Origin of the sequence: Mesorhizobium sp. 2RAF21, from assembly GCF_052115345.1 — a bacterium.
In the GTDB taxonomy this organism is placed as follows: Bacteria; Pseudomonadota; Alphaproteobacteria; order Rhizobiales; family Rhizobiaceae; genus Mesorhizobium; species Mesorhizobium terrae.
Map to the genome: position 1 here is coordinate 223,816 of NZ_JBFRGM010000004.1, position 57,671 is coordinate 281,486.

The 57,671-nt window shown below is 62.9% G+C and carries 51 protein-coding genes (1 of these 51 running past the window's edge); 26 read left to right on the forward strand and 25 right to left on the reverse strand.

Features of this window, described 5'->3' with window-relative positions; translation table 11 throughout:
• From AB4136_RS08480 to AB4136_RS08510, 7 genes are all read left to right on the forward strand, one after another.
• A protein-coding gene (locus AB4136_RS08480; protein WP_024926800.1) for a mechanosensitive ion channel family protein crosses the window boundary here: on the forward strand, positions 1–97 show its 3' portion. The gene continues 2,573 nt to the left of window position 1, outside the view; the window shows 97 of its 2,670 coding nt (coding positions 2,574–2,670); the start codon falls outside the window, past its left edge; its stop codon occupies positions 95–97.
• Positions 98–237: 140 nt separating this feature from the next.
• A complete protein-coding gene (locus tag AB4136_RS08485; protein WP_024926801.1) occupies positions 238–501 on the forward strand; it encodes a hypothetical protein in 264 nt (87 codons plus the stop codon).
• Positions 502–709: 208 nt separating this feature from the next.
• Positions 710–2,149, forward strand: a complete 1,440-nt coding sequence (locus AB4136_RS08490; protein ID WP_024926802.1) for a UbiA family prenyltransferase — start codon at positions 710–712, stop codon at positions 2,147–2,149.
• 2 nt (positions 2,150–2,151) lie between these two features.
• Positions 2,152–3,501, forward strand: a complete 1,350-nt coding sequence (locus AB4136_RS08495) for an FAD-binding oxidoreductase (protein WP_036254707.1) — start codon at positions 2,152–2,154, stop codon at positions 3,499–3,501.
• 120 nt (positions 3,502–3,621) lie between these two features.
• Entirely contained in the window at positions 3,622–4,080 is a 459-nt protein-coding gene (locus AB4136_RS08500) for an EamA family transporter (RefSeq protein WP_024926804.1), read from the forward strand.
• Complete coding sequence (locus AB4136_RS08505) at positions 4,077–5,084, forward strand: NAD-dependent epimerase/dehydratase family protein (RefSeq protein WP_024926805.1); 1,008 nt, start codon at positions 4,077–4,079, stop codon at positions 5,082–5,084. Before AB4136_RS08500 ends, AB4136_RS08505 begins: the two co-directional genes overlap by 4 nt.
• 70 nt (positions 5,085–5,154) lie before the next feature.
• Positions 5,155–6,612 carry an aspartate aminotransferase family protein gene (locus AB4136_RS08510; protein ID WP_373426367.1) on the forward strand — a complete coding sequence of 486 codons (1,458 nt, stop codon included), beginning with the start codon at positions 5,155–5,157 and terminating at the stop codon, positions 6,610–6,612.
• Between the two features lie 143 nt (positions 6,613–6,755).
• Here the strand turns inward: AB4136_RS08510 and AB4136_RS08515 are convergent, their stop codons facing one another.
• Positions 6,756–8,495, reverse strand: a complete 1,740-nt coding sequence (locus tag AB4136_RS08515) for a hypothetical protein (protein WP_024926807.1) — start codon at positions 8,493–8,495, stop codon at positions 6,756–6,758.
• Positions 8,496–8,708: 213 nt separating this feature from the next.
• Between AB4136_RS08515 and AB4136_RS08520 the strand changes: the two genes are divergently transcribed.
• Positions 8,709–11,270 (forward strand): GcvT family protein, encoded by a 2,562-nt coding sequence (locus AB4136_RS08520; RefSeq protein WP_024926808.1) that lies wholly within the window; start codon positions 8,709–8,711, stop codon positions 11,268–11,270.
• Between the two features lie 103 nt (positions 11,271–11,373).
• Entirely contained in the window at positions 11,374–12,216 is an 843-nt protein-coding gene (locus tag AB4136_RS08525; protein ID WP_024926809.1) for a DUF1194 domain-containing protein, read from the forward strand.
• A 36-nt stretch (positions 12,217–12,252) separates the two neighbouring features.
• On the opposite strand, the gene AB4136_RS08530 is transcribed toward AB4136_RS08525, so the two are convergent.
• From AB4136_RS08530 to AB4136_RS08540, 3 genes are all read right to left on the reverse strand, one after another.
• Entirely contained in the window at positions 12,253–13,191 is a 939-nt protein-coding gene (locus AB4136_RS08530; protein WP_353844567.1) for a GlxA family transcriptional regulator, read from the reverse strand.
• A gap of 343 nt (positions 13,192–13,534) precedes the next feature.
• Positions 13,535–13,669 carry a hypothetical protein gene (locus AB4136_RS08535; RefSeq protein WP_137900549.1) on the reverse strand — a complete coding sequence of 45 codons (135 nt, stop codon included), beginning with the start codon at positions 13,667–13,669 and terminating at the stop codon, positions 13,535–13,537.
• Between the two features lie 330 nt (positions 13,670–13,999).
• Positions 14,000–14,182, reverse strand: a complete 183-nt coding sequence (locus AB4136_RS08540; RefSeq protein WP_024926811.1) for a hypothetical protein — start codon at positions 14,180–14,182, stop codon at positions 14,000–14,002.
• A gap of 186 nt (positions 14,183–14,368) precedes the next feature.
• On the opposite strand from AB4136_RS08540, the gene AB4136_RS08545 reads away from it, so the two are divergent.
• Positions 14,369–15,268: a LysR substrate-binding domain-containing protein gene (locus AB4136_RS08545; protein WP_024926812.1), complete on the forward strand. Its 900-nt coding sequence runs from the start codon at positions 14,369–14,371 to the stop codon at positions 15,266–15,268.
• A gap of 11 nt (positions 15,269–15,279) precedes the next feature.
• On the opposite strand, the gene AB4136_RS08550 is transcribed toward AB4136_RS08545, so the two are convergent.
• The 11 genes from AB4136_RS08550 to AB4136_RS08600 form a co-directional block, all read right to left on the reverse strand.
• Positions 15,280–16,203, reverse strand: a complete 924-nt coding sequence (locus tag AB4136_RS08550) for an alpha/beta hydrolase fold domain-containing protein (protein WP_024926813.1) — start codon at positions 16,201–16,203, stop codon at positions 15,280–15,282.
• Positions 16,204–16,363: 160 nt separating this feature from the next.
• Positions 16,364–17,035 carry a L,D-transpeptidase gene (locus AB4136_RS08555; protein WP_024926814.1) on the reverse strand — a complete coding sequence of 224 codons (672 nt, stop codon included), beginning with the start codon at positions 17,033–17,035 and terminating at the stop codon, positions 16,364–16,366.
• A gap of 314 nt (positions 17,036–17,349) precedes the next feature.
• Positions 17,350–19,428, reverse strand: a complete 2,079-nt coding sequence (locus AB4136_RS08560) for an ASKHA domain-containing protein (protein WP_024926815.1) — start codon at positions 19,426–19,428, stop codon at positions 17,350–17,352.
• Between the two features lie 15 nt (positions 19,429–19,443).
• The gene (locus AB4136_RS08565; RefSeq protein ID WP_024926816.1) at positions 19,444–20,415 is read right to left on the reverse strand and encodes a methyltetrahydrofolate cobalamin methyltransferase; all 972 of its coding nucleotides are present in this window, start codon (positions 20,413–20,415) and stop codon (positions 19,444–19,446) included.
• A gap of 78 nt (positions 20,416–20,493) precedes the next feature.
• Positions 20,494–21,594 (reverse strand): methylenetetrahydrofolate reductase, encoded by a 1,101-nt coding sequence (locus AB4136_RS08570; protein ID WP_024926817.1) that lies wholly within the window; start codon positions 21,592–21,594, stop codon positions 20,494–20,496.
• Positions 21,591–22,229, reverse strand: coding sequence for a methylenetetrahydrofolate reductase C-terminal domain-containing protein (locus tag AB4136_RS08575; RefSeq protein ID WP_024926818.1), 639 nt, complete (start codon positions 22,227–22,229; stop codon positions 21,591–21,593). The genes AB4136_RS08570 and AB4136_RS08575 overlap by 4 nt, the downstream gene beginning before the upstream one ends.
• The gene (locus AB4136_RS08580) at positions 22,222–22,524 is read right to left on the reverse strand and encodes a virulence factor (protein WP_024926819.1); all 303 of its coding nucleotides are present in this window, start codon (positions 22,522–22,524) and stop codon (positions 22,222–22,224) included. Before AB4136_RS08580 ends, AB4136_RS08575 begins: the two co-directional genes overlap by 8 nt.
• 1,044 nt (positions 22,525–23,568) lie before the next feature.
• Positions 23,569–24,477, reverse strand: coding sequence for a fatty acid desaturase (locus AB4136_RS08585; RefSeq protein ID WP_210270964.1), 909 nt, complete (start codon positions 24,475–24,477; stop codon positions 23,569–23,571).
• A 53-nt stretch (positions 24,478–24,530) separates the two neighbouring features.
• Positions 24,531–25,310: a formyl transferase gene (locus AB4136_RS08590; protein ID WP_024926821.1), complete on the reverse strand. Its 780-nt coding sequence runs from the start codon at positions 25,308–25,310 to the stop codon at positions 24,531–24,533.
• Positions 25,311–25,427: 117 nt separating this feature from the next.
• On the reverse strand, positions 25,428–26,003 hold the full coding sequence (locus tag AB4136_RS08595) for a DUF4893 domain-containing protein (RefSeq protein WP_024926822.1): 576 nt from the start codon (positions 26,001–26,003) through the stop codon (positions 25,428–25,430).
• Positions 26,004–26,131: 128 nt separating this feature from the next.
• Positions 26,132–26,812, reverse strand: a complete 681-nt coding sequence (locus AB4136_RS08600) for a DUF1638 domain-containing protein (protein WP_024926823.1) — start codon at positions 26,810–26,812, stop codon at positions 26,132–26,134.
• 104 nt (positions 26,813–26,916) lie between these two features.
• Here AB4136_RS08600 and AB4136_RS08605 point away from each other — a divergent pair, with 104 nt between their 5' ends.
• The gene (locus AB4136_RS08605) at positions 26,917–27,051 is read left to right on the forward strand and encodes an entericidin A/B family lipoprotein (RefSeq protein WP_065998064.1); all 135 of its coding nucleotides are present in this window, start codon (positions 26,917–26,919) and stop codon (positions 27,049–27,051) included.
• 58 nt (positions 27,052–27,109) lie between these two features.
• Here the strand turns inward: AB4136_RS08605 and AB4136_RS08610 are convergent, their stop codons facing one another.
• Complete coding sequence (locus AB4136_RS08610; RefSeq protein ID WP_024926824.1) at positions 27,110–27,808, reverse strand: corrinoid protein; 699 nt, start codon at positions 27,806–27,808, stop codon at positions 27,110–27,112.
• A gap of 253 nt (positions 27,809–28,061) precedes the next feature.
• Here AB4136_RS08610 and AB4136_RS08615 point away from each other — a divergent pair, with 253 nt between their 5' ends.
• The 9 genes from AB4136_RS08615 to AB4136_RS08655 all read left to right on the forward strand — a co-directional run bounded on the left by AB4136_RS08615 (position 28,062) and on the right by AB4136_RS08655 (position 37,925).
• A complete protein-coding gene (locus tag AB4136_RS08615) occupies positions 28,062–29,636 on the forward strand; it encodes a trimethylamine methyltransferase family protein (protein WP_024926825.1) in 1,575 nt (524 codons plus the stop codon).
• A gap of 130 nt (positions 29,637–29,766) precedes the next feature.
• Entirely contained in the window at positions 29,767–30,486 is a 720-nt protein-coding gene (locus AB4136_RS08620; protein WP_373426366.1) for a hypothetical protein, read from the forward strand.
• A gap of 171 nt (positions 30,487–30,657) precedes the next feature.
• Positions 30,658–31,335 carry a FadR/GntR family transcriptional regulator gene (locus AB4136_RS08625; protein WP_024926827.1) on the forward strand — a complete coding sequence of 226 codons (678 nt, stop codon included), beginning with the start codon at positions 30,658–30,660 and terminating at the stop codon, positions 31,333–31,335.
• Positions 31,332–32,645 (forward strand): CynX/NimT family MFS transporter, encoded by a 1,314-nt coding sequence (locus AB4136_RS08630; protein WP_024926828.1) that lies wholly within the window; start codon positions 31,332–31,334, stop codon positions 32,643–32,645. Before AB4136_RS08625 ends, AB4136_RS08630 begins: the two co-directional genes overlap by 4 nt.
• Positions 32,646–32,710: 65 nt before the next feature.
• Positions 32,711–33,454 (forward strand): dienelactone hydrolase family protein, encoded by a 744-nt coding sequence (locus AB4136_RS08635; RefSeq protein ID WP_024926829.1) that lies wholly within the window; start codon positions 32,711–32,713, stop codon positions 33,452–33,454.
• A gap of 93 nt (positions 33,455–33,547) precedes the next feature.
• Positions 33,548–34,726: an NAD(P)/FAD-dependent oxidoreductase gene (locus AB4136_RS08640; RefSeq protein ID WP_024926830.1), complete on the forward strand. Its 1,179-nt coding sequence runs from the start codon at positions 33,548–33,550 to the stop codon at positions 34,724–34,726.
• A 55-nt stretch (positions 34,727–34,781) separates the two neighbouring features.
• Positions 34,782–35,345: an RNA polymerase sigma factor gene (locus AB4136_RS08645; RefSeq protein ID WP_024926831.1), complete on the forward strand. Its 564-nt coding sequence runs from the start codon at positions 34,782–34,784 to the stop codon at positions 35,343–35,345.
• A 2-nt stretch (positions 35,346–35,347) separates the two neighbouring features.
• A complete protein-coding gene (locus AB4136_RS08650; protein WP_024926832.1) occupies positions 35,348–37,435 on the forward strand; it encodes a vWA domain-containing protein in 2,088 nt (695 codons plus the stop codon).
• 187 nt (positions 37,436–37,622) lie between these two features.
• On the forward strand, positions 37,623–37,925 hold the full coding sequence (locus AB4136_RS08655; RefSeq protein WP_137900550.1) for a hypothetical protein: 303 nt from the start codon (positions 37,623–37,625) through the stop codon (positions 37,923–37,925).
• Between the two features lie 20 nt (positions 37,926–37,945).
• On the opposite strand, the gene bmt is transcribed toward AB4136_RS08655, so the two are convergent.
• The 3 genes from bmt to AB4136_RS08670 all read right to left on the reverse strand — a co-directional run bounded on the left by bmt (position 37,946) and on the right by AB4136_RS08670 (position 40,588).
• Complete coding sequence (gene bmt, locus AB4136_RS08660; protein ID WP_024926834.1) at positions 37,946–38,968, reverse strand: betaine--homocysteine S-methyltransferase; 1,023 nt, start codon at positions 38,966–38,968, stop codon at positions 37,946–37,948.
• A 121-nt stretch (positions 38,969–39,089) separates the two neighbouring features.
• Positions 39,090–39,692 carry a DUF1989 domain-containing protein gene (locus AB4136_RS08665; RefSeq protein ID WP_024926835.1) on the reverse strand — a complete coding sequence of 201 codons (603 nt, stop codon included), beginning with the start codon at positions 39,690–39,692 and terminating at the stop codon, positions 39,090–39,092.
• Positions 39,693–39,730: 38 nt separating this feature from the next.
• Complete coding sequence (locus tag AB4136_RS08670) at positions 39,731–40,588, reverse strand: helix-turn-helix domain-containing protein (protein WP_024926836.1); 858 nt, start codon at positions 40,586–40,588, stop codon at positions 39,731–39,733.
• 232 nt (positions 40,589–40,820) lie between these two features.
• Between AB4136_RS08670 and AB4136_RS08675 the strand changes: the two genes are divergently transcribed.
• Together AB4136_RS08675 and AB4136_RS08680 are read left to right on the forward strand one after the other, a co-directional pair.
• Positions 40,821–41,831 carry a fatty acid desaturase gene (locus AB4136_RS08675; protein ID WP_137900552.1) on the forward strand — a complete coding sequence of 337 codons (1,011 nt, stop codon included), beginning with the start codon at positions 40,821–40,823 and terminating at the stop codon, positions 41,829–41,831.
• A gap of 77 nt (positions 41,832–41,908) precedes the next feature.
• On the forward strand, positions 41,909–42,763 hold the full coding sequence (locus AB4136_RS08680) for a phosphate/phosphite/phosphonate ABC transporter substrate-binding protein (protein ID WP_024926838.1): 855 nt from the start codon (positions 41,909–41,911) through the stop codon (positions 42,761–42,763).
• 23 nt (positions 42,764–42,786) lie between these two features.
• Here AB4136_RS08680 and AB4136_RS08685 read toward each other — a convergent pair whose 3' ends face one another.
• The 4 genes from AB4136_RS08685 to AB4136_RS08700 form a co-directional block, all read right to left on the reverse strand.
• On the reverse strand, positions 42,787–43,812 hold the full coding sequence (locus AB4136_RS08685; protein WP_024926839.1) for a purine-nucleoside phosphorylase: 1,026 nt from the start codon (positions 43,810–43,812) through the stop codon (positions 42,787–42,789).
• Positions 43,813–43,922: 110 nt separating this feature from the next.
• Complete coding sequence (locus tag AB4136_RS08690; protein WP_024926840.1) at positions 43,923–45,290, reverse strand: M24 family metallopeptidase; 1,368 nt, start codon at positions 45,288–45,290, stop codon at positions 43,923–43,925.
• Between the two features lie 107 nt (positions 45,291–45,397).
• Positions 45,398–47,983 (reverse strand): GcvT family protein, encoded by a 2,586-nt coding sequence (locus AB4136_RS08695; RefSeq protein ID WP_024926841.1) that lies wholly within the window; start codon positions 47,981–47,983, stop codon positions 45,398–45,400.
• Positions 47,984–48,062: 79 nt separating this feature from the next.
• Positions 48,063–49,640, reverse strand: a complete 1,578-nt coding sequence (locus tag AB4136_RS08700) for a trimethylamine methyltransferase family protein (protein ID WP_024926842.1) — start codon at positions 49,638–49,640, stop codon at positions 48,063–48,065.
• 247 nt (positions 49,641–49,887) lie between these two features.
• Between AB4136_RS08700 and AB4136_RS08705 the strand changes: the two genes are divergently transcribed.
• From AB4136_RS08705 to AB4136_RS08720, 4 genes are all read left to right on the forward strand, one after another.
• Positions 49,888–51,792 carry a phospholipase D-like domain-containing protein gene (locus AB4136_RS08705; protein WP_024926843.1) on the forward strand — a complete coding sequence of 635 codons (1,905 nt, stop codon included), beginning with the start codon at positions 49,888–49,890 and terminating at the stop codon, positions 51,790–51,792.
• A 136-nt stretch (positions 51,793–51,928) separates the two neighbouring features.
• Entirely contained in the window at positions 51,929–53,116 is a 1,188-nt protein-coding gene (locus AB4136_RS08710; protein WP_024926844.1) for an MFS transporter, read from the forward strand.
• A 186-nt stretch (positions 53,117–53,302) separates the two neighbouring features.
• On the forward strand, positions 53,303–54,682 hold the full coding sequence (locus tag AB4136_RS08715) for an aspartate aminotransferase family protein (RefSeq protein WP_024926845.1): 1,380 nt from the start codon (positions 53,303–53,305) through the stop codon (positions 54,680–54,682).
• A gap of 85 nt (positions 54,683–54,767) precedes the next feature.
• Complete coding sequence (locus tag AB4136_RS08720) at positions 54,768–55,130, forward strand: hypothetical protein (RefSeq protein WP_244431292.1); 363 nt, start codon at positions 54,768–54,770, stop codon at positions 55,128–55,130.
• Between the two features lie 273 nt (positions 55,131–55,403).
• Here the strand turns inward: AB4136_RS08720 and mmsB are convergent, their stop codons facing one another.
• Both mmsB and AB4136_RS08730 read right to left on the reverse strand, forming a co-directional pair.
• Entirely contained in the window at positions 55,404–56,288 is an 885-nt protein-coding gene (gene mmsB / locus AB4136_RS08725) for a 3-hydroxyisobutyrate dehydrogenase (protein ID WP_137900553.1), read from the reverse strand.
• 171 nt (positions 56,289–56,459) lie between these two features.
• Positions 56,460–57,635 (reverse strand): isobutyryl-CoA dehydrogenase, encoded by a 1,176-nt coding sequence (locus AB4136_RS08730; RefSeq protein ID WP_024926848.1) that lies wholly within the window; start codon positions 57,633–57,635, stop codon positions 56,460–56,462.
• Positions 57,636–57,671 lie beyond the last annotated feature (36 nt).

The window sequence follows — 57,671 nt, forward strand, 5'->3', positions numbered from 1 at the left end:
CGAGGCGTTGCACGCTGAAAAGGAAGCGGTGAAAGCGGAAGCGGAACGCAACCGCACGAAAGGCCGGCGCAAGCCGCGCAGGCCCGATCCGAACTAGTTTTCCGCCTCTCCAAAGCCAATTGCGGCATGAATGAGGCATTCAGTTGCGGTTCAGCTTGTTTGTCCTATAAGCTTTTCCGCGAAGGCTTGAAACGTCTCGCGTAACGCAACAGAGGCGGTGGAAACACCGGAATTGCAATGTGGAAGTCCCTCATCGCCGCTGCAGCTCTTTTCGCCGCGAGCGGGGTTGGCCATACCGCGAGCGCGGTCAACAAGGACGCCGAGACCCGCACGCTGGTGGTCACGGAAGGCGGTGGCCGGAGCGAGTTGACGCTCGCCGGCGGCGAGACCGTCCAGTTCTGCCCGAACGGCTGCTTCGTCACCTTGCCGAATGGCGACCTGGAAGCGCTGACCGGCTCGGAGACGATCGTGATTTCCGGCGGCGCCGCGACGGTGAAGTAACCGCGAACGAACTGCCGTCGAGAACCAAGGCCGGACATCTGTCCGGCCTTTTATTTTTTGTGGTAAGCTCCATTTAACGATGACTGGCAAAACAGCGTGGTGGGCGCTTGTTTTCGCGGTTTTTTCAGCGTCCGGTAATGTGTCCCGCCACTATATCCGATCCGGGACCGCGAACAGGCGGTCATGGGGTAGGCGGGGCAACACTTTCATGGATGCGCGGTCTGACAGGAACGCAGTGCCACTTGCTGTCGATCTCGACGGCACGCTGCTGGCGACCGATCTCTTGTGGGAGGGGTTGTTCATCCTTCTCAAGAAGAACCCGCTCTATCTCTTCCTTGTGCCGATCTGGCTCGCCAGCGGGCCTGCCAGGCTGAAGCAGGAAATCGCCAGCCGCGTCGATATCGACCCAGCCAGCCTGCCTTATCGCGAGCCGCTACTGTCCAGGCTGCACGCCGAACGCTCGGACGGGCGCAAGCTGGTGCTGGCAACCGGCACGCCGCGCAAGTTCGCCGAAGCGATCGCTGCGCATCTCGGCATTTTCGACAAGGTCATCGCCACCGACGGTGTCGACAATCTCACCTCCGCCAGGAAACGTGCCGCGCTTGTCGCGATCTATGGCGATGGCGGCTTCGACTATGCCGGCAACAGCCGCCATGACCTCGAGGTCTTCGATGCCGCGCGCCTCGCCATCGTGGTTGCACCAGATCGCGCGGCGACGCGCTGGCAGGCCAGAAATGGCGGCGAACTGGTGCGAGGCCCCGAGCGGTCGTTGAAGACTGTTCTCAAGATGCTGCGTGTGCATCAATGGGCCAAGAACGGGCTGATCGCGGTGCCGATGATGCTGTCGGCGGAGTACTTCAACCCGATCATGCTGTGGCAGACCGCCATCGCATTCATCGCGTTCAGCGCGGTCGCCTCCGCCATCTACATAGTCAACGACTTCTTCGATCTGGCGCTCGACCGTCGCCATTCCACCAAGCGCAAACGGCCGTTTGCCGCCGGAACGCTGTCGATCCCCTTTGGCCTCGCTTCGATCGCCGTTCTGGTGACCATCGGTGTCGTCGCCGCCCTGTTCCTGCCTGTCGCGTTCGCCTTTGTCCTGGTCGGCTACATGATCATTACGCTGGCCTATTCGTTGAGCCTGAAGCGCATGCTTTTGATCGACGTTCTGACGCTGGCCGGACTTTATACAGTGCGCGTGCTGGCCGGTGCCGCGGCAACCGGTGTCGAGGTTTCGTTCTGGCTGCTGGCATTTTCGATCTTCTTCTTTCTGTCGCTGGCACTGGTGAAGCGTTTCGTCGAACTGCGTACGGCGCCGCCGCCGCCGGGCGAGCGCATCGCCGGCCGTGGCTATCGTGCCGAGGATCACGACATCATCGCCCAGGCAGGTCTTGCTTCGGCGTTTTCCTCCGCGCTGGTGCTGGCGCTCTACATGGACAGTGTCGAGATGCGTGAGCTATATCCGCATCCTTGGATGATTTGGCCTCTGCCGCCGATCGTTCTTTATCTGACAATGCGCATCTGGATCCTCGCTCGCCGCGGCGAGATGCATGACGATCCGGTCGTCTTCATCATGGGTGACTGGCGAAGCCAGGTCGTCGTCCTGATCGGAGCTGCGCTGCTGGTTGCCGGAGCTTGGCCGAATTGAGCATGAACCGTTTTCAAAGCTTTGGGCGGGTGATCCCGCCGGCCGTAAAGGCCATCACTGCCTCGGAGGCCATCGCGCTTCTGAAAGGTGGGACGGCGCGGCCGGATTCGCTGCTCGCCTATGGCAATGGTCGCTCCTATGGCGACAGCTGCCAGAATGCCGCCGGTACGGTGGTCGATATGCGGCCGATGGGCAAGATCCGTTCCTTCAACGCCGAGAACGGCCTGCTGGAGGCCGATGCGGGCGTTATGCTGGCCGACATCATCGCCTATGCGGCGCCATTCGGGTTCTTCCCGCCTGTGGTGCCCGGCACGCAGTTCGTCACGCTGGGTGGCGCCATCGCGAACGATGTGCATGGCAAGAATCATCATCGGCGCGGCACCTTCGGCTGCCATGTCGAATCCTTCGCGCTGCTGCGTTCGGATGGTCGCGTCCATACCTGCTCGGAAACCCAGAACACGCGCCTGTTCTGGGCGACGATCGGCGGCATGGGGTTGACCGGGCTGATCCTCTCGGCATCGATCCGCCTGATGCGGGTGCCGTCGCTGGATGTGACCGAGACGGTGACGCCGTTCCGCAACCTTGCGGAATATTTCGATCTTGCCGAGGCTGCCGACGCGGCCAACGAATATGCGGTGGCCTGGATCGACCAGCTTGCCGGCGGCCGCAATCTCGGCCGTGGCCTGCTATTTGCCGGCAACCATGCCGATCACGGCTCGCATGCGGCGCAGAAGCCGGGCGGCCGGCTCTCCGTGCCGTTCCAGCCGCCGCTTACCGTGCTCAACCGGCCTTTCCTGAAGGCTTTCAATGCCGCCTACCGCTGGAAGAAGGGCAGGGCTTCCGGCCCGCATATGGTCGGTTATCAGGGCTTTTTCTTCCCGCTTGATGGCGTGCGCGACTGGAACCGGCTCTACGGCCCGGCGGGTCTGTTCCAGCATCAGAGCGTCATCCCCGACGAAGCCGCGCGAGAGGCCGTACCCGCGCTGCTTGCTGCGGCGCATCGGGCCGGGCAGGGCTCGTTCCTGACCGTGTTGAAGCGTTTCGGCGCGATCCGTTCGCCCGGTATCCTGTCCTTCCCGCGCCCTGGCTACACGCTGACGCTCGATTTTCCTAACCGGGGCGGCAAGACATTGGCGCTGCTTGCCGAACTCGACCGCATCACAGTCGCGGCCGGCGGCGCGGTCAACCCATACAAGGATGCGCGCATGAGCGCCGAAACCTTCGCCGCGTCTTTCCCGGACTGGCGGCGGCTCGAAACCGTGCGCGATCCTGCCTTCCTGTCGAGTTTCTGGGCCCGCACCGCATACCGGCTCGGCCCGCAGCGCGGCGGTCTGGCCGAAGCAGCGGAATGACAGAATTCCGATCTGTCGTCGGTAAACAAAGATAAAATTAGACTTGCCTAAAATTACTGGTGCCGTTTCACGAATTCTTTTCGGCTTTATCTTAGACGGGTGACGGGTATTGGGGGTGAAATGAAATACATTGCTTTCATATTATTCACGGTGATGACCAACGCCGCCGCGCAGCTCATGCTGAAGCAAGGCATGATGTCGCTCGGGCCGATTTCATTCGAGGGCGTCAACCCGATCATCAAGCTTTTGCAGATTGTCTTCAGCCCCTGGGTGTTCCTGGGCCTGTGCACCTTCGTCATCTCGATGGCGTCGCATCTCTATGTGCTGTCCAAAGTCGAGCTCTCTTTCGCCTATCCGTTTCTCAGCCTTGCCTATGTCGTGGTCGCGGTGTTCGCCTATTTCGTGTTCCGGGAAGACCTGAACGCCTGGCGCATCGCCGGCATCGCCTTCATCTGCGTCGGCACCGTGCTGATCGCCCAGAGCGGCGGGGCTGATCAGGGGCATGAGCCGGGCGAGGGCGGCAAGGCCACCCAGACCACCTCCCTTTCCACCGACAAGATCAGCGGGACCGTTCGATGAGACATGTGATTATCGGCGGCGACGGCTTCGTCGGCCGCCACCTTGCTCCCAAGCTTGTCGCCGATGGTGAAGAGGTCGTTGTCGCGGACATCGTCAAGAGCGACCTGCCGCACTATCGCGCCGTGCGCCATGTCCAATGCGACGTGACCGACCCGGCCTCGGTGGCCGCGCTCGGCATCAAGGCCGACGACATGGTCTACAATCTCTCGGCCAAGATGCTGTCGCCGATCCAGGTGCGCGCCAAACGCCACGACTTCTTCTATCCGGTGAACTATCACGGCACCGTCAACATCATCGAGGCGATGGACAAGGCCGGTGCGCCAAAGCTCGTGCATTTCACCACCGACATGATCTATGGCCACACGGTCACCCAGCCGATGACCGAGGAACATCCGGTCGCGCCGCTTGGCGAATACGGCATGTCGAAATGGGAGACCGAGCAGCTTGCCGCCGAATGGCGCAAGCGCGGCATGTCGATTTCGCTGTTCCGGCCCCGCCTTATCATCGGTCCCGGCCGTCTCGGCATCCTGGAAAAACTGTTCAAGCTGATCGACTGGAACCTGCCGGTGCCGATGATCGGCTCGGGCCGCAATCCATACCAGTTCATTTCGGTGTTCGATTGTGCCGAAGCCGCACGGCTGGCCTGGAAGGCTGGCGTGCCCAACGAGGCCTATAATCTCGGTTCGCTCAAGCCGCCGCCGGTGCGCAAGCTGCTGGGCGACCTGATCCGCCATGCCGGGTCGAAGTCGATCCTGCTGCCGACGCCTGGCTGGGCGGTGAAACGCACGCTCGACCTGCTCGACCGTCTCAACATGCCGATCATGGATCCCGAGCAATATCTCATCGCCGATGAGGATTGCGTGCTCGACGTGTCCAAGGGCGAGCGCCAGCTCGGCTGGGTGCCGCAATATCGCGACGAGGACATGCTGATCGCCGCCTACCGCGAATACCGGGCCAAGAAGGGCGCTGCCGCGACGGCGGTGAAACACGCGCCCGCCGAGTGAATTTGGCCCGCAAGACCTGGCCGCAACCGGCCGGGCAGGCACCGACAAGGGGGATTTCGAGATGACTGTCATGACCAAGCCAGAACAGGATAATGCCCGCGCCGTTGCAGCCGCGCCGCTTGGCAACACCAGGCGCAAGCCGGAGCTGATCAGCGTCGAGCAGGCAAAGGCGCTGGACGTCGCCCGCATCACCGACCTGTTCAAGGCACACCTCAACCCCGGCCAGCTGCATTTCATGAAGCTGCTCGGCTTCCACAAGGTGAAGATCGAGCGCGCCGAAGGCATGTTCTATGTCGACCAGAACGGCCGCAAGATCCTCGACTTCTTTGGCGGGTTCGGCTCGCTGGCCTTTGGGCACAACCATCCGCGCATCCTCGAGGCGCGCAAGAAGTTCCAGGAGGAGAAGCGGCAGGAGATCGCCATCGCCTTCATGTCGCAATATGCAGCGGCCCTTGCCCACAACATCGCTGCCTGTTCGCCGGGCGATCTCGACATGGTCTTCCTCGGCTCGTCCGGTTCGGAGGCGATGGAGGCGGCGGTGAAGCTCGCCGAGCGCGCCGCCGGCCCGAAGCGGCCGAAGGTCGTCTATGCGGAGAACTCCTTCCACGGCAAGACCAAGGGCGTTTTGGCCATCACCGACGGGTCGCTCTACCGGGCCGACTTCAAGGTGGTCGACAACACGGTTCGCGTGCCGTTCGGCGATATCGATGCCGTCGAGCGGCTGTTCCGCTCCGATCCGGAGATCGGCGTCATCGTGCTGGAGACCATCCAGGGCGGCGGCGGCATTATCCAGGCGCCGACTGAATACTGGCAGAAGCTCAGAGCTCTCTGCGATCAGTATGGCGTGCTGTGGGTGGCCGACGAAGTGCAGTGCGGTTATGGCCGCTCCGGCCGTTTCTATGCTTTCGAGCACCATGGCGTGGTGCCCGATGTGACGGCGCTGGCGAAGTCGCTCGGCGCGGGCAAGGCGGCGGTCGGCGCCATGATCGCCAAACGCGACGTCTACATGAAGGCCTATGGCACGCCGAAGACGGCGATGATCCACGCCATGGCCACCTTTGGCGGCATGGGCGAGGCCTGCGTGACCGCCATCGAAGGCATCAACGTGCTCTACGATGAAGGGCTGATCGACAACGCGGCCAACACCGGCGCCTACCTTCTTGAGCGGCTCACCGCGCTGCGGGAAAAGTATCCGAAGATCATCAAGGATGTGCGCGGCAAGGGCTTCATGGTCGGCCTGGAGTTCCACGATTTCTCGCAGACCTTGCCGATGGTGTTACGCCCGGTGGTCAGCGTGCTGGACGACAAGCTCAAGGGTTCGCTGTCTGGGTTTGTCGGCGCGCTACTGTTGCGCGATTACGACGTGCTGGTCGCCTTCACCGAATACAATCGCAATGTCATCCGCCTCGAGCCGCCGCTGATCTGCCAGTGCGAGCATGTGGACCGTTTCATCGAGGCCTTCGACAGTCTTCTGTCGCGCGGCATCGTGGCCATCGTGAAGGATTTCGTGAAGAGCCAGATGCGCTGATCGCAGTCCGACGGAGGTTGGGAAATGTGAAAGGCCGGGAGTGATCCCGGCCTTTTTCTTTGTCGCGGCGCCAACGACGCAGGTGCGCTGCTTATCCCGGAAACCGAAAGCCGGTCTGGATGCGACAGACGCTTCGCCGCAGGTCAGCTGGCCGGGGCGTTTCGGGGTCCGAGCGCCGTGTCGAATTTCGGGTGGATGAAAGCGTCGTAACAGGCGTCGAGCTTGATGCGGCGATGATTGGTGAGCGCCGGTATGTAGAGCGTGTAGAGGATGCTGTTGTTCGCCGTCGGTGGGCAGGTCGGCAACAGTACCAGGTCCGTATCCGCGACCGCCTGTTCCTCCTCCAAACCGGGCGGCGGCACGGCGCGGCCCGGATCAGCGCCGATCGCCACGTGCAGCGGCGCGGAGCGTTGCATCAGCCAGGGAAACGGATTGACGAAGTTCAGCGACATGATGGTGTCGAAACGGATGCCGGCCTTGGTTTCGATGTCGCGGATCGAACTGATCGCCGTGTCGACAGCGCTCAGATAGCCGATCTGGAAGTCGAAGTCGGAGTAGAGCAGGGGCGTCGGCAGTTCGTAGATGCCGGCGAGATCTTCGTAAAGTTTACGATGCTCGGGATAGAAATGGAGCATATGGTCCGTCCGCGCCTCTATGTCGGGCCGCATGTTGACGGCACCCAGGCTCTTCAGGTTGCGTTCGGCCAGTGGCACGTTCTTGATCGCGCCGAGATAGGTGCGCGCGGCGCGCTCGATGATGCGCACCACTGGCGGCAAAGCCGCGGCGGCGACCAACGAGGTGATGGTCAGCACCAGAACCGGCCGCTCGACGATTCCTCGGGTCTTCATGAGAATGGCGAGCAGCACGGGCCAAAGGAAGATGAAGGCCTGGCTGCCGGTGTTCTGCGTTTCGTAGAGGATGCCGGCGATCAGCACCACTGCCAGCCACAGGCTGTCGCGGGCCAGAACCGATGTCCCCTCGACGGCTTGGGACGCGGTCTTGCGCCATTCCGACCACAACAGCACGAACACCAGTATTCCGGCGGAGCCGACGATGCCGAAGCTCAAGGAAGAGGCTTGCAGAATGCGGGGCAGCAGCGAGCCGCTGTTCAAGCCGATCAGGATCAGGATGTCGTGGATGTAGCGACCGACGAGGCCCGACGACACCTCCATCCCGGCGATGATCGCCATGAAGGCGACCGCGGCGATCAGCGCATCGCGTAGCGCGATACGCCCAGCGACGAGCGCGTAGGCGCAGATCATGCCCGCCGCGAGAAAACCGGTGATCTTCAGAAAGAACAGCGAGCCCATGCAGACAGCGATCAGGCCGACCAGAAGCCGCCTGTCGCGCACGAAGGTGAAGGCCGCCACCAGTACATAGAGCATCTGGCAAGCTTGGCGGTTATAGATGCCGAAACCGTCGGAACCCGGATAGGTGTACATTTCGCGCGTGTTGAAGGGCAAAATCGCGAAGATCAGGAAGGGGATCAGCAAGGCGAACGCGGTGAAACGCGAGCTCCTGTCGACATGCCACACGATGGCCGCCATCGCCGGCGCGGTGATGGCAAGCAGCGACCAGTGCGCGAGAAACACGGGATGGCCTTCCGGAAACAGCGCTACCCAACCGGCGAACAGGTAGTAGCCGAGCGGGCCGACCGGCACGAAGAAGTCGAGGACCGGTACCTGGCCGTCGAAGATGCGGTTGGCGGCGTCATAGTAGATGAAGACGTCCCAATACATCGGGCCGATCGGCAGGTGGACCGGCAGGGCAAGTAAGACGAGGACGACGAGCAGGGCCAGCACCAGCAAGGTGACGGGCGCGGTCAGTACCGACAGGAAAGGCCGGGGGCTTGTCTTGGAGGACTGTTCGAAGGCCACGCTCATCTCCAGTATCCGCGGCGCTCCGGGAAGGAATTCCGGTTCATTCGGCCTGTCTATAAGAAAAATCGAAAACAAGCGTTAAACCGGCCCGGCCGGCGGAGCCAAAAGGACTGGCGCGGTGGCGTCGCGCGGCTTTTTTGCAATGTCGCAAACAGGCTGCAATCGACCGGCGCCGCCCTATAGTGTGCGCGCAATATCATCTCGGAGTCGCGGGCAATGGCAGAGTTTCCGAAAAAGGCGAAGGTTGTCATCATCGGGCTTGGCGGTATCGTGGGCGCGTCGATTGCCCATCATCTGATCGAGCGTGGCTGGGACGACATCGTCGGTATCGACAAGTCGGGTATCCCGACCGACATCGGCTCGACCGCGCACGCCTCGGACTTCTGCTACACGACGAGCCACGACTACCTTTCGGTCTGGACTACCCAGTACTCGATCGATTTCTACGAGAAGATGGGCCACTACGCCCGCATCGGCGGCCTCGAAGTCGCTCGCACCGGCGACGACACCTGGATGGAAGAGATCAAGCGCAAGCTGTCCTCCGCCAAGGCCTTCGGTACCCGCGCACACTATGTTTCGCCGTCCGAGATCAAGGCGATGTTCCCGCTGATCGAGGAAGATCAGGTGATGGGCGGCATGTTTGATCCCGACGCCGGCCTGGTCATCCCGCGCTCGCAGACGGTTGCCGGCAAGCTGGTCGACGCCGCCGAGAAGTCCGGAAAGCTCCAGGTCTTCGGCAACACGCCGGCCACCTCGCTGATCGTCGAGAAGGGCCGCATCAAAGGCGTCGTCACCCATCGCGGCACGATCATGGCCGACCATGTCGTCGTCTGCGCCGGTATATGGGGCCGCCTGATCGCCGAGATGGTCGGCGAGGACCTGCCTGTTATGCCGGTCGATCATCCGCTCACCTTCTTCGGCCCGTACAACGAGTTCGAGGGCACCGGCAAGGAGATCGGCTTCCCGTTGCTGCGCGACCAGGGCAACTCCGCCTATATGCGCGACACCGGCGACCCCAAGACCACCGAAGGCGGCCAGATCGAGTGGGGCTATTACGAGACCACCAATCCGCGTCTCTGCCATCCGCGCGAGATCCTCGAAAAGCACGAGGCACGTCTGTCGCCGTCGCAGCGCGACCTCGACATGGAACAGATCATGGTGCCGCTGGAGCGCGCCATGGAGCTGACGCCGATCCTCGGCGAGATCGGCTACAATGAAAGCCATTCCTTCAACGGCCTGCTTCAGGTTTCCGCCGCCGGCGGCCCGTCCTGCGGCGAGAGCCAGAAGGTGCGCGGCCTCTGGTACTGCGTCGCTATCTGGGTCAAGGACGGTCCCGGTTACGGCAAGCTGATCGCCGATTGGATGACCGACGGCCGCACCGAGATCGACCACAACTCGATCGACTATTCGCGCTTCTACCCGCACCAGCTGGAAGAAAAATTCATCGAGGGCCGCACTTTCGAGGCCGCCCAGAAGATCTATTTCCCGGCCGTGCATACCCGCGAGCCCTACGCCACCGGCCGCAACGTCAAGCGTTCGCCCTTCTACGAGCGCGAGAAGGAACTCGGTGGATACTTCATGGAGCTTGGCGGTTGGGAGCGTGCCCACGGCTATGCCGCCAACGAGCACCTGCTCGAAAAATACGGCAACCGCGTTCCGGTGCGCGAGAACGAATGGGACAGCCGCCATTTCTGGCGCGTGTCCAACGCCGAGCATCTGGCGATGAGCGAGGATTGCGGCATCGTCAACCTCTCGCACTTCCACATGGTGGATATCGAAGGTCCCGACCATGTCGAGCTCTTGGAATGGCTCTGTGCTGCCAAGATCGGCGGCGATAGCAATATCGGCAAGGGCATCTACACCCATTTCCTCGACGACGAGGGCATGGTGCGCGCCGACTTCACCGTCTTCCGCATGGCGGACCGCTGCCGCCTGGTGAACGGTGCCGATGCCGGCCCGCGCGACTTCCACTACATGAAGCGTGTGGCTGAGGATCGCGGTCTCGACGTTACCATCACCGACACGTCGGAAAAATACATCACCATCGGYATCTGGGGACCGAACGCCCGCGAAAACCTGAAGAAAGTGGTGTCCGATCCCGCCGGTCTCGACCAGGAAAACTTCGCCTTCGCCGCGATCAAGCAGATCGAGATCGCCGGTAAGAACGTTACAGCTTTCCGCATCTCCTATGTCGGCGAGCAGGGCTGGGAACTGCACATGAAATACGAGGACGGCCTGGCCGTCTGGGATGCCCTGCGCTCGACCGGCGTCATGGCCTTCGGTGTCGAGACCTACGCCAATTCGCGCCGCATGGAAAAGAGCCTGCGCCTGCAGAATGCGGACCTTCTCACCCAGTACAACCTCATCGAGGCCGACCTTGCCCGTCCGAAGGTCAAGGAAGCCGACTTCCGCGGCAAGGCCAAGCATCTGGAGTACAAGGCGCGCGCCCACCAGCCCGCCATGCTCTGCACGCTCATCATGACCGACAACACCGACGGCAAGGGCGTCAAGCGCTACCCAGTCGGCTCGATGCCGGTCATGGATCCGGAAACCGGTGAGGTGCTGATCGACGAGCTCGGCCGGCGCTCTTATACCACTTCGGTCGCTTACGGCCCGACCATCGGCAAGAACATCGCGCTCGCCTACGTGCCGCACGCTTATGCGCAGGAGGGGCGCAAGCTTCAGGTTGGCTATTTCGGAGAGACCTATCCGGTCGAGGTGGCAGGGGTCGGCTACAAACCGCTCTACGACCCGGAGAATTTGAAGCCGAGAAGCTGAGACCGTCACTCGGCCGCAGCAAACCTTCGAACGATCATACAAAAGCCCGGCACCAGCCGGGCTTTTGCTTTGTAAGGGGCCGGTTTTCGCTTACTCTTCGACCATGTCGGCAGCCTCTGTCAGCTCCCTTTTCGTGGGTGTCGCTTCGGCGCTGGCGCTTGGGCTGATCGCGGCGGCGAATGCAGCCGAACCGGTTGACGTGGAGCTAGTCCTTGCCGTCGACGTCTCTTTGTCGATGTCGCCGGAAGAGCTGGAGATCCAGCGGCACGGCTATGCCGCGGCGTTGACCGACGAAGCCGTGCTGCGGGCGATTGCCGACGGCCGGTACGGCAAGATCGCCGTCACCTACGTCGAATGGGCCGGCACCATGTCGCAATATGTGATCGTGCCGTGGACAGTAATCGCCAACCGCGCCGATGCAGAGGGCGTGGTTTCGCAATTGTCGGCCCGGCCGCCTAACAGCGCGCGGCGCACGTCGATCTCGGCGGCGCTGCAATTCGGCGCCGACCTGTTCGCCGAAAGCCCGTTTCAGGGCGATAAACGTGTCATCGACATCTCCGGCGACGGACCGAACAACCAGGGCGCGCCGGCGCCTTTCGCCCGCGACGCCGTGGTCAAGCAGGGCATCACCATCAATGGATTGCCGCTGATGACCAGTGGCCTGGCGGAATCGCCCTACGATCTGCGCGATCTCGATCGCTACTACCACGATTGCGTCATCGGCGGCCCCGGGGCCTTCATGATTCCGGTCAATGGCTGGGAACAGTTCCCCGAGGCGGTCCGCCGCAAGCTGGTGCTGGAACTGGCCGGTCCGGCATCGCCGCATTGGGCTGCGGCCGAGGCCGTGCAGCCCCCAGTGGTGCTCGCTCAGGCAACCCCCACGGTCGATTGCCTCGCCGGCGAGAAGAGATGGCGTGACCGCAACTATCTGCTCGACAACCGGTGACTTGACCTTCCCCAGGCAGGGGAGGGCTTTCCGATATCAGGCCGCCAGAAGCTGCTTGCGGTCGATGCGCTCCTGCTGCGGCGAGCGCGCATAGAGCTCGCGATAGCATTTGGAGAAATGCGAAGCCGAGACGAAGCCACAGGCCACCGCGACTTCGACCACCGGCATCGACGATTGGATCAGCAAATGACGGGCGCGGTCGAGCCTGATTTCCAGATAATAACGGGCGGGCGAGCGGCCCATCTCGGTACGGAACAGCCGCTCGATCTGACGGCGCGAAAGGTCGACATGGTCGGCGATTTCGATCAGCGACAAGGGTTCGGCGAGGTTCGCCTCCATCAGCTCGATGATGGTGAGCACCTTGGAATTCTGCACGCCTAGCCGTGCGCGCAGCGGCAGGCGCTGGCGGTCGGTCGGGCTTCTTACGCGGTCGGTCAGCACCTGTTCGCAGACGCGGTTGACGAGGTTTTCGTCGAAATCGTCGCCGATCAGTTTCAGCATCATGTCGAGCGCGGCGGTGCCGCCGGCGCAGGTGTAGACATTCTGGTCGACCTCGAACAGGTCGGCGAAGACGTTGGCCTTCGGGAAGGCTTCCTGGAAGCCAGGCAGGTTTTCCCAGTGGATGGCGCAGCGCTTGTTGGACAAGAGACCGGCGGCGGCCAGAACATAGGCGCCGGTGCACAGTCCGCCCACGGCGACGCCGCGATTATACTCCTCGCGCAGCCAGGCGAAGACCGACTTGTTATGGTATTTCTCGACATCCATGCCCGTGCAGATGATGGCCATGGACGGCCGGTCAGGGCCTGCCATCTTGCGGCGTTCCTCGTCCAGCGAGGTGTTGACCGCGCATAGGACGCCGTTCGAGGCCGGCACGGGGCTCCCATCGGTGCTTGCCAGCCGCCAGCGATAGGCTTCGTAGCCGAGCATTCGGTTGGCGATGCGCAATGGCTCAAGCGCTGTCGCAAACGCGACCATGGTGAAATCAGGGACGAGGAAAAAGACCAACGATCGTTTGATCGGCTGCTTTGCGGCGCTCACGAAAAATCTACCTCCCATGACGCGAACAGAATGTCGCGATCAGCATAGCGTCATCAGGAAAATTATTTTCTGTCAATTGGCTAGAGCGGGTAGGGAAGACAAAATTTGCGACATGGGTCGCAAACGGGCCATCGCAAGCGCTTTGGAAAGATCGGGGGCGCGTCGGCGGCTTTCGTCAACGCCCGCGCGGTGTCGCCAATAGCAAAACGCCGCCCGGTCGAAGCGAGGCGGCGTTTGCAATTTTACGGCTGAAAGTGAGGCTCGTCGGAGCCTCGAACGATCATGCCACGAAGCCGAGACGGGCGGCCGCAACCGCTGCGGTCTGGCCAGGCATGGTCTTGGCCAAACGCTGACGCTCCAGAGCGGTGGTCAGGTTGGTCTGGCGGCGGGTGAACAGGCGGGTAAAGAGCTTCATGACTTTCTCCAATCGGTTGCTCAGACGGGTCGCCTTCGCTTGATGGAGTGGGGCAGCTCGTTTGCTGCAGTGCATATAGGCTTGTCCACGCAAAAACAAAATCGCAAAAGCGAAGCGCTTCATATGGAAAAGCGACATGGGAATTGGCATGTTTCAGCCAGAAACCATATTTTGTTTATTTTTTACAATGAGTTGGTTGAATTTTGCGCCGCTATGCGGCTTGTTCATATGCGTCATGCGTCCATTGCATGGCGAGCTGAATGGGCGTTGCGGCAACAAAAAAGCCCGCCGGAAACATCGCGGCGGGCTCTCATGCGACTGCCTGTCCGGTCATTTTCCGCCGGCCCAGCTGCCGACGCCGGCCGCATGGGCGGTGTTTGAAGCCACATCCGGCCAGCCGATATCCTTCTGCACCTCGGCGGGCAGTGCGCGGATGGCGCGCTCGGTGAGATAACGGCTGCGGGCGGCACCGAGTTCGGTCGCGATCCGACCGATGGTCGACAGAACGGTCATACACTTCTCCTTCCACGGTTGGCTGGAAATTCGGCTGCTGGTTCCCATCGAATTGCTGCTGCTCCAACAGCTTGTCAGCAATGATCGATAGGGCCGTCTTGACAGTGTTGACTATGAACCTGCGGTGATGTTCAATCAAACGAAATGACATGATGCTTTAGTTCAGAAAATTTGAATGGAACGCCGATGAACGCGCCACTCAACCATCCACTTCCGCTGCTTGACCTGGATGTGTTGCGCACATTCGTTGCGATCGCCGAGACCGGCAGCTTCACCACGGCGGCCACGGCCGTGTTCCGCACACCTTCGGCGGTTTCGATGCAGATCAAGAAATTGGAGGACGTGCTTGGCCGCTCCGTCTTCGCGCGTGACGCGCGCTCGGTCGCGCTGACCACCGATGGCGAGATGCTGCTTGGCTATGCGCGACGGCTGCTGGCCATCAACCGCGAGGCGGTCTCCAAGTTCATCGTGCCTGATATCGTCGGCGTGGTGCGATTGGGCTCGCCGGACGATTACGGCGAACGGGTCCTGCCGCATGTGCTGAAGCGCTTCGCGCATTCGCATCCCTCGATCGCCGTCGATGTCACCATCGACCAGTCGATCAATCTGCGCCGGCGCATGGATGACCGTGTGCTCGACATCACCTTGCTGACCAATTCCTACAAGACCAGCGCTATCGGCGCCGAGGTGCTTCTAACCGAGCCGATTGTATGGGCGGGCGCCAAGGGTGGATGCGCGCATCTGCGCGAGCCGCTGCCGGTGTCGATCTGGGAAGAAGGTTGCGTGTGGCGGGCAGGGGCGCTGGATGCGCTCGGCCGCGATGGCCGCAACTATCGCGTTGCCTATATGAGTGCACACACTGCTGGCCAGCGCGCCGCCATTCTCGCGGATCTCGCCGTGGCGCCGCTGCCCAAATCCTTCCTTGGCAACGACATGGTCGAGCTCGGCCCGAAGGACGGTCTGCCGCATATCGGCAGCTACAATCTGGCGATGATCGTGACGCCGGACGCCAGTGCGCCGGTCAAGGCGGTGGCCGACCATATCCGCGCTACCTTCGACGTGTTCCGGGAAACGGGGAAGTTCTAGGCCGTTCCTGGCTATTCGGCCGCGAAGGCCAGGCCGGGCTGCCTCTCGCGCCTGCTCAGGAACGTCACGATGCGGTCGCGCGCGCGCCGCGCTTCCGGCATGTTGATCAGCGGCCAGACGTGGAACATGCCTTCTTCGTGGACCAGCTCGATGTCGACGCCGGCGGCACGCGCCCTTTCGGCGAAGATCAGATTGTCGGGCGTCAACAGGTCGCGCGAGCCGGTGAGGAGCAGGGTTGTCGGCAGGACGGTGAGGTCGCCATAGAGCGGGCTGATGTGCCAGTCGCTGCGATCCATACCGGCGCTGTAGAGCCTGACCGCCTCCAGGCCGCCGGGGATGCCCAGCCAGGGGTCATGCTGCTCGGCCGCGAAAACGTCCGGATTGGTCAGCGACATGTCGAGACCGGGCGAAATCAGCACGTGGCTGCCGGGCGCCGGCAGGCCATCCTGCGCCATCATCATGGTCAGCACCACGGCCATGTTGCCGCCGGCTGAATCGCCCATGAAGACGATCTCGCTGGCCGCCGTCTCTTCGAGCATTCCACGATAGACTGCACCGACCATGCCGAACATGTCGTGGAAGTCGTGTTCCGGCGCGATCGGATAGATCGGCACGGTGACGCCAAAGCCCAGCCGTTCCGCCATCTCGGCAATCAACGCCCAGTGATAGGACGTGATTTCAAAGACATAGGCGCCGCCATGCAGGTAAAGAATCCGCCGGGTGCCGCCGTCTCGCGGCGCGATCTCATAGACGGGAAAGCCGTCGACGCTGCGCGTTTTGACGTCGAAGCGCTGGATGATTGCCGGCGGTGGCTGATGGCTCTGCTTGCGGCGCGCATGCTGGATCCAGCGATGCATAGCCTCAGGGCTGGAAAATGCTTTCTTGCGGGTGTGCTTCAGGACAAACGAGACAACGTTGCTGCGGATGCTGGCCATGCGATGCGACCGACGGATGCTGAGCCGGCAGGCCGGCCTTTGAATGCCCCCATCCCAAATTTTGGTCTGCGCCGGAAAATGTCAAGGATCACGCAGCGTTATCGGCTTGCGCCACCGCACGCGGGTAGCGTCGCCCAGGAAAGGTGCGTGCGGCCGCGTATCAGGCGGCGGGCACCGTATCCTGCTGCAACACGACTACGCGGGTGCCGCTCTGCACGCGGCGGTGCAGGTCGATGATGTCCTGGTTGAGCAGGCGAATGCAGCCGGATGAGATCGAGCGGCCGATCGACCAATCCTCATTGGTGCCGTGGATGCGGTAGAGCGTGTCGGCGCCGTTCTTGAACAGATAGAGCGCGCGGGCGCCAAGCGGGTTGGTCGGGCCAGGCTCCATGCCGGCGGAGAGCGGACCGTAGCGCTCCGGCTCGCGGGCGATCATATCCTGCGTCGGCGTCCAGCGCGGCCATTCGCGCTTGTACTGGATGACGCCGCTGCCCTCGAACGCCAGCCCGGCCTTGCCGACGCCAACGCCGTAACGCAGTGCGCGTCCTTCGCCGAGCACCAGATAGAGGAAGCGTTTCGGCGTGTCGATGACAACGGTGCCTGCCGGCTCGGAGCCTTGGTAGGCGACTTCCTGACGGTAAAATTTCGGGTTGATCTTGGTAAGGTCCGGGGCGGGGATGGGGAATGCATCGTCTGCAACCGGCGCATACATGTCTTTGTAATATTGCGGAACTTCCCGCTTGCCCGGTTTGATCGAGGCCACTTTCTGCGTCATGGTGCAGCCAGCCGCAACGAAGGGGATGGCGAGGACGAACATGCGGCGGGTGAGCATAACGGACATTGCGGAACCTGATCGTATTGATTTCGGTTGAGCCGGTTCGTCGCAGAAAAGTCTGAATGCTTCCAATCACCGGCGATCACGCTTCGGTGAAGATGCGCGTATCAAGAAAGGGATTGTGGCGACCGGAAACGAGCGTCGAGCGGCGCGAATGGAAAGCTGTGACTGGCCGCAAAAGGGGGCGAGAACATGGCACCCGGTCAAGGAGAGCCGGCGTGACCGGGGCCTTGACCGTTCCCTGTGTCCCGGATGCCACAGCGGGGCTCGTCGCGTCATCCGGCCTGAATGGCAATCAGCCCGGCGGACCGCTATTCGCGGCCGCGCCGTGCTGCCCGTTCCTCGCGCGAGCGGCGTCGCGGCGTGGCTTCGCCACCAACGCCGTCTTCGCTGGTTGCCTTGCGTGGTGGCAGCTTCACCTGCTCGGCCAATTTGGGGAAGGGGTCGACCTTGTTGGGCAGCGCCATGGCATCGATGAACAGCTGCTGGAAATGCGGTTCGAGCGCGGTTTCGATCTTTTCGATCTTCGCCACCTGCTTCTCGATCTCGCGGCGATGGTCGCGGTTGAGCAGCGCCATCAGCGCCCCGGTACCCGCGGCATTGCCGACAGCCTTGACCTCGGAAAGGTCGCAGTCGGGGATAAGGCCAAGCACCATGGCGTATTTCGGGTCGATGAAGGAGCCGAAGGCGCCGGCGAAACGGATGGTGTCGACAGTTTCGACGCCCTGCTTTTCCATGAGCAGCTTGACGCCCGCGTAGAGGGCAGCCTTGGCGAGCTGGATGGCGCGCACGTCGTTCTGGGTAACGGTGATGCGCGGTTCGCCCTGGCGGCCCTCACGCAGCAGATAGGAGAAGGTGCGGCCGTTCTGGATGATGCGCGGGCTTTTCGCCATCATCGAGCCATCGACGACGCCGTCTTCCGAGATGATGCCGGAGAGATACATCTCCGCCACCACCTCGATGATGGCCGAACCGCAAATGCCGGTGACGCCGGTCGTCCAGGATGCTTCCTCGAAGCCTTCCTCGTCCGACCACTTGTCGGTGCCGATGACGCGATAGCGCGGTTCCAGCGTTTCGGGATCGATGCGCACGCGTTCGATGGCGCCGGGGGCAGCGCGCTGGCCGGACGAGATTTCAGCACCTTCGAAGGCCGGTCCCGTCGGCGACGAGGCGGCGACGACACGTGCGCTGTTGCCCAGGATGATCTCGGCATTGGTGCCGACATCGACCAGGAGCATCATCTTGTCCTGCCGATAAGGGCCTTCCGACAGCGTCGCGCCGGCGGCATCGGCGCCGACATGGCCGGCGATACAAGGCAGCGTGTAGAAACGCGCACCGCTGTTCACGTCGATGCCGATGTCGTTGGTCCAGCCTTGCACCGCACCCGAAACGGCAAGCGCGAAAGGCGCCTGGCCGAGTTCGGTCGGGTCGATGCCGAGGAACAGATGGTGCATGATCGGGTTGGCGACGAAGACGCTGTCGAAGATATCGTGGCGATCGACGCCGCCTTCCTCGCAGACATTGCCGATCAGCGTGTTGATGGCCTCACGCACGGCCTTGGTCATCGCCTCGCGTCCGTCCGGATTCATCATCACGTAGGAGACGCGGCTCATCAGATCCTCGCCGAAGCGGATCTGTGGGTTCGACGTGCCGGAAGACGCGACGACGCGACCTGACAGCAACGAGACCAGATGCATGGCGATTGTGGTCGAGCCGATGTCGCAGGCTATGCCGTAGGCCTCGTTCTTGAGGCCCGGATAGAGCGCGATGACGGTTGCGCGCGAGAACTCCATGTCCTTGTGGATTGCCGCCGTGACCGCCCAGTTCTCCTTGCGCAGGATTTTCTGGATCTCGGGGATGAGATGCGGCGCGACGCGCAGATCCTTCCAGCCCCAGTCGTTCTCCAGCACCGCCTTAAGGCGTTCCAGATCGCCAGTTGGCTTGTGCATGTCGGGCTGCTCGACCTCGACATAACACATCTGCACCGCCGAGTTGCGCTCGATGACGCGGTCGGTGGCGGCCTTGCGCACGACCTGGGCGTTGATCACCGTGTCCTGCGGCACGTCGATGACGAGGTCGCCCTGGACGGTGGCCGAGCAGGACAGGCGCCGCCCTTCGGGCAGGCCGCGCACGCGTTCGTAGCGCTCTTCCTTCGGGCCCTTCGGCGAGATGTGGTCGAGCGAGGAGACGATCTTGTGCTTGGCGAAGTTGCCTTCCTGCACTTCGATCTGGCAGCGCCCGCAAGTGGCGCGCCCGCCGCATACCGATTCTACATAGACGCCGAGCTGGCGGGCTGCGTCGAGCAGCGGCGTGCCGACAGGGAACCGCCCGCGCTTGCCGGACGGCATGAACAGGACGAGAGGATCGGTGATGTTGGCGGGCGAGTTCATTTCAATTGCGACCGATTACCCCCGTGCCATGCGTGCTTCGCGGCCGCCACGCCGGCGACCGCCAGCAGCGGCGTCACCGGGCGCATTGACCGCGACCGGAGCGGCAACGGGGTGGCCGCCCTCGGCCGGCTTGTAGTCCTTGTAGGTCTTGATCCAGTTCATGCAATCCTTATCGGTGCCGTTGAGCACGTTGGCGGCGCGTACGGCCTCCATTTCCTGCGGACGAACCGGGTTCATGATCGCCGAGGTCATGCCGGCGCCGATAACCATCGGGATGAAGCCGGCATTGATGCCATGGCGGTGCGGCAGGCCGAACGAGATGTTCGACAGGCCACAGGTGGTGTTGACCTTGAGTTCCTCGCGCAGGCGGCGCAGCAGCGCGAACACCTGGCGGCCGGCATCGCCCAGCGCGCCGATCGGCATCACCAGCGGGTCGACGACGACGTCATGCGCCGGGATGCCGAAATCGGCGCAACGCTCGACGATCTTCTTGGCCACGGCGAAACGCACATCCGGGTCCATCGAAATGCCCGTCTCGTCGTTGGAGATGGCAACGACGGGGACGTTGTATTTCTTGACCAGGGGCAGGATCGCTTCCAGTTTCTCTTCCTCGCCTGTGACCGAGTTCACCAGGGGGCGGCCCTTGGCGACCTTCAGTGCGGCCTCGATGGCCGCGGTGACGGAGGAGTCGATCGACAGCGGCAGGTCGACCAGGTTCTGCACGATCTCCAGCGTCTGCACCAGAAGCGCCGGCTCGGTGGCGTTGGGGTCGACGGCGGTGACACCGGCATTGACGTCGAGCATGGTGGCGCCGCAGGCAGCCTGTTCGAGTGCGTCCTTGATGACGGTCTCGAAATTGCCGGCGACCATCTCGGCGGCCAGCTTCTTGCGGCCGGTCGGGTTGATGCGCTCGCCGATGACGCAGAAGGGCTGGTCGAAACCGATGACGATTTCACGGGTCGCCGAGGCGACGATGGTGCGGGTCATTTCAAACTCCCTCTGGATATAAAGACTTCTTTATATCGTTATCTGGTGTGGATCAAGCAAATGGTGACGCCCGCGCTATCAATGCGCGGTCTTGACCATGTCGATCTGGGTTTCGGTGACGTTATCATGCAAGAGATGATCAAGGCGCTCGGCAACACGGGCGTCGTCCGCGCGCGCCTCGCGCTTCCAGGGCTGGCGGCCCTTGAGCACGCCCGATTCATCGACGATTTCGGCGACATATTCTTCCTGGCGGTAGGCCATCACATGGACGCCGGAGACGCCGGGAATTTCCTTCACCTCGTTGATGATGTCGATGCAGAGTTGCTTGCCTTCCTTCTTCTGATCCTGCGCGCCTTCCAGCCGCTTGATGACGGAATCGGGAATGTGGATGCCGGGCACATTGGAGCGGATCCATTTTGCCGTCTTTGCAGAGGCCAGCGGGCCGACGCCGACCATGATGAAGACCTTTTCCGTGAAACCGAGATCGCGGGCCTTCTGCATGAAGGTTTTGAACATCGGCACGTCGAAACAATACTGGCTCTGCACGAACTGCGCGCCGGCGGCGATCTTCTTGCCAAGGTGGATCGGGCGGAAGTCATAAGGCGGGGCGAAAGGATTGATCGCAGCGCCGAGGAAAACCTGCGGCGGCGTTGACAGCTTGCGGCCGGACAGGAACTTGCCGTTGTCGCGCATGATGCGGACGGTTTCGAGCAGCGACATCGAATCGAGGTCGAACACCGGCTTGGCGCCGGGCTGGTCGCCGGCCTGGACGCCGTCGCCGGTGAGGCAAAGGATGTTGGCCACGCCCATGGCTGCGCCACCCAGCACGTCGCCCTGGATGGCGATGCGGTTCTTGTCTCGGCAGGCGATCTGCATGACCGGGGCATAGCCCATGCGGGTCAGCAGCGCACAGATGCCGACCGAGGACATGTGGCAGTTGGCGCCGGAGGCATCGACGGCGTTGATCGCATCGACCCAGCCATCGAAAACCTTGGCGCGGTTGTAGACGTCTTCCGGATCGGCACTGTCGGGCGGGTTGAGTTCGGTGGTCACCGCGAACTCGCCACGGCGCAGGACGCGTTCGAGGCGGCCGCGCGAGGAATGGCCGGGCAGGGGTTCCAGCGGCAGGTGGATGCCAGCGGGGTTCTCGTCGCGCTGTGGCGGACGCGGCGGGGTCATGCTGGTGCTCCGGTGTTGGGGTTATTGGCCGCCTCACGCGCGGCAGCGGCCTGTGCGGTGACACGCAGCCACGCCGACGTTTCCCTGAGTGACTGGTCGACGGGCTTCTGCACGTTGAGGATGGCATCGCCCTTGACCATGTTGCGCGAGCCTTCCCAGGCCTTGACCCATACGCAGGGCATGTCGGGCTCGACTTCGCAATTGCCGTTGGCGCGTACGCCGCCGCAAGGGCCGTTGCGCAACTGCTTGGGGCAGTTCATCGGGCAGGACATGCCGGTCGACGACAGGATGCACTGGCCACACATACGGCAGTCGAACATCAGGCCTTTCACACGCTTCTCGACGAATTTGACCGGCGCCTCGACGCGGCCGTAGCCGATGCCCCTCCACAGCGGATGGAGCAACAGGAAGGCATCGGCGAAGCGGCTGTAGAACCATTCGAGCAGCTTGGAATGGCGGATTGCCCATAACCGAACCGAATAGGAGCGCTGCACGCGTCGCTGCGGCGACACGTCGGCGGGCTTGTAGTCGCTTTTCGGCGCCGCCTTGCGCACCAGCGTCGCCTGGGTGACGCCGCCTGCCGCGGGCGTATCGCCTGCCGGGCTCTTATTCGGTGTCGGCTGGGTCTCAGACATTTTCCTTGCCGCCTGCCTTGGCGAGAGCGACCAGCCGCTCCCGGCTATACTCCGCGTCGATGGCCGCCGCTGCCTTTTCCACCTCTGCCTCGAGGTCCTCGCCGACAGGGATCGGGTCGGCCTTGCGCCATTCCGCGAGATAGGCGTCGGTCTCGGCCGCGCCCGAACGCATCGCGGCCATGTCGATCGCTTCGGTGAAGCGCAACGGCAATTCGCGCTTGGCGTTCTGCCTGCCTTTTTTGACGATGACCTGGGCGGGGATGTCACGCCAGTAGACGACGATCAGATCGGCCATTTGTACTTGTTCCTTCGATGGTTGGAGCATTGCCGAAAGCGGGAATAGCCCGCTTCTCATCAGACGACGCGCGCGCCTTCAAAAGCGACGCGCGACGATGTCGCAAAACGATAGACCGGCCGCGAGTTCAAGGCACCAGCCGACAACTGGAAAAAACGGCTCTTGCGCGACAAGCCACATCTTTCCTTCAAGACGCAGCCAAGGGGGCTAACTTCGTGTTGCAGGCCACCCGAGCATCTCGGCGCGGCCATTGTCGCGGGGCGATCCGAGATACGGAAAGTGTGACAGGCCGAGCCAGAGAGCTGTTCCGCGAAGGATTCCACCCGAACTCGCCTTGGGGTTGAGTTCGATACGGTTCCTTTAGAACATTTGCCTATCTCATTGAAGTTGCCTATATCGTGGACATTGGTCTTGTCGATTGCCGGGGATGATGTTGCGAGCAATTCGCGGAGGAGAGCAGTAGAATTCTTCAGCAGCCTTTGGTCCCGGTGGGACGGCTTGTTTTCCGAGGCTGGCTTTCTTCCTCTTGTTCAGGCGCGGTCTTATAACGGCGACCTTCCTGGTTACGTCACTCGTCGCTTTGGCAATTGTCGCGGCGCGCTGGCCGATCCAACATTGTTGGGAATTCTCGATGCCGACGCTGATCATTGTTGGCCTACCGAACTGGATTCTCGGCTGAGTGCTCGCCGAAGCAACGGTCTGCGTGCGGAATATTCGCGCGGGTTCCGGGTCGTCGTTCTCGCTCTATCTCGTCCACTACCCAGTGATCGGGTATTTCGAGTCCGAGTAAGTGTCGGGCGTGGCCTTCAACGACACTGTTGCCGCGAATCTCCTCGCCTGGACGGCGCAGCTCTGCGCGATCGCTGCCGCGACATGCACTTTTTACACGCTCGTCGAAGCGCCATTCCATCGATTGGCGCGAAGGCCGGGAACCAGACATTCGCGCAACCGCGCGACGGAAGAAGCGCTGACCAGTAGCTGATCGTCCGGTTTTACCAGCATCGATGCCGCCTGGTGAATTCCATGTGATCTCTCGCGGTCTTGCTACTCAGGTTTGCCGAGGTTGGCGACAAGCTTGCGGTGGAAGCGCACATAACCGCGCTCGGTCGAGCGCAGATGTTCGGCGATGATCCTGTGAAAGCGCGGTAGGCGGTGGAACGGCACCGCCGGGTAGGAATGATGTTCGGCATGGTAGGGCATGTTCCACGCCACGAAACGAACGATTGCCGTGGTGAAGGTGGTGCGCGTGTTCTCCAGCATGTTGGAGACATGCGGGCAGCGTGTGTGTTCGGCCAAAAGATAGGTGCGCAGGAACGGCTGGCCGATCAATACCGGCACAATCCATGTCCAGAGCAGTGCCGTCGACTGCAGCAGGACCGAACCGGCGAACATCAGGGCATAGAGAGCGAGGAACCAGCGAGCCTCGGACAATACTTTGGCGCGGCCTTTTTCAGGCACGAAGGAATCGCTGTTTCGACCGAGCGCATTGGCTGTGACCACCTTCGCCATGCCGCTCCAATACGGCCAGCCCGACAGGTAGCGCAGATATTGCGCGATCGTCTCCGGTTTCGGGCTCATCAGCTCCGGGTCGTTGTCGGGGTCGTGCGTGTAGCGGTGATGGGCGAAGTGGAAATAGCGGAACCATGCCGGCGGCAACAGAATGAGGAAGCCGCTAACAACCGCAACGATGCGGTTCAGCTTTTCCGTGCGGAACGCCGTCTCATGGATGGTCTCGTGCAGCAGCGTGAACAGGAAGACGATCAGGATGCCGAGCGGCAGCATCAGAACGGGCCAGAACGGCACCTTGAGCAGGATGAGGATGGCAAGCAGCACGATCAGCCCGCCATGGGCGGCGAGCCGCAGCACGCCTGGCGCATCCTGTTTTTCGGTGAGGTCGCGCCGATCCTCGGTCGAGAGGGACGCGATGATCTGCCGGTGGTCAATCTCAGCCATGATCGAAGTCTAACGCTCGCCTGTCCTTAGGTAAACGAGCGGACCGTTCTGGCCTACCAGATGCCACGCCGTATCCCGGTCCATAGGTAGGACCAGATCGTCGGGTGAAACCAGATTCGCGAAGGCAGGCCAGGATCGAACGGTTCGATGCGACCGGCCAGCACCTTCTCGATCACCTCGATGCAGGCATCGCGTGAAATCGCGGCCTGGCGCAGCGGATAGGACGAGATGGTGTCGCCATGCTCCGGTTTGCCGCGGGTGTGGCGCAGCACCGCTCCGGTGTCGACGCCGGCGTCGACGAGATGCACGGTGGTGCCGAAGTTCTGCGCGTCGTTGTTCGCCAGCGCCCAATAGGCGCCGTTCATGCCGCGGTACTTCGGGTTGATGCCTGCGTGATAGTTGATGACCGGGCAGGGGATGGATGCCAGTGTCTCGCTGGTCAGCACCCGGCAGCCCGCGAGCAACACGACGCTCGGTCTGATATCGGCAATGGCTTCGACCGTCTGTGGCGCATTGGCGGAAGGCACCTGCACGATGTGCTGGTTCGGTGCCGGTTCGGTCTTCAAATTGTATTCAGCTACGATTTCCTCGACATGGCTGGCGCCGAAACGCTTGCCGAGGCGAACCAGCACCATGGTTCCCATCTGGCCGAGCACCGAGATCCAGCCCTGCCGGCGGGCACGGCGCTTAAGCAGCAGCCATTTCGAGATCGGCGTTTCCAGAATAACCGTCACCGGGCCAAAGCGATCGGCAATGGCATTGACGATCGCCCAGATGTGTCCGCCGCCCTCGGTAACAATGACGATGGGCGCGGTGCCCGCAACTTCGCTCATTCCTGAAAGTCCAACCGTTCGACGCGGAGTAGCGCCTTTCGAAGTCGTGCCGCGCCATCATTCTCGACGGCGCGGGTTAATCCTTTATGTCAGCTTATGTGCACAAACCGCAGGCCGTCAGCGTTTGAATTCGATGATGTCGAGCTTGGATTCGTAATAGGGCGCCGGAAACTCGATCCGCCAGGCATTGGCGCCGGTGCGGAAGGCATAGCCGGCCTGATCGGTCTTCGGTCCGGCGCCATAACGCTTGGGCTTTTCACCCGCGACGAAGCCGGAACCGAGATAGATCGAGCGTTTTTCGCCGTCGTCGTAGAAGCGGCCGCTGGTACGCTGCGAGCCTGTAGTTTTCTCTAGCATCCAGCCGGAGCCGTCGTCGCTGATACGGCACTTGAACCAGCCATAGATGACGAGCGGGCCAAGTCCTCCGGCCTTGATGGTGCGGCATTGCCACATGCCGGTGAGATCCTTGTTGGAGAAAGCGACCATCGGCCTGGCCAGGACTTCATCCAGTTCCTTCACCTCGGCGGGCTGGCCCGCCTTCGCTTCCGCCAGGGCAGCTTTTCGGGTTTCGCCATATTGGGCGAGCCGTGTCTTGTCGGCGGCAGTCATGATCTTCTGCACGGTGCCATCGGCATGGGCGGAGCCGGTCGCCAGGGTGGCGGCGACCGCAAACATGATGGCTCGCAAAGTCATGATTTCCCCCGGTATTTCGATCAAGCGCCCCGTTGCGCGACTTATAGCGCAAGCAGCGGCCAGAAAACCAGAGCGTGAGTGTTGCCGGTGTTAGGCCATTTTCTGACCTGGTCGCCTCGGTGGCGCGTTCAGCGGGTCGCCGCGGCAAGAATGGCCGGGGCAAGATCGCCATAGCCGGTGAAGCGGTATTCGTAGTCGAGGCCCAGATAGTCGGCCGCCCATTTCGCCTTTTTCTGGAGATCCTCGTCCTCAGTCTGCGCCAGATAGACGATCTTGGTATAGTTGCCGAACACCATGCTGATCAGTTCGGGATGCTTGTCCAGCTTGAGCGGCTCGATGACGAAGGCCTCGAACTGGCGGGTGATGAGGTCGGTCAGGTAGAACGCCGTGAATTCGGTGTCGACGATCTTGGCAAATGCGTCGTTGCCGCTGAAGAAAGCGTAGCAATGTGGGCCGCCGATGCGCTCGATGCCTTCCTCGGCGCAAATCTTGTCGAGCTCGCCGCGCGTGCCGCATTCAGCATAGCCGATGAAAATACGCCGGTAGCCCTCGTCGCGTGCCTTGCTGATCGCCTCGCGCATGGCCGGGGCGATCTTGTCGGGATAGACGTGCCAGATCGCCGGCAGGCAAATCAGGTCGACGTGATCGAGGTTGTTGGCCCTGCAAACGGCGAGCACTTCGCGGGCAATGGCACCGCAGGCGATGACGCGCACGCGCTGGGCAAGCGGCGCGGTTGCGCGAACTTCGCCATCCTTGGTGATGACGGCGTCGGCGATGGTTGTCGCATCGAGGTTCTGTCTTGCCGCCATGGCGGATCGCTCCAACATCGCCGGACACACTCGGCATCGCCGTGGAACAGGTTTATCCTTGTCGCGTTGATGTCTGTTGCATCGCTACAATGGAGACACCGTCCATGAAACTGTCACGCATCGTACCGCTCGCCGTCATCGCCGTGGCACTCGCGTTGTCCGGCTGCGCCAACACGGTCCGCGGCGTCGGCAAGGACGTCAAAAGCACGGCCCACGCTGTCAAGCAAACCCTGCAGTAGCCGACCCTGACAATCTGGTGACAAAAAGGCCGCGCTGCAAGGCGCGGCCTTTTCGTGATCAGGCGGAAGCGCGCAGATTGTGCTTGCGCTTCATGAAGTCCTTGGCGGTCTCGACCGCCACGGCCGCGTCGCGGCAATAGGCATCTGCCCCGACGGCCTTGCCGAATTCCTCGTTCAGCGGCGCGCCGCCGACCAGGACGACGTAGTCGTCGCGAATGCCCTTTTCCTTCATCGTGTCGATGACCACCTTCATGTAGGGCATGGTGGTGGTGAGCAGAGCCGACATGCCGATGATGTCGGGCTGGTGCTGCTCGATCGCCTCGAGATACTTCTCGACCGGATTGTTGATGCCGAGGTCGATGACGTCGAAGCCGGCACCTTCCATCATCATGCCGACAAGGTTCTTGCCGATGTCGTGGATATCGCCCTTGACGGTACCGATGACCAGCTTGCCCTGCTTCGGCGCGCCGGTGGCGGCGAGCAGCGGGCGCAGGATATGCATGCCGGCCTTCATAGCGTTGGCCGACAAAAGCACTTCCGGCACGAACAGGATGCCATCGCGGAAATCCTCGCCGACGATGCGCATGCCTTCGACCAGCGCTTCGGTAAGCACCGCGTAAGGTGCCCAACCGCGCTCCAGAAGGATGTTGGTGCCTTCCTCGATTTCCTCCTTCAGACCGTCATAGAGGTCGTCGTGCATCTGCTGCACAAGTTCCTCATCGGAGAGCTCGGAAAGGATGATCTCGTCGTCGGACATTGCTGATCCATCTCCCTGCGGCCGCGCGACTGTGTCGCAAGGCATCAAACGTCGCGTCAATACCTACCCTGCGACGACGCGCATCCATAGCTGATTTGCGACTTTCCGCAAAAGGAAAGCGACCGGGAATCTGTTGTTCTTCTTGTCGATTTTGCGACAGGCGTTGGCGCTCTCTGGCCGTTTCCGATAGGGTGCATGGCTACGATCCGGAGAGGGACCGCCGGACGGTCGAAGGATTCAAGGAAGAACCATTATGAGCGAGAACGCGGCGGTCGATCAGGAAGCGGCGGGCGGCAGGCGAGGGCGCGGTGCCAGTGGTGGCGCGGCTGCGCGGCGTGCGGCGCGCAGCGGCGGCGGACCGGGCACGCAGCTCACCTATATCCGGCGCAAGATCAAGGTTTACGAAGTGCTGGACGAGGAAGGCCTGGCGCTCATCGAGAAGAACGCCGACACGGTGCTTGAAGAGACCGGCATCGAATTCCGCGACGATGCCGAGGCGTTGGCGCTGTGGAAAGAGGCCGGGGCCGACGTCAAGGGCGAACGCGTGCGCTTCCCGCGTGGCCTGTGCCGCTCCCTGCTCAAGACCGCGCCGAGCCAGTATATCCAGCACGCGCGCAACAGCGAGCGCTCGGTGCAGATCGGCGGCAACGCCACGGTGTTCGCGCCGGTCTATGGCCCGCCCTTCGTGCGCGACCTCGACGGCAATCGCCGCTATGCGACGATCGAGGATTTCCGCAATTTCGTGAAGCTTGCCTATATGGCGCCGTCCATCCACCACTCGGGTGGCACGGTTTGCGAGCCGGTCGACGTGCCGGTGAACAAGCGCCATCTCGACATGATCTATAGCCACATCAAATATTCGGACAAGCCGTTCATGGGTTCGGTGACGGCGCCGGAACGCGCCGAGGATACGGTGGCGATGGCGAAAATCGTGTTCGGCGACGATTTCGTCGACCAGAACACAGTGCTGACCAGCCTGATCAACGCCAATTCGCCGATGGTGTTCGACGAGACCATGCTCGGCGCGCTGAAGGTTTACGCCCGCAACAACCAGGCCTGCATCGTCACGCCGTTCATCCTGGCCGGTGCGATGAGCCCGGTGACGGTTGCCGGCACGCTGACGCAGGTTCTGGCCGAGGTGCTGGCCGGTGCTTCTTTCACGCAGCTTATCCGGCCGGGTGCGCCGGTGCTGTTCGGCACCTTTGCTTCGTCCATCTCCATGCAGTCGGGTGCGCCGACTTTCGGCACGCCGGAACCGTCACTGGTCTCCTACGGCGCGGCGCAGCTGGCACGCCGGCTCGGGCTGCCGTTCCGTACCGGCGGTTCGCTCTGCGCCTCGAAAGTGCCCGACGCGCAGGCCGCCTACGAGAGTGCCAACACGCTGAACTCCACGCTTCTTGCCGGCACCAATTTCGTCCTCCATTCGGCAGGCTGGCTCGAGGGCGGCCTCGCCTCCTGCTATGAAAAGTTCATGATGGACATCGACCAGCTCGGCATGAGCCAAAAGTTCGCCGAGGGCGTCGATCTCTCCGAAAACGGCCAGGCGATGGATGCCATTCGCCAGGTCGGCCCGGGCAGCCATTTCCTCGGCTGCGATCACACCCAGGCCAATTTCCAGACGGCTTTCTACCGCTCGTCCATCGCCGACAACAATTCCTACGAGCAGTGGCTGGCCGAAGGTCAGAAGACCGCGCCGCAGCGGGCCAACGAGCTCGCCCGCCGCTGGCTGGAAAGCTACGAGGCGCCGCATCTTGATGAGGGCCTCGACGAGGCATTGCAGGCCTTCATCGCCAAGAAGAAGGAGTCGATGCCCGACGCCTTCACGTGAAAGGAGCCCGATTCAGGCGGGGCTAAAGTCGCCAACATCATTCACAAGGAAGTCTGGCGCAGCGCTTTCAAGCAGCCAGGCGAGGGATGATGCTGGGCAGCAAGCCGGATCGGAGCGCGGAGATATTGGTGTGAGCAGCCATCGTGCCCCACCGGCTTCTTCAGCCGATGACCTGAAGTCGCGGAATATCGCAACCCAACTCGCCGCGCACGGTCTCATCCTGCGCGGCGGTTTTGTTTTCGGCGTTGACGACGAGGCGCCAATCGGCCCCACCGGCGCCCCTGCAAAATCCGTCTTTCTGGTCGGTCAGGCGGGAGCAGCACCCTGGCCGCATTTCCTGGAGTGGCGGCAGCGGCAACCGCGGCGGCTCGACAACCCGCTCGACACGTGGTCGCGGGGCGTCATTGACGGTGTCGCGGCAAGTTTCGGCGCGCGAGCCGTCTATCCATCCGAAAAGCCCTACATGCCGTTCCAGCAATGGGCGATGCGGGCGGAGGGGTTGAAGCCGTCGCCGCTCGGCATCCTCATGCATCCTGAATATGGCCTGTGGCATGCCTACCGCGGCGCGCTGCTGTTCGCCGATGAGGTTTTGATTCAAACACCTGAGAAGCCGATTCATCTTTGCAGCCTATGTGTCGGAAAACCTTGCCTGAAATCCTGTCCCGTCGATGCCTATTCGGCGGATGGTTTTGCCTATGACGCCTGTCTTGCGCATGTGCATGGGGCCGTAGGCGAACCTTGCCGGAGCGGCGGGTGTCTGGATCGCAACGCTTGTCCTTTTGGGGTCGCGTATCGTTACCCTCCGGAGGTGCAAGCCTTTCATATGGCGAGCTTTGCCGGATTGGCCTGAACGCCGGCGATTGTCGGAATGGGCGAGGCCGCGCCTGTTCGCATGTAACGGACCGGCTCAACCGCGTGATCTGGCCCAATCGTTCCACCATAGTCGGCAGCCTTGCGCGATTGACCAGACGCAATGATGGGCCTACTCATCAAGTCATCTGATGACTTGATGAGTGTATCCATGCAACCGGCGACCCGAACCAATCTCACGGACTCAGCGACGGAAAACCTGCGCGCCGAAATCGTCGGCGGCCGCTGGCCAGTGGGGGATCGCATCCCCAACGAGGCTGCCTTATCGGAACAGCTTTCGGTCAGCCGCGGAACCGTGCGGGAGGCGGTCCGGGCCCTGGTCTCGCAAGGCCTTCTCGACACCCGGCAGGGATCGGGCACCTATGTGCGCTCGGCCATCGATCCGGCCGGACCGCTGTTGCGGGTCCGGCATGCCTGCCTGCGCGACCAGTGGGAGGCGCGCACGGCGCTCGACATCGAGGCGGCGCGGCTGGCGGCATTGCGCCATGCGCCCGCCGATATCGCGCGGCTTCGGCAACTGCTCGAACAGCGTGGCGACAGCGCGGATGGGGGCCAGGAAAGCTTCGTCTGCCGCGACCTCGCTTTCCACAAGGCGATCGTGGCGATGTCAGGCAACCGGGCGCTGGTGGAACTCTATGATTTCTTCACTGCCGCCATCGCCGAAACCATCCAGGCCACCTTGGGCGACGATCTTCCGGAACCCGATGCATCGGCGCATGCGCTGGTGATCGAGGCCATCGCCTCCGGCGACCCCGATCGCGCGGGTGCGACGGTGCGCGCCTTCATGGCACCGGTGCTTCTCCAGCTCGACCGGATGCTTGCGCAATGAACCAGACTTTTCGCCAATCCGGCAAGAAGGCCGGGGTTTCCGCGACGGACGGTATCGACGATCAATTCGTCGACGCCGAGGTCGACAGCCTGCCGCCGCCGCAACCGCCGGTTCTTGCAAGCCGTGGCGCCCGCATCCTGCTCGGCGCCAGCCTGGTGCTGATCGCCTTCAACCTGCGCCCGCTGTTTTCCAGCCTTTCGGTGCTTCTGCCCGAGGTGATGCAGGCAACCGGCCTGTCCAGCACCGGCGCCTCACTTTTGACGACGTTGCCGGTGGTCTGTCTCGGCGTCTTCGCGCCTTTCGCGCCGAAGCTGGCACAGCGCAACGGCGCCGAACGCGTTTTGCTCGGGGTTCTGGTGCTGGTCACCCTCGGCACGGCGCTGCGTGGCTTCGGATCGGTGCCGCTGCTGTTTGCCGCCACGTTCATCACCGGGGCCGCCATCGCCATAGGCAATGTGCTTTTGCCGGGACTGGTGAAGCGCGACTTTCCCGACAACATGGCATTGATGACCGGCCTCTATACGATGGCGCTGTGCGCGGGGGCTGCCGCGGCGTCGGGCCTGACGCTGCCGGTCGAACATTACGTCACCGGCTCCTGGGCTGGTGCGCTCGCCGCCTGGGCGGTGCCGGCGCTGGCCGTGTTGCTGCTCTGGCTGCCGCAGGCTCTGACTAGCCGCAGTAAGGCCAGCCACAGCGGGTTTCGCGTCACCGGCCTGTGGCGCGATCGGCTGGCCTGGCAGGTCACGCTGTTCATGGGCCTGCAGTCGGCGCTGGCCTACAGCATCTTCGGCTGGCTGGCGCCGATCCTGCGCGAACGCGGCTTCGACGCCACCGCCGCTGGCGCCATCGTCTCGGTCTCGGTGATGGCGCAGGTCGTCACCTGTCTTGCGGTGCCGCCGATCGCCGTGCGCTGCCGCAACCAGAGCGCGGTCAATGTCGTACTGGTCACCATCGCGGTCGCGGCATTGCTCGGCATCCTGTTTGCGCCAACCTCGATGGTGTTGCCGCTTGCTGTCCTGCAGGGCATCGGCCAGGGTGGGCTGATCGCGGCGGCGATGACGGTGATCGTGTTGCGTTCGCCCGATCCGCATGTGGCGGCGCATCTGTCCGGCATGGCACAGGGTGTCGGTTATGTGCTGGCGGCGATCGGGCCATTGCTGGTGGGATTGATCCATGGCTGGGCCGGCAGCTTCGCCGCCGCGGCCATCCTGTTCGTGGCGCTTGGTCTCGGCGTCGCCGTCATGGGGTTCGGCGCGGGCAGGGCGTCGCTGGTCGGCGCCCGCACGATACGCATTGAGGATCGAGGCTAGCGCGGCGCTTGCCCTGCGCTGCGTGGCCTCTATCTATCGCGGCTGAGCAACCCGCTAGGAGACGTATGGTGAGTTCGGTCGACAGACGCGACATCGATATCAAGACGGCGGACGGCATCGCCAAAGCGGCGCTGTTCGGTGCCGGTGGTGGGGCGAAGGCCGGCGTCATCCTCTACATGGACGCCTTCGGCCCGCGACCCGCGCTGTATTCGATGGCCGAGCGCCTAGCCGGTCACGGTTATGCGGTGCAGGTGCCGGACCTGCTCTATCGCAATGCGCCCTATGGACCGTTCGACGCCAAGACGGCCTTTGTCGAGGAGAAGAGCAAGGCCGTGCTGATGGCGATGATCGGCGGCTTGACGCAGGAGATGACGGTTCGCGACAGCGGCGCCTTCATTTCGGCGCTGGAGGCTACGGGCATAAAGGGACCGATCGGCGTCGTAGGTTACTGCATGGGCGGCGGGCGCGCCCTCAATGCCGCAGCCGCCTATCCCGACAAGATCGCCGCCGCCGCCAGTTTCCACGGCGGCCGGCTGGGCACGGATGCGCCGGACAGCCCGGCAACGAATGCTGGCAAGATCAAGGCTCGGGTTTATGTCGGCTCGGCCGGCGTCGACGGCAGTTTCCCGCCGGAGCAGTCGGCTCGGCTGGCGCAGGCGCTGCGCGAGGCACAAGTCGACCACATCATCGAGAACTATGTCGGCATGCAGCATGGCTGGTGCGTATCCGATCACAGCGTCTTCGATGTTACCGGTAGCGAACGACACTGGAAGCGGCTCGTCGCCTTTTTTGGTGAAACACTGGGCTAGTCCAGACTTTGCCAATTCCGCCGCGGTTGGCTATCAGGCCGGCGGTGCGCCCAAATTGTCGGGCGGCCAGTTCTCAGTTGCGGAACCCCCCAAATGCATTCTTTCGATGTCATCGTGATCGGCGCGGGTGCAGCCGGCATGATGTGCGCAGCCGAGGCGGGCAAGCGCGGCCGCTCCGTGCTGATCATCGATCATGCCTCGGTGCCTGGCGAGAAGATCCGCATCTCCGGCGGCGGACGTTGCAACTTCACCAACATCCACGCCAGTCCGAAGAGCTTCCTGTCGCAGAATCCGCATTTCTGCATCTCGCCGCTCAGCCGCTACACCCAGAAGAATTTCATCGGGCTCGTCGAGCGCTACGGCATCGCCTATCACGAAAAGACGCTTGGCCAGCTGTTCTGCGACGGTTCGGCGCGCCAGATCATCGACATGCTTGTCACCGAAATGCGGGACGGCGGCGTCGAGATGCGGTTTGCTACCTCGGTCGAGAGCGTGGTGCCTGCGGATGATGGTTTCGAACTGAAGCTCAACAGCGGCAAGACGCGCTGCAAGTCGCTGGTGATCGCTTGCGGCGGCAAGTCGATCCCCAAAATGGGCGCTACCGGCTTCGGCTATGAGCTCGCCGAGCAGTTCGATCTCCCCATCGTCGAGACGCGCCCGGCGCTGGTGCCGCTCACCTTCGACGCAAACACGCTGGCAAAGCTAGCGCCACTGTCGGGGGTTGCCGTCGACGCCGAGGTTTCCTGTGGCAAGACGCGCTTTGGCGAGGCGATGCTGTTCACCCATCGCGGCATCAGCGGCCCATCCATCCTGCAAATCTCCTCCTACTGGCGCGAGGGCGACGAGATCTCTATCTCGATGCTGCCGGGCGCCGATGTTGCAGCCATCCTGCGCGACGCCAAGCGGATGAATGGCCGCCAGGCGGTGCAGACCGTGCTTGGCGCGCATTTGCCCAAGAAGCTGGCGCAGACAATCGCTGAGCGGCTCGGCTTCAACGGCAATCTGGCCGATCTCAACGATGCTCACCTGAAAGCGGTCGATGCCGCGGTGAACCAGTGGCGTATCAAGCCAGCGGGTTCCGAGGGCTATCGCACGGCCGAGGTAACGCTTGGCGGCGTCGACACCAAGGCGCTCGACCAGAAGACCATGCAGGCGAAGTCGGTGCCCGGGCTCTATTTCATCGGCGAGGTCGTCGACGTCACCGGCTGGCTCGGCGGCTACAATTTCCAGTGGGCGTGGTCATCAGGCTGGGTCGCCGGGCAGGCGGTGTGAAAATTTTCTTTTGACGACCCCAAGGATTGACCCGAACGCAACGTCCAACCGACAAATGACGGCGATGATGCTGGACGACGAGGCATCCGACACCGAGCTGATCGGGCGGGCCAGACAGGGAGACAGGGGAGCGTTCGGCCTGCTGGTCGAGCGGCACTATGACTTTGTCTATCGAGTCGCCTATCGCTGGTGTGGACGCCGCGCCGATGCCGAGGACATCGCCCAGGATGTCTGCGTGCGGCTCGGCCGCGCGATCCGCGATTATCGCGGTGGCGCGGCCTTCACTTCCTGGCTTTACGCGGTGACGCTGAACGCCGCCCGCGATCTTGCCCGCAAGAGTGCTCGAGAAAGCGCCAAGACCGAAGCCTATGGCAGCCACGCGCTGATCTTCGGACAGGCGCAGGCGGCGGAGGCGGGCGATCCGACGGAAGCGCTATGGGCGGCAGTGCGGCAATTGCCGGACAAGCAGCGGGAGGCCGTGCTGCTGGTCTATGGCGAAGGGCTCGCCCATGCGGCGGCGGCCGAGGCGATGGCGATCTCGGAGGCAACGGTTTCCTGGCACATCCATGAAGCGAAGAAACGGCTGAAGGTTCTCGTGAACTCAGCCGGGGAAGTGTGACCATGGTCGACGATGACGAACTGAAAAAGTTGCGCGGCGCGCCGCTGCCTGCACACGGCGCTGAGGCGCGGGCGCAGGCGCTCGCCGCCGCGATGGCGGCTTTCGACGAAAAAATCGAAACCGCCCCCCAAGGAATGGCGGCGCGGCCGCGTCTCACCTCCCGAGCACTCACGCTCTGGAGAGAGATCATGCAGAAGAAGCTCATCGCCACGCCGGCCATTGCCGGTCTCGTCGCGCTGCCGATCGCCGGTTACACGGCTTTCCACCTGATGCAGGAACAGCGCGGCGCTCCTGAAGCCGGCATTCCGGTGACCGAGACATTGGCCGACAAGCCAGTTGCGACCAAACAGGATGCCGCAGCCGTGGCGCAAAGCCAGGCGCAGCCTGCGGACGAGGCCAGCCCGGCACAGCCGGCAATCGCGCCTGCCGCACCGGCGCCAAAGCCCGAATTCTCTGCGGCGGACGGTCGTTTGACGGCGGCTCCGCGCAGCGGGCTGATCAGGATGAAGCATGCCGAGGCGAAACCGGCCGCGCCGGCGCAGGCCCCAATGATGGAAAGCGAAAGCGCTGATGCGGTGGCGCGAAATTCGGCCAACACGACGCTGACGGCGGAGCCGCTGGCAGCACCGATGCCAGCACCGATGCCGGGCGATGTCATGGCGCCTAGCCAGGAAAACCGCGATCGCATCCAGGACTTCAAGACCAACCCGGTGCGCTCGGCGAAGGAAGACTCTGTCTCGACCTTCTCCATCGATGTCGACACGGCGTCCTATTCCTATGTGCGCCGGTCGCTGAAGGAAGGGCTGCTACCGCAGGCTGACACCGTCCGCGTCGAGGAGATGGTCAATTACTTCCCTTATGACTGGAAGGGGCCTACCGAGGCCAAGACGCCGTTCAACACGACGGTTAGCGTCATGCCGGCGCCATGGAATGCACAGCACAAGCTGATGCATGTCGCCATCAAGGGCTACGATATGCAGCCGGCGGTGCAGCCGAAGGCCAATCTGGTCTTTCTCATCGATGTGTCGGGATCGATGGACGAACCCGACAAGCTGCCGCTGCTAAAATCGGCCTTCCGGCTGCTGGTCAACAAACTCAAGGCCGATGACACCGTCTCCATCGTCACCTATGCCGGCGATGTCGGCACGGTGCTGGAACCAACCAAGGCGGCCGAGAGGGATAAGATACTCAGGGCTATCGACACGCTGACGCCGGGCGGTTCGACCGCTGGCGAGGCCGGCATCCGCGAAGCCTACAGGCTGGCGCAGAAATCGTTCGTCAAGGGCGGCGTCAACCGGGTCATGCTCGCCACCGACGGCGACTTCAATGTCGGCCAGAGCGACGACGATGATCTCAAGCGCCTGATCGAGAAGGAACGCGGGACCGGAGTATTCCTGTCCGTGTTCGGTTTCGGCAGTGGCAATCTCAACGATCAGATGATGCAGACCATCGCCCAGAACGGCAACGGCACCGCCGCCTATATCGACACGCTGGCCGAAGCAGAGAAGGTGCTGGTTCAGGAGGCGACCTCGACGCTGTTTCCGATCGCCAAGGACGTGAAGATCCAGGTCGAGTTCAATCCGGACAAAGTCTCGGAGTACCGGCTGATCGGCTACGAGACGCGCGCCTTGAACCGTGAGGATTTCAACAATGATCGCGTCGATGCCGGCGAGATCGGCTCCGGCCATTCGGTGACAGCGATCTACGAACTGACGCCGAAGGGCGCGCCACAGCAGGTCGACGATCTGCGCTATGGCGAGGCGGCGACGAGCAATGGCGGCGTCGCCAATGCCGACGAATATGCTTTCGTCAAAATCCGCTACAAGCTGCCGGAGGAGGATACGTCGAAGCTCATCACCACGCCGGTGACCGGCACCAACGAAGTCGCCTCCTTTGATGCGGCCAGTACCGACCAGCGCTTTTCCGTGGCTGTGGCTGCTTTCGGCCAGAAGCTGCGCGACGAGGATGCGACGGCGACGTTCGGCTACGACCGTATCCAGGAGATCGCGAACGCCGCGCGTGGCGCCGATCCGTTCGGCTACCGTGCTGAATTCCTGTCGCTGGTGCGGTTGGCGGCGGCGATGAAGTGACCGGCTGTCCTCTCCCCGTCATGGCGGGGAGAGGACCTTACCCAACTGAGATTTTCCCGGGAGATGCTGCGTCCACAACGCCGCGCGGCGACGGGCGGTTTTGGTCGTTTGCCCCGGTTTTTCCGACGATCGTTAAAAAGCAATCCAGTTTCGACACTGCACTGCAACATGACCAGGGGTAATGGTCGTGGCAGGGACGGTCATCAAGGGTTCGGACGTGCGCATAGACGGAAATATGAATTGGGTTCAGACGACAAGAACGCAGGCCACCGAGCCGACGGGAACATCACAATCGACTAGCAGCATGAGCAGGGATGTCGAGACGGCGCGCAAAACGGCGCTGTCCGCGCTCACCAATGAACGTTTCCGTGCAGCCCTTGAACAGCTCAGCGATCCGCGCGCATCGGAAAAAATAGCGCTGATGCGCAGCGATGGGCCGTCGGCCGATCTCGGCACGGCGCAAGCACGCTACGCCGACAACAACAACTAGGAAAAGCGCTTCCGCTCGGGTCAGGGGCGCGTGCGACGGCGTTCGCGGCGGCCTTCGGCGGTTTCCGCGGTGTTCGGCGTCGCTGCCTTGTTGCGCAGCGGGCCGATGCGTTCGACGATCGTCTCGAGCGTCGGGCGCTGTGCCTTCTTGTGTACGTCGAGCGCCTTGCGCATGGCGGCCAGATGCAGGAACGACGTGCCACAGCAGCCGCCAACAATGCTGGCGCCGCCATCGATGGCCAGGCGCACGTAGTCGGCCATCAATTCCGGCGTTCCGGAATAGTGGATCTCGGTGCCGCGGAATTCCGGGATGCCGCAATTGCCCTTGACGATGACGGTCGCTTCCGGCTTTGCCTCGGTCATGTCAAGCAGCGAAGCCAGGATGTCGGAAGCACCGACGCCGCAATTGGCACCAACGCCGAGCGGAGCTTCGGCGAGACCGTCGGCGACGGCGTGGATGTCCTTCGGCAGCAGGCCCATCATGGTGCGGCCGGCGGTGTCGAAGGAACCGGTATAGGTATAGGGCAGGCCGACACGGATGGCGGCCTCGGCGGCGGCTCGGATCTCGTCCGGAGCCGACATGGTCTCGATCCAGGCGACTTCGGCGCCACCGGCCTTCAGGCCCTCGATCTGCTCGGCAAAGGCGTCGACGGCTTCCTCATAGCTCAGTGCGCCGAGCGGGATCAGCAGTTCGCCGGTCGGGCCGACCGAGCCGGCGACGATGACGCGGCGGCCGACCTTGTCGGCGACGGCACGGGCGATCTCGGCGGCGCGCTTGTTGAGTTCGAAAACGCGGTCCTGGGCATGATGCAGCTTCAGCCGATGACGCGTGCCGCCGAAGGAATTGGTGAGGATGATGTCGGCGCCGGCATCGACGAACCCCTGATGCAGCCTGGTGATGGTTTCCGGCGCGGTCTCGTTGAGGATTTCCGGCGCCTCGCCGGCCGGCAGGCCCATGGCGAACAGATTGGTGCCGGTGGCGCCGTCGGCCAGAAGCACACCCTTTTCCGCGATCAGGGCTTCGATCGGATTTGTGCTCGTCATGGCGCGCGCTTTCAACGTGGATTCAGGTAAAATGGATTTCAAATAAGGATATAAAGAAGTCTTTATGTGAAGTCAATCGAAGGCGCGGCCGGCGGCACGTCTTCGACGACGGTGCTTCCGGTCAGGCGGGCAGCACCTCGACCTCGATTTCGGTGCAGGCATCGCCATTGGTCGGGTGATGGTCGACCGAGCATGCGGTGACGACGATAAGCAAGTCGCGCTCGGCGCGCAGCGTCACCGAGCCGCCGGGCGGGTTGATCGAGGCGTCGACCAGCAGCACGCCGTCCACCGTCGGCAGCGAATTCTGGAAAAAATCCACAGGGTCCGGCGTGAAGGGTAGCGAAATGCCTTCGCCGGCGAGCGCCTTGTGCAGGTTGTCCTGGCAACTCGGATGGTGATCGTGGAAGCCGGCGCGCCGGTAGAGCGCTGCGTTGCAGGCGGGGAAGAGCATGTCGTGCGGGCCTGGCGAATCGTTGGCCATCAGCGTCAGCAGCGGCTCGCCGGTGGTGCCGTAGAAATGCTCGCCGATTGCCGGAAACAGCCGCTCGGTGATGTCTCGCGTGTTCGAGGTGCTCAGCCAGTCGAGTTCGTCGCCGGTGACGAAGGCCCACAGGTCGGCGACCTGTTGTCCCTTGGGATCGACGATGCGGATCTGTTCGCCCTTGGCGACGCGCAGGGCACGGCCGGACTGCGGCGGAACGACGATGTGGCGGGCACTTGGCAAGGATGGCTCCTGTGTTGATCGACCGCCTGAGGTAGCAGTCAGCCGCGCGAAACGGCAAGCGGCAAGTCGGCCAGCCGCTGCGCGAAGGCTGCCGCCTCATGCGCGTTGATCTCGGCTGCGCGGATCAGATTGTCGAAATGGCCGGTCAGCGTGCGGATCGGCTGGGTGGCGTTGAGCACGATGTACATGTCGCCGACATAGATCGCGGCCCGGTACGGTCCGAAGATCGTATAGGGGATCGAATAACGCATGCGCCCGTCATAGAGATAGAGGCGAAAGGTCGGGTAGAGGTCGTCGAGCAGGGCGGCCATGTGCAAGAGCTGCTCGCGGCGTTCTTCCGGCGGGAAGGCGTCCCACACGCCCAATCCGCGCGCGAAGATTTCAAGCGTGTGGCGCGGCATGCAGACTTCCATGTCAGTTTCGGGGCGCCGGCTGTAGTCGATGCGGTATTGGGTTTCGCCGGCCTGTGCCTGTCGGCTCTTGTTGGAAATGCCGGCCTCATAGTCGACCAGCGCCTCGGTGCGCAAAAGGTCAGGAATGCCGGCCGGCACGTAGCGGATCTTGGTTCCCGCAGCCTCGGCGTGCCATTTGGCGATCAGCGTGCGTTCGAAGCCTCCTGATGCTTCCTCGATCTCCAGGCTTTCGCGGATTTCGCCCGTCACGCCCTCGTCTTGGGAGAGGCCGAGCAGCCAGTCGAGCGACACCTTGAACTCGGCGGCGATGTTGAGCAGCGTTTCGGCGCGCGGCAGGCGGGTTGAGGCGCCCGACAGCAGTTGCGACAGCGCCGAACGGTCGATGCCCACGGCTGAAGCGAAGGCTGACTGGTTGAGGTCGGAGCGTGTCAAGAGCAATTTCAACCGCTCGCGGAACACGGTCGAGAGGTCGCGCTTGTCCATCGAGGTTGTTCTCCGCCAGGTAGCATAATGTTTTACGCTAGAGCGTATTACCGCGCCGCAACGTGTATTTGAATCTCACCGCTTGTTCACTAAATATAACACTTGATGGCAAAGGTGCGCAATCTCAACATTTTGTGCGCTTTGTCGCGTTGTGACAGCGTGTGACTGCTGACACAATGCTGTCAGGAATCGGGAGCGGTTCCGACACCTGGACGGGGCAGTGGTCGATAGCATGGCGAAGAAGCGTAACAAGGTTAGCAGTCAACCGGCGGTCGAATGGCCGACCGTCTTTCTCGCCGCCGGCTGTTACGGCACCTGGCTCGCCGCAGGGTTTCTCATCTGGCCGTCTTATCCGCTCGTCGCGCTTGCCGTGCTGACGCTGATCGTGGCGTTGCAGTCCTCGCTGATCCACGAGGTCCTGCACGGCCATCCGACACGCAATGCGTTGGTCAACGAGGCCTTTGTCTTCGCGCCGATCGGCCTGGTCTGGCCGTTCCGACGCTTCAAGACGCTGCATCTGCGCCACCATTGCGACGAACGCCTGACCGACCCACTCGACGACCCGGAAAGCTACTACAAGGCGCTCTGGCATCATCACGACATGCCGGCGGCGATGCAGTTCCTGCTCAAAATCAACAACACGATGGTCGGCCGTTTCATCCTCGGCCCCTGGCTTTCGGTGATCGGTTTCTTCATTGACGATGCCAAGCAGATGCTGGCCGGAGACAAGACGATCCAAAAGGCCTGGTTGCTGCACGCGGTCGGGCTCGCCATCGTTGTGCCGGTGATCCAGTTCGGCTTCGGCATGCCGCTGTGGCTCTACATTCTGGTGCCGATGTGGTTCGGCCAGTCGCTGATTTCGATCCGGACTTTCGCCGAGCATCAGTGGTCGGTGCGTCCGGAAGGCCGCACGGTGATCGTCGAGCGCTCGCCGCTATCCTTACTGTTCCTGAACAACAATCTGCACTTCGTGCATCACAAGAAGCCGACGGTTGCCTGGTACAAGTTGCCGAAGCTGTTCCGCGACGACCGCGAAAAATGGCTGAAGGCCAACAATGGCTATGCCTATCCGAACTATTTCGCGTTGCTGAAAGCCTATGCCTTCAAAGCCAAGGAGCCGATCGTGCATCCGGCGCTGCGGCGAGTGCCGGAAAAGGGCAGGGCGTTCACGCCGCGAGTCAGGGCGCATAATGTCAATGGTCTCGGCACCGCGCCGGTGCCGGCCGAGCCGCCCAAGGAGTGAGGCGCGTTCGCTCCTTGGGGTGATCGCATTCTTCCCGCCGCTTGAAACCCGCCACCAGCAACGATCATATCAGGTCCATGAGCAAATTCATTGCGGCGCTGCCGATGTATGACTGGCCCGAGATGCGCGCCGAGGTCGACGCGCAATGGGCGACGATCCGGGACGCCTTGCGGCATGCCGGTATCGATGCGCCGGAAAGGATCGTGCGGCGCAATGCCGATCTGCCGGCGGTTGCCGGCGGCCTGCGCGACGCTTCCGGTAAGGTCGTGATGCCCGATCCGGTGACACTGCCGCCGGACGAGCTCGATTTCCACGCGGTGTGGCTGCATCCGGCACTGCTTTTCGCGCAGACTTGCTGGGGGCCGATGGAGCTCGGACTGGAGCGCCACGTGCAGGTGATCGGCCAGCCGAGCTATGACGGTATGGAAGGCGGCCGGGGCGGCCTCTATTCCAGCGCCATCGTCATGCGGCAACCGGCGCAACACGTTGCCGCGCCCACCAATGGCAAGGCGGTGATGCCGCTGGAGCTTCTTCGCGGCAAGCGCTTCGCCTTCAACAGCCTGGATTCGATGTCCGGCATCATCGCCATCACACGCGACCTGCAGGCGGCCGGCGAAGGCCTCGACATCTTTTCCGAGCGCATCGAAAGCGGCGGCCATCGCAACTCCATCGTGGAGGTGGCCGAGGGGCGAGCCGATGTCGCGACGATCGACTCCCGCAGTTGGGCCCAGGCGCAGCGTTTCGAGCCGCGGGCGAAGGACGTCGCTGTCGTCGGCTGGACAGCGCAGCGCAAGGGCTTGCCTTACATCACGGCGCGCAGTGCAACGTCGGCCCTGCTGGCAAAACTGCGCGAGGCGGTCTCCCCAGCCAGCAAGGCGGAACTGATCGCCGGCCAAGATCGTCTGGAAAACCAGGCGCCAGGCGCCTGGTGAGCCTTTTCAGACGCAGCGTTCGACTATTTCGCGGGCACGCCCTTCTGCCATTCCGCCCAGTCGGTGATGACGGTGTCGGCGAATTTGGAGCCCACCCGGTACGCATTGGCGGTTGCCGGGCCGAAGCCGCCCGAGTTGGCGCTGAGCGATTCAACCGCCGTCTTGCCTTCCGGTTCACGGTCGAAGTTGGAGGCCGTGCGCAAGAGTGCAATGCGGTCGAACTGCAGGAGACCGGCGTCGGCGCCGCGTTGAAGGGCCGTCAGAGAGGCGTTGTCTTCCATCTGCGTGGTGCAATAGTTGCCGGCGCCGTCGGTCAGCAGGGATACCCATTTGCCCATGCTTTCCGCCGTCTTGGTGCCATGCCAATAGGTATCGGTCGACAGCGTGTCGCAGATGCTTACGGTGGGGGCGGCATTGCCGGGAGCCGTCTTGTAAACGGCGCGATAGGCCTTGGCTTCATCGCTGTCGGCAAGCTCCACCTTGCTGGTCAGGGCGAGCGCCTTGTCGGCCAACTTTTCGTTCAGTTTGTACACCTCGGTGCCCGAACCCCATTTGGGCTTCTCGCCCGGCTTCTTAGCACCAAGCGCGACGACGCCATCCGGCCAGTCGACCGGAATCTGGCGTGGATCGATTTCGTGGCGCAGCCCTGCGTCGACCGCGAAACGTGCCCAGTGCGCGGAACCCAGCGTGCCATCGCTCGGATCAACCCCGGCTATGCCGGCAATCAGGATATAGCTCTGCTTGAGGTCGAAAAGGCCGCTGTAAACAAGCGCGGAGACCGAGCTGGCAGCGTTGGCGTAGCCCATGGCGGTCGTCATCACGCACAGGCCGGCAGCATCGCAAGCGACCTCCGGGTACTCCTTCGACAGGCCGGGGACCTTCACCTTGGTGTCGAGCTTGCGTCCTTCCAGCCAGGGTTTCGCTTCGCCGCCGAACATGGTGATGACGAGGACTTTCGGCGCGATCGGCTGCTCGGCATGGGCTGCGGGCACGGTTGAAACGAGAGTGGCGGCGAGCGCGGCGAGGCCGAAGCGGGAGGATGAGGACATGAGGTTTGTTCCGGTATGGGGCGGTTGTGCCGCCACTATCTCCGCCGGCATGGAGGTGAGCCATGCCGCGATTGGGACTTTCCACACCAAAATGGCAGGCCAGGAAGCACTTAGCCAGCAAGCAGCCTTTCGTCGAGCGGATAGGCGGAGAGCTGCCGGTTGCCGGTTTCGGTGATCAGCACCTGTTCCTCGATCTTGACGCCCTCGTGGCCGCCGAGCCGGCCAATGTAGCTCTCCACGCAGAGCACCATGCCAGGCTGCAAGACGCCGTCCGGCGTGTCGGCGATCCAGTCGGCTGCATGCGGCAAGGTCGGGTATTCGTCGGCGAGGCCGACGCCATGATAAAGCACGCCGTAGCGCGCGGGGAAGCAATCGTCCGGCGGGTTCTTCGAGCGCTCGGCCAGTTCGCGGAAGCCGGTGCCAGGCTGCATCAGCTCGGTGTTGTGGGCGATCTGCTCGGCGGCGATGCGGTAAAGGTCGTGCTGCTCGTTGCCGGGGCGACCGTCGCCGGCAAGCCAGGTGCGCGAAAGGTCGGCGCAGAAACCGTAGGGGCCGATCAGGTCGGTGTCGAAGGCGACGAGGTCGCCGGCCTCGATCTTTCGCGACGAGCACTCCTGGAACCAGGGATTGGTGCGCGGACCGGAGGATAGGAGCCGGGTTTCAATCCACTCGCCGCCGCGCGCGATGTTGCCGCGGTGCAGTTCGGCCCACAGTTCGTTTTCTGAAATGCCGGGCTTCAGCGCCGCTTCCATTTCCCCCATCGCGGCCTCGCAGGCGACGATGGCGCGGTGCATGCACAGGACCTCGTCGGGCGATTTGATCAGGCGCGCATTTTCCATCACCGCTTCGCCATTGCCGATGGTGATGCCGAGGCCGGCCAGTTCCGCCATGCCTTCGGGATTGAGGTGGTCGACGGCGATGCGCCGATTGCCGCCGCCATGTTCGCGCACCAAATCGGCGATGCCCGCGGCCCAGCGTTTGACGCGTTGCTCCGTCAACTCGCCGCCATAAAGATACATCCAGGAGACCGCCGGACGCACTTCGTCGACCACGCCGGAATGGTCGGACAGGTGCTCGCAGGAGAAATAGTCGAACAGCACCACCGGCCCTTCGGTGGCGACAAAGCAGTGGCGGGTTGGATTGTGCGCCACCCACAGCTGCATGTTGGTGGAATCTGTCGCGTAGCGGATGTTGACGGGATCGTAGAGCAGGGCGCCGGCATAGTCGCGGCGCTTCAGCTCGGCGCGGATGCGCTCAAGCCGGTATTTGCGCATCGCCGGCAGGTCGGGGGCAGGGATGCCGGCGGCGGCCCACTCCGCCTCGGCGACCGGGCCGTAGCCCAGGACATGCTGGTTGAGGGCGGCGGCTTTCTCGCGTGCCGCCGAACGCAAGGTCTCGGAACCGGACGGCGAAGAGCCGCCGCCCGGTTCGAATGGCATGATCTTGCGATGGCGGCCGAAGTTTGTGCCGGTGTTCATTGGAGGCCGCCGATCATTTCCGCTTCCTTCCGGCCCCTTGCAAGCGCGGGGCGTTCGCTACCGAAAAGCCAGGCAATTGACTTTTCGCCCGTCAAAGCGGTCGTCTCTCACCCGCGCATCTTTTCGCCACTCGGGTCGAACGGTGGCTCAACGTTGATGCGGGCGGGGCGGCGATGTCCGAGGATCTCGATCTCGAACATGCCAGCGGTTTCGTTCTCGGCAAGTGCTGCCGGCACGTAGCCCTGGGCCATGGATTTCTTGACATAGTGCGCATAGCCGCCCGACGTGATCCAGCCGACGACCCGCCATTCGCCGTCAACGATGCCGCGCACGGCGGAAGCGCCCTGCGCGGCCGTCGAGCCGCGTACTTCCTTGCCGGTCTCGTCGAAGCGTGGTGCCCCGTAGCCATGCGGCTTCTCGACCGTGCCGTAGTCGGTCGGCACCTTGGCCCATACCGGCTCGTCGCCCATCACGTCGGCGTCGGCGACATCGACAATGAAGGAGACACGGCGCAGCTTCGAACCTTGGCCGTTGGCCATTACCGCCTGTTCCTTGGCAGCGGCCTCGCGGCCGATGAAGTCGTTCTTCTCCATCTTGATAAAGCGGTCCATGCCGCCTTCGAACGGGCCGTAGATGGGGCGCAGTTCGCGGAACCAGGTGGGGAAGTTCTTTTCCAGGCGCATCGCAAGCAAGGCGCGCATGCCGAAATCGACGATGCCGAACTCCTCGCCGGCGCCCTTGATCGCCGCGTAGACCAGGCGCTGATAGGCCGGCGCCATCCAGATCTCGTAGCCGAGGTCGCCGGTATAGGTGATGCGGTTGACCATGCAGGGCGCGCCGCCGACGGCCATCTCGCGGAAGTCCATGAACTTGAAGGCCGTGGACGAGATGTCGACGTCAACCAGCTTCTGCAGCAGTTCCTGCGCCTTGGGGCCAGCGATCGAAAGGCCGACCAGCGTCTGGTCGAACCGGTGCAGAGCGACCGAGCCGTCCTTCGGCAGGTGCTTTTCGAACCAGCGCATGTGGTATTTCTGCGCCGCCGACGAGCCCCAGATCATAAATTTCTCTTCGTCGGTCTTGGCGATGGTGAAATCGCCGATCAGCTTGCCGAATTCGTTCAGCATCGGCGTCAGCACGATGCGGCCCTTCTTCGGCATGCGGTTGGTCATCAGGCGATTGAGGAAGTCCTCCGCGCTCGGGCCCGACACCTCATACTTGGCGAAGTTGGCGATCTCGGTGACACCGACGCGCTCGCGCACGGCGCGCACCTCGTTGCCGATATGCTCGAAATCGTTGGAGCGGTGGAAGGAAACGATGTCCTTCGGCTCGCTGCCCTTGGGGGCGAACCACAGCGGCGTTTCCAGACCCCACGAGTCGCCCATCACAGCGTTGTTTGCGACCATCGTGTCGTAGAGCGGCGTGGTCTGCGCCGGCCTTGCCGCTGGCAGTTCCTCGTTGGGGAAGCGGATGGAGAAGCGGCGCGAATAGTTTTCGCGCACCTTGGCGTTGGTGTAGCGCAGCGAGGCCCATTCGCCCCAGCGCGCGACATCCATGCCCCAGACGTCGAAGCCGGGATCGCCGTTCACCATCCAGTTCGACAGCGCCAGTCCGACGCCACCGCCCTGGCTGAACCCAGCCATGACCGCGCAGGCGCACCAGAAATTGGTGAGGCCCTGCACCGGGCCGACCAGCGGGTTGCCATCCGGCGCGAAGGTGAACGGGCCATTGATGATCTGCTTGATGCCGGCCTTCTCGATGCCGGGGAAATGCCTGAAGCCGATTTCCAGCGACGGCGCGATACGGTCGATGTCGGGCTGCAGCAGTTCGTGGCCGAAATTCCACGGCGTGTTGACCGGCGACCAAGGCTTGCAGGCCTTCTCATAGGTGCCGAGCAGGATGCCGTTGCGCTCCTGTCGCGTGTAGATCTCGCCCTTGAAGTCGAGCACGCCGACCATTTCACGGCCGGTTTCCTTGTTGAAGGCCTCGACCTCCGGCATCGGCTCGGTCAGCAGGTACATATGCTCCATGGCCAGCAGCGGCAGCTCGACGCCGACCATGCGGCCGACCTCGCGTGCCCACAAGCCGCCGCAGTTCACGACATGCTCGGCCTTGACCGTGCCCTGTTCGGTGATGACGTTCCAGGTGCCGTCCGGATCCTGCGTTAGCTCGACAACGCGGTTGCGCAAGACGATCTCTGCGCCGAGCTTCTTGGCGGCCTTGGCATAGGCGTGGGTGGTGCCGGAAGGGTCGAGATGGCCTTCCACCGGATCCCACATGGCGCCGACGAAGTGCTTCTCGTCCATCAGCGGGAACATCGCCTTGGCCTCGGCCGGCGTGATCAGCTCGGTGTCCATGCCGAGATAGCGGCCCTTGGCGTGAGCCAGTCGCAGGAAATCCATGCGCTCGGGACTGTCGGCCAGCATGACGCCGCCGGTCAGGTGCAGCGAGCAGGACTGGCCCGAAAGCTCTTCCAGCTCCTTGTAGAGCTGCACGGTATAGGCCTGCAGCTTGGCGACGTTGGGGTCGCCGTTCAGCGTGTGGAAGCCGCCGGCGGCATGCCAGGACGAGCCGGAGGTAAGTTCCGAGCGCTCGATCAGCATCACGTCTTTCCAGCCAGCCTTGGCCAGGTGGTAGAGGACCGAGCAGCCGACGACACCGCCGCCGATGACAACCGCTTTAGCGTGGGATTTCATGGTGTTGAGGCTCTCAATCTAACAAAATGAGTCAAGACGTTGATGCTCCTTGATCAGCGATCGAGGGGCGAATGAAAAATCAGAAGTCAGTCGGCGCGCCGCCTTCGGCGATGCGCTTGTCGACGAAGGCGTTGAGCTCCTCGCGGATCGCCGGGTCGATATAGGGCTCCTCGTAGCTCGCCAGACGCTCCTTCCAGACGCGGTTGGCGCGGTCGATGGCGGTCGGCGAGCCGGCCTCGGCCCAGGTCTCGAAATTGCGCCAGTCGGAGATGATCGGCGAATAGAAGGCTGTCTTGTAGCGGTCCTGTGTGTGCTGGGTGCCGAAGAAATGGCCGCCGGGGCCGACCGACTGGATGGCGTCGAAGCCGAGCGCGTCTTCGGAAAGGTCGAGCGGCGTCAGGAATTCGGCCACCATCTGCAGGAGGTCGATGTCCAGAATGGTCTTCTCGAAGGAGCAGCGCAGGCCGCCTTCCAGCCAGCCGGCGGCATGCATCATCAAATTGCCGCCGCCTTGGACGGCGCCCCACAGCGAGAAAACGCTTTCATAGGCCGCCTGCGCGTCCACGGTGTTGGCGGCGCAGGTGTTGGAGGTGCGGTAAGGAATTTTGTAGCGGCGCGCCAGCTGGCCGCCGACAAGCTGCGCCTTCATGTATTCCGGCGTGCCGAAAGCAGGGGCGCCCGACTTCATGTCGACATTGGAGGTGAAGCCGCCATAACCCACCGGCGCGCCCTTTTTCACCATCTGTGCAAAGGAAATGCCGGCAAGCGCCTCGGCGTTCTGCTGCACAAGCGCACCGGCGATCGTGACCGGCGCCATCGCGCCCGACAGGGTGAAGGGCGTGACGATGACGACCTGGCCCATCGAAGACATCTGGATGATGCCTTCCATCATCGGCACGTCGAGTTTGAGYGGTGAATTGGTGTTGATGATGGTGAAGACCGACGGCTCCTGCATCAACTGTTCGCGGGAAATGCCACGGGCGATGCGGGTGATCTCGATGCCGTCGACATTGCGCTCCTTACCGAGCGAATAGATGTGGAACATCTTGTCGGTGAGCAGTGCTAGGTCGCGGATGCATTCGAGGTGGCGGATCGATGGGTGGATGTCGATCGGCTCGACGGGGTAGCCGCCCGTGCAGTTCAAGATGTTGTGCATCTGCGCGAGCTTGAGGAAATTGCGGTAGTCGACCTGATTGCCTGGTCGGCGACCACGGTCGATGTCGGAGCAGTTGGGCGCCGACGCCATCATCGAGATGATCAGATTGTTGCCGCCGAAGCGCACATTGTGCGCCGGGTTGCGGGCATGGATGGTGAATTCCGACGGGCAGTGGGAGATCAGCTCGATGATCATGTCGCTGTCGAAGCGCACACGCTCGCTCCCAGGGCGCACATCGGCGCCGTGTTCCTTCATGATCTGGCGGGCGCCATCGTGGAGAACGTCGACGCCGATTTCCTTCAGCACACGCAGCGAGGCGAGGTGGATCGATTCCAGCTCATCGTCGGAAACTAGCTTCGTCGGCTGCAACGGGTTTTTCAGCTGCCGGAACGCCGGCTGCTCGAAAGCCGCCGAACCGCCGGCGCGTTTTCCTGCGCGGCCGCCGCGGCGGGCGCGATCGGTGGCCAGAACCGGCTCGGCGGGGTGCAGTGCAGCGGTCATGGTCGGTCCTCGTGATGGTTCCAAATCGGCCGCATAATGGACCGCCGTGAAAATCGCCATTGCGGAGGCGGCGACCACTAGGACGAGCAAAGCGACATGACGTACGTCACCTTCCGGTGGCGTCCGAGACCGCGTCGCAGCCCGCGCCGCAGAATGTGAACGGCGTTACAGTGGCGCCATGAGAAGCGGCTAAAGTGCTCCCGCCGCACCCGATCCATGAATGTCGATTGGTCCTGAGGGGGAAACCATGGCCGACGTCGTCAAAGTGAGAGCCGCAACCAACAATGAGGTGGCCTTCGTCGCCTGGGATGTCGATGGCATGATCCCTGGCTGCCTCGGCTTTGAAATCGTCCGGCTTTATCCGGCGACGGGCGAGGAGCGCTGCCTGGCCTCCTGGGTGCCGTTCAAGGGGCAGCGAAACCAGGATTGGATACCGCAGGACACCGGCGTCTGGCCGGTGCAGAAGACTTTCTGGCGCGATCTGACGCTGCGCCGCCGGCGAGACAGTCTCGACGTCAGGCAAGATGGCGAGATGGTCGCCTATCGCGTGCGGCCTGTCGGTGACATGAAGCCCGGATTGGAACCGGTGCCAGTGCGTCCGCCGCAGGTCGACGGCAAGCCGACCTATACCGGTACGCCGCGTCCGCTCGGCTATCTGGGGCAGGGCGCCGTCAGCCCGACGATTTTCCTCGGCTCGATGTTCGGCAAGGCACGCGTCGCCTTCACCAATGGCGTTTTGTCGACGCAATGGATGTCGCATGCGCTGGCGGATGCGGGCATCAAGATTGGCCAACGCGACAAGATCCGGGAGGAGTTGCAGAACCCCGCCAGCAAGATCCGCGCTTACCTGCATGGTGATGTACCGGATGTTCTGACCAGCCTGCTCAAACGCGCGAAAAGTGAGGGTGGCTCGGTACGGCTGGCGCTCTACGAACTCGGCGATGACGTGCTGCGCGACGCCATCATCGGCGCCAAGGATGTGGTCGAGGTCATCCTTTCCAATTCCGGCAAGGACGACCAGACCAAGAAATGGGATTTCGGCAACGCGCCTTATCGCAAGGCGCTGCATGATGCCGGCGTGACGGTGACCGACCGGCTCTTCAACAACAACCACATCGGCCACAACAAATTCGCCGTCTATCGCGACAGCCATGGCGAGCCGCAGGCGGTGATGACCGGCTCGACCAACTGGACGACCACCGGCATTTGCGGCCAGTCCAACAATGCCTTCCTCCGTGACGACCCGCAGATGGCGCGGGTTTTCAACGATTACTGGGAACGCATGAAGGCGGACGTCTTTCCGCCACCGGCGAGCGAATTCGCGGCGGGTCGTGCCGTGCAGACGCAAGGTGTGCCGTTCCGCAAGGACAATCACATCGCCAACCCGCTCGACGGCCAGAGCGCACCGATCGATGGCATGACGGTGTGGTTTTCGCCGAACGACCCGCAGCGCAACAAGAAGACGATTTCGGTGCGGCCGGTCGATCTCACGGATGTCTTCGCCCGCATCCGGGCGGCCAAGAAAGCGGTGCTGTTCCTGGTCTTCAATCCCTCCCAGCGCGGCGAGAACTCGATCATCGCCGAAGCGGTTGCTGCGGCTACGGCAAATCCGAAACTGATCGTGCAAGGCGCGATCAGCGACCCGGCCGCGATGCCAAACTACGAAAAGGCCGAGAAGGACCCGGTTACCAAGGCGGTGACCAAGCAAGGCAGGGCGCCTTTCGTCTTCCCGGAAAAGGTGTGGGAGATGCCGAACGTCTCGATCGTGCGGGCCGCGAACCTGACCGGCGCGTCGATCGCGCGCGACTTCCAGGCCGAGGTGCTGACCATCGGCCATGCCATCGTGCACGATAAGATCGTCATCATCGACCCGATGGAAGACAATGCGACCGTCATCACCGGCAGCCACAATCTCGGTTACAAGGCTTCTTACGAAAACGACGAGAACCTGGTGATCGTCGAGGGCGACAAGACCTTCGCGGCCGCCTACGCGGTGCATTTCCTCGATGTGTTCGACCACTACAAGTTCCGCGCCTGGCGACGTACGATCGGCAAGGGTCCATCCGACGATGACGGATTGCAGACAAGCGACGACTGGCTGAAACCCTATGCCGACGGCAAAAAGGGCGCGCTCGCTCGCTATTTCCCCTGAACCACGGCTGGCGGCCTGGGGTCTTCGCGCCAGTGGCGCAAGCGATCACCGGGCAACGGCTCTTTCCTCTCCCGCCTCGAACCGCTAGCACCCGAAGACGGTCGGTTCTTGTCGAACCGGCGGTTTGGGGAGCGAGATGGCTGCGGCGGAGACCTGCGACAACGAGGTGGCGACCAATTGGGCGGGCATCGCCGGCGTCATCGCGACTGTGTCGGTCTTTGCCATCGCGCAGGGCCTTACCTATCCGCTTTTGTCCTTCATTCTGCAGAGGCAGGGTGTTCCGCCGGCGATGATTGGCCTGTCAGCGGCGATGACGCCGATCGGCTTCATGGTGTCGTCGCCATTGATACCGGTGCTGGCGCGGCGCTTCGGCCCGGGTCGTACGGCGCTGACTTGTGCTGTGCTTTCGGCGCTCGCCCTGGCGCTCGTCGGCTGGAGCTACAATGTCTATGCCTGGTTTCCGCTGCGCTTCATGATCGGCGTCGTCACCAATCCGCTCTATGTGCTGAGCGAAGTGTGGATGATCGCGCTGGCGCCGCCGGCGAAGCGCGGCCGCATCATGGGTGTCTATTCGACGCTGATCTCGGCGGGGTTCGCCACCGGGCCACTCTGCCTGCTGCTGGTCGGCACGGAAGGGTGGTCGCCCTTCCTGCTCGGCATCGTCGCTTTCCTGATCTGCGGCGCCTGCCTGGCCGCGGTGCTGCCGAAACTGCCCAAGGTGGACCAGAGCGGCCACCATGTCTCGGTGCTGGGCTTCATGCCGTTGGCAGGGTTGCTGCTTGGAGCGGTCGTTGTCGCCGCCGGCTTCGAACAGGCGGTGCTGGCGCTTCTCCCCGTCTATGGCACGCATTTCGGCATCGCCGAGACACGCATGTCCGCACTTCTCACTGTCATGATCGCCGGCAATATCGCCATGCAGGTGCCGCTCGGCCTACTGGCCGAGCGAATGTCGGCGCAGGTCGTGCGCTTTGGCTGCATCGTAGCGACCGTCGTAGGATGCGCTCTGCTGCCCTTCGTCATCACGTCGCCGCTGGTCTGGCCCTTCCTGTTCGTGCTCGGCGCGGTGTCCTACGGCGTCTATACGATGGCGATCATCGAGCTCGGCGAGCGCTTCACCGGTCCGGCGCTCATTGCCGGCAACGCCGCCTTTGCCCTGATGTGGGGTGTGGGTGGCATCGCCATGCCGCCGCTGGCCGGCGGCGCGATGAGCTTGTTCGGTGCGCCTGGCCTGCCCATCACCCTGGGACTGATCTGCCTCGGCCTCGTGGTTGCCTCCGCGCTTGCCCTGCGCGGTGGGTTGAACAGCCGTCGCGCGGTCGGCTAGAGTGCCCGGATGCGCGCCGTGAACCTTCACCCTCGCAAGCTCGATGCCGCAGTGACGCCGTCGCCGCGCACCCGTCATGCCGAGCTCATGCGCCTGTGCGCCCGCATCGGCTATTCGCCTCCGTCCTGCCCTTGAGAATCCGCCTCCGGCTCCTGCCGGATTGATTCAAGAGGAAAGGATAACCCGATGACTTATCAGAATTATTCGCTGAAGCAGTTGCAGCAGATCGACGCTGCGCACCATTTGCATCCCTTTACGGACCACAAGGAACTGCGCGAGATCGGTTCGCGCATCATCACCCGTGCGGACGGCCCGTTCATCTACGATTCCGAAGGCACGGAAATTCTGGACGGCATGGCCGGCCTGTGGTGCGTGAATGTCGGCTATGGCCGCAACGAGCTGGCCGACGCCGCCTACCGCCAGATGAAGGAACTGCCCTACTACAATTCCTTCTTCAAATGCTCGACGCCGACACCGGTGCTTTTGTCCAGGCGGCTGGCTGAGATCGCACCAAAGGGCGTCAGCCAGGTGTTTTACGGCTCGTCCGGCTCGGAGGCCAACGATACGGCCTTGCGCCTGGTGCGCCACTACTGGGCGCTGATGGGCAAGCCGGAGAAGAACCGCATCATCTCGCGCAAGAACGCCTATCACGGCTCCACCGTGGCCGGCACGTCGCTCGGCGGTATGGATGCCATGCACAAGCAGCTCGGCGGCGCGGTTCCCAACATCGTTCATGTCATGATGCCCTACGCCTACGAACTGGCGCTGCCTGGTGAAAGCGACCATGACTTCGGCCTGCGTGCCGCCAAGGCGGTCGAGGATGCCATTGTCGAGGCAGGCCAGGAGAATGTGGCGGCCTTCATCGGCGAGCCGATCATGGGCGCGGGCGGCGTCAAGATTCCGCCGGCCAGCTATTGGCCTGAGGTGCAGCGCATCTGCCGCAAATACGACGTGCTTCTGATGCTGGACGAGGTGATCACCGGCTATGGCCGTACCGGCGAGTGGTTCGCCGCGGATTATTACGGCATCCAGCCGGACACGATCACCACGGCGAAGGCGCTGACCTCCGGCTACCAGCCACTGTCGGCGCTGCTGGTGGGTGAACGCGTTGCTGCGACACTGGTCGAGAAGGGTGGCGAATTCTACCACGGCTACACCTATTCCGGTCATCCGGTGGCCTGTGCCGTGGCATTGGCCAATCTGGACATCATCGCGCGGGAAGGGCTGGTGGAACGAGTGAAGACCGACACCGGGCCGTATTTCGCCAAGGCGCTGCAGGAGCGTATCGCCGGGCACGATCTGGTCGGCGAAGTGCGTTCGGTCGGCCTCATGGGCGCGATCGAGATCGTCAAGGACAAGGCGACTAAGGAGCGTTTCCTTCCCGCCGGAAGTGCTGCGGTGACGGTGCGCGATCATGCAATCGCCAACAACATGATGTTGCGCGCCACCGGCGACACCATGATCCTGTCGCCGCCGCTGATCTGGACCCGTGATACGATCGACATGGCCTGCGAGCGTATCGCAAAGGCGCTCGATCTGGCGAAAAACGATCTGCGCAAGGCCTGACGCTTTGTCGCAGCGAGCCGGCGGAACGATCCGCCGGCTCCAGCATTGGCCTGCCTCAGGCTTATCTTCCCGTGAGGACAACACCGTGAAAGCCAACCTTCAAATGAAGCGCCGCCGCGCGGCGAGCGGCGGAGCCGTCGCCGACCTGATGCTGGCGCCTGCCGTCGTCATGTTGCGGTTGCCGGTCATGGCGGCCGAGGCTGGCGGGATGGCCTGGCATGACGAAACGATGCGCGCCATTTCGGAGAAGGTGGCGGCAACCGCCGAAGGCTTGACCGCCGCGCAACTGTCGATGGCCAACTCGATCGCAAATTTCTGGCCCGAGCTGATGGCGGGGCAGGCGCCCTCCGTCCTGAACGGCGTGGCGTTGGAGCGTTCCATGCATGCCGCGTTGCGCCCCGCGGGCCGACGCGTCAAGGCGAACTTCAGACGGCTGGTCGGACAATAGATCAATTAGCGTGGAGCGGCGTTTCAATGGCAAAAACCGCGTTCGCGGGGAACGCGGCTTTGCCAGATACGCATGGCGTTTCGCTACTGAAAAACCTGCGAAACTAACGGCTCCGGTACGCGAGACCTGATCCGGAGCATGGGCGGCGCGTCGTCCGCCTTGGGTCCGTTTTTACAGGCACATCGTTACCGCGTGGTTAGCGAGAGCTTAAGCAAATCTAAATTTGCCGAGTTTTTGAGCCGTATTTTAGGAAAATGGAATGTTTGTAATGGCTTAGCTTTTATCGCCGCGCAGGAAATTGATGATGCCGGAAAAATCCACGCCGCCGCCGCCCTGCGCGTTGAACAGGGAATAAAGCTGCGCGGCCTCGGCGCCAAGCGGAGTAGCGGCGCCGGAGCCTTGAGCGGCCTCCTGGGCGAGCTTCAGATCCTTCAGCATCAGCGCCGCGGCGAAGCCCGGCTTGTAGTCGCGGTTGGCGGGGGAGGTCGGGACCGGTCCGGGAACCGGGCAATAGGTCGTCAACGACCAGCACTGGCCCGACGAGGTCGAGGCAACATCGAACAGCGCCTGATGCGACAGGCCGAGCTTTTCGCCCAGAACGAAAGCTTCGGCCACACCGATCATCGAAATGCCGAGGATCATGTTGTTGCAGATCTTGGCGGCCTGACCGGCGCCGGCTTCGCCGCAATGAACGATGCGGCCAGCCATCGGCTTCAGCACCGGCTCTGCAAGCGCGAACGCCTCTTTCGAGCCGCCAGCCATGAAGGTCAGCGTACCGGCGGCGGCACCGCCCGTTCCACCGGAAACCGGAGCGTCGATCGAGGCAAGGCCGTTTTCGCGCGCGATCGCATGTGCCTTGCGGGCGGATTCGACGTCGATGGTGGAGGAATCGATGAAGAGCGCGCCCTTTTTCGCCCATGGCGCGATCTCGTTATAGACCGAAAGCACATGCTTGCCGGCCGGCAGCATCGTGATGACCGCATCCGCGTCCTTGACCGCGCTCTGGCTATCCTCGGTGATCGTCAGGCCATGTTCCTTGGCCAAAGCGAGGTTTTCCGGCATCAGGTCGAAGCCGACGACATTGTGGCCCGCCTTGACGAGATTGGCGGCCATGGGATTACCCATATTGCCGAGGCCGATGAAGGCGATGGTGGTCATTGGATGCTCCGGCGTTGTTCAAAACGGTATGAAGAACAGCGAGTAGGGAATAGCGAATAGAGAGCAGTGTGACTGTTCGTGTTTTGCGCGAGCAGCTTGCTTGGCTTTGTACCCACTACCCACTACCCACTACCCACTACCCACTACCCACTACTCACTACTCACTATTCGCTATTTCCCAATCAAATGCCGCGCCACGATCACACGCATGATCTCGTTGGTGCCTTCGAGAATCTGGTGCACGCGCAGGTCGCGCACCAGTTTCTCCACGCCGTAGTCGTGCAGATAGCCATAGCCGCCGAACAATTGCAGCGCCTGGTTGGCGACGTCGAAACCGGTATCGGTGACGAAACGCTTGGCCATCGCAGACCATTTCGAGGCGTCGTGCGCCTTGGCGTCCAGCTTCGAGGCAGCTGCATAAAGGAAGATGCGGGCGGCCTGCAGCTCCGTCTCCATGTCGGCCAGCTTGAACTGCAGTGCCTGGAACTGGTTGATGGTCGAACCGAAGGCCTTGCGCTCGGACGCATAGGTCAACGCCTTGGTGAGCGCCGACTGGGCACCACCCAGCGAGCATGCGGCGATGTTCAGCCGGCCGCCGTCGAGACCCGCCATGGCGATCTTGAAGCCCATGCCTTCGCCCGACAAAAGGTTCTCGGCCGGCACCTTGCAGTCTTCGAAGATGACGGTGCGGGTGGACTGCATGTGCCAGCCCATCTTGTGCTCGTTGGCGCCGAAGGAGAGGCCGGGTGCGTCCTTGGGCACGACCAGTGTCGAAATGCCCTTGGGGCCGTCCTCGCCGGTACGCACCATGGCGACATAGATGTCGGAATCGCCGGCGCCCGAGATGAACTGCTTGGTGCCGTTGACGACATAGTCCGATCCGTTGCCGCCCGAACGTGTCGCCCTGGTCTTCAGCGCGGCAGCGTCCGAACCGGATCCCGGCTCGGTCAGGCAGTAGCTGGCCAGCCATTCCATCGAGGTCAGCTTTGGCAGCAAGCGCTGGCGCTGCTCGTCATTGCCGAAGCGGTCGATCATCGAGGCCGCCATGTTGTGGATGGAAATGAATGAGGAGAAGGCCGGGCACGCGCGGGAAAGAGCCTCGAAGATCAAAACGGCGTCGAGCCGTCCGAGCGCTGAGCCGCCGACGTCGTCGCGTACATAGATGCCGCCCAGGCCGAGTGGCCCGGTTTCGCGGATCACATCGGCCGGAAAGTGCTTGGCCCTGTCCCATTCGAGCGCATTCGGCGCGACTCGTTCGTCGGCGAAGGCTTCGGCCATCGCCTGTATCGCGCGCTGGTCTTCGTTGAGCTCGAACTGGCCGCCGGCCGCCGTCGTGACGGTATCCATGGCGTCCTCCCGGATATGTCGTTTTTAGCTATGCGT

Coding starts and splice junctions, on each gene's coding strand:
- AB4136_RS08570 (WP_024926817.1), bottom strand. CDS start 21,594: ATGACCCCGCCGCGTCCGCCACAGCGCGACGAGAACCCCGCTGGCATC.
- AB4136_RS08640 (WP_024926830.1), top strand. CDS start 33,548: ATGCATTCTTTCGATGTCATCGTGATCGGCGCGGGTGCAGCCGGCATG.
- AB4136_RS08580 (WP_024926819.1), bottom strand. CDS start 22,524: ATGGCCGATCTGATCGTCGTCTACTGGCGTGACATCCCCGCCCAGGTC.
- AB4136_RS08610 (WP_024926824.1), bottom strand. CDS start 27,808: ATGTCCGACGACGAGATCATCCTTTCCGAGCTCTCCGATGAGGAACTT.
- AB4136_RS08510 (WP_373426367.1), top strand. CDS start 5,155: ATGACCAAGCCAGAACAGGATAATGCCCGCGCCGTTGCAGCCGCGCCG.
- AB4136_RS08650 (WP_024926832.1), top strand. CDS start 35,348: ATGGTCGACGATGACGAACTGAAAAAGTTGCGCGGCGCGCCGCTGCCT.
- AB4136_RS08730 (WP_024926848.1), bottom strand. CDS start 57,635: ATGGATACCGTCACGACGGCGGCCGGCGGCCAGTTCGAGCTCAACGAA.
- AB4136_RS08605 (WP_065998064.1), top strand. CDS start 26,917: ATGAAACTGTCACGCATCGTACCGCTCGCCGTCATCGCCGTGGCACTC.
- AB4136_RS08705 (WP_024926843.1), top strand. CDS start 49,888: ATGGCCGACGTCGTCAAAGTGAGAGCCGCAACCAACAATGAGGTGGCC.
- AB4136_RS08490 (WP_024926802.1), top strand. CDS start 710: ATGGATGCGCGGTCTGACAGGAACGCAGTGCCACTTGCTGTCGATCTC.
- AB4136_RS08545 (WP_024926812.1), top strand. CDS start 14,369: ATGAACGCGCCACTCAACCATCCACTTCCGCTGCTTGACCTGGATGTG.
- AB4136_RS08575 (WP_024926818.1), bottom strand. CDS start 22,229: ATGTCTGAGACCCAGCCGACACCGAATAAGAGCCCGGCAGGCGATACG.
- AB4136_RS08680 (WP_024926838.1), top strand. CDS start 41,909: ATGAGCAAATTCATTGCGGCGCTGCCGATGTATGACTGGCCCGAGATG.
- AB4136_RS08530 (WP_353844567.1), bottom strand. CDS start 13,191: ATGGTCGCGTTTGCGACAGCGCTTGAGCCATTGCGCATCGCCAACCGA.
- AB4136_RS08715 (WP_024926845.1), top strand. CDS start 53,303: ATGACTTATCAGAATTATTCGCTGAAGCAGTTGCAGCAGATCGACGCT.
- AB4136_RS08600 (WP_024926823.1), bottom strand. CDS start 26,812: ATGGCGGCAAGACAGAACCTCGATGCGACAACCATCGCCGACGCCGTC.
- AB4136_RS08515 (WP_024926807.1), bottom strand. CDS start 8,495: ATGAGCGTGGCCTTCGAACAGTCCTCCAAGACAAGCCCCCGGCCTTTC.
- bmt (WP_024926834.1), bottom strand. CDS start 38,968: ATGACGAGCACAAATCCGATCGAAGCCCTGATCGCGGAAAAGGGTGTG.
- AB4136_RS08635 (WP_024926829.1), top strand. CDS start 32,711: ATGGTGAGTTCGGTCGACAGACGCGACATCGATATCAAGACGGCGGAC.
- AB4136_RS08675 (WP_137900552.1), top strand. CDS start 40,821: ATGGCGAAGAAGCGTAACAAGGTTAGCAGTCAACCGGCGGTCGAATGG.
- AB4136_RS08550 (WP_024926813.1), bottom strand. CDS start 16,203: ATGGCCAGCATCCGCAGCAACGTTGTCTCGTTTGTCCTGAAGCACACC.
- AB4136_RS08560 (WP_024926815.1), bottom strand. CDS start 19,428: ATGAACTCGCCCGCCAACATCACCGATCCTCTCGTCCTGTTCATGCCG.
- AB4136_RS08540 (WP_024926811.1), bottom strand. CDS start 14,182: ATGACCGTTCTGTCGACCATCGGTCGGATCGCGACCGAACTCGGTGCC.
- mmsB (WP_137900553.1), bottom strand. CDS start 56,288: ATGACCACCATCGCCTTCATCGGCCTCGGCAATATGGGTAATCCCATG.
- AB4136_RS08590 (WP_024926821.1), bottom strand. CDS start 25,310: ATGAGCGAAGTTGCGGGCACCGCGCCCATCGTCATTGTTACCGAGGGC.
- AB4136_RS08555 (WP_024926814.1), bottom strand. CDS start 17,035: ATGCTCACCCGCCGCATGTTCGTCCTCGCCATCCCCTTCGTTGCGGCT.
- AB4136_RS08645 (WP_024926831.1), top strand. CDS start 34,782: ATGACGGCGATGATGCTGGACGACGAGGCATCCGACACCGAGCTGATC.
- AB4136_RS08595 (WP_024926822.1), bottom strand. CDS start 26,003: ATGACTTTGCGAGCCATCATGTTTGCGGTCGCCGCCACCCTGGCGACC.
- AB4136_RS08525 (WP_024926809.1), top strand. CDS start 11,374: ATGTCGGCAGCCTCTGTCAGCTCCCTTTTCGTGGGTGTCGCTTCGGCG.
- AB4136_RS08695 (WP_024926841.1), bottom strand. CDS start 47,983: ATGAAATCCCACGCTAAAGCGGTTGTCATCGGCGGCGGTGTCGTCGGC.
- AB4136_RS08625 (WP_024926827.1), top strand. CDS start 30,658: ATGCAACCGGCGACCCGAACCAATCTCACGGACTCAGCGACGGAAAAC.
- AB4136_RS08565 (WP_024926816.1), bottom strand. CDS start 20,415: ATGACCCGCACCATCGTCGCCTCGGCGACCCGTGAAATCGTCATCGGT.
- AB4136_RS08585 (WP_210270964.1), bottom strand. CDS start 24,477: ATGGCTGAGATTGACCACCGGCAGATCATCGCGTCCCTCTCGACCGAG.
- AB4136_RS08500 (WP_024926804.1), top strand. CDS start 3,622: ATGAAATACATTGCTTTCATATTATTCACGGTGATGACCAACGCCGCC.
- AB4136_RS08615 (WP_024926825.1), top strand. CDS start 28,062: ATGAGCGAGAACGCGGCGGTCGATCAGGAAGCGGCGGGCGGCAGGCGA.
- AB4136_RS08710 (WP_024926844.1), top strand. CDS start 51,929: ATGGCTGCGGCGGAGACCTGCGACAACGAGGTGGCGACCAATTGGGCG.
- AB4136_RS08685 (WP_024926839.1), bottom strand. CDS start 43,812: ATGTCCTCATCCTCCCGCTTCGGCCTCGCCGCGCTCGCCGCCACTCTC.
- AB4136_RS08690 (WP_024926840.1), bottom strand. CDS start 45,290: ATGAACACCGGCACAAACTTCGGCCGCCATCGCAAGATCATGCCATTC.
- AB4136_RS08505 (WP_024926805.1), top strand. CDS start 4,077: ATGAGACATGTGATTATCGGCGGCGACGGCTTCGTCGGCCGCCACCTT.
- AB4136_RS08495 (WP_036254707.1), top strand. CDS start 2,152: ATGAACCGTTTTCAAAGCTTTGGGCGGGTGATCCCGCCGGCCGTAAAG.
- AB4136_RS08535 (WP_137900549.1), bottom strand. CDS start 13,669: ATGAAGCTCTTTACCCGCCTGTTCACCCGCCGCCAGACCAACCTGACC.
- AB4136_RS08485 (WP_024926801.1), top strand. CDS start 238: ATGTGGAAGTCCCTCATCGCCGCTGCAGCTCTTTTCGCCGCGAGCGGG.
- AB4136_RS08670 (WP_024926836.1), bottom strand. CDS start 40,588: ATGGACAAGCGCGACCTCTCGACCGTGTTCCGCGAGCGGTTGAAATTG.
- AB4136_RS08630 (WP_024926828.1), top strand. CDS start 31,332: ATGAACCAGACTTTTCGCCAATCCGGCAAGAAGGCCGGGGTTTCCGCG.